Genomic DNA, 57671 nt, shown 5'->3' with positions numbered 1-57671 from the left:
GTGTTTTATTATTAATTTCTAAAAAATTAGTGAAATGGATGGATTAAAAAAGATGAGGAATTTCTCCTCATCTTTTTTTATGCTGTTTTACCTTTTTCAATTGCTTGTTCGTACAGCTCTTTATGTTCTTTATATTCACTTGGTACGAAACTCTTATAGAAGAATGAGAACCAGCTGTCTCCCTTTTTATACCCTTCTTCTCGAATTTCCGCTGCTTTTTTATTCGATTTAAATCCCTCAGTAAACCATTTCTTTAACAATTCATTTCTTTCATACTTAGCAGGAACTTTTAAATCATAGTTTTCAAATGCATACTTATAGCCAGCCTTTTCGACTGCCTTTTTTGTAGACTTATAGCCTTTTTCATACGCTGTTTCATATGCCTTCACGTATACTTCTTTCTCTCTATTTCCAGGATTCTTTTCAGCTAGTTCTTTCCCTGTCTTTTCCCCTAACTCAGCTTGCTCTTTTTCAATTTTTTCTGTTCTTTCTTTATTCCCTACTTTGAATCCGTCTGCAAAGTTTACCTTAAACTCTGGAGCAACTTGACTATCGTCCATCGTCTCTTGTGCTAAACCTTGTTCTTTTCCTTTTTCAAAATGCGTTTTCTTCTGCTCTTCTAAAGACCATACGGCTGCATAAGTCGCTTTAAACGCTTGTTTATATGCATCAGATTTTCCAGCTACATGCACTTCTGCATCATTTTTTCCTGCTTTAAAATCAGTTTCTCCATTCTTTTGACCTTCAAGTTGACCTTTTTCCATATCAGCTTGGCGCTGCGCTTCCTCTTGCTTACGTGCCTCTTCAGCTTTTCTTTGTTCCTCGGCTACACGTTGTCTCTCTTCTTCAGCTTTACGCTGTGCTTCTGCATTACGTTGTTTTTCCGCCTCAGCGTTGCGTTGCGCTTCTACAGCACGTTGTTTTTCCGCCTCAGTATTGCGCTGTGCTTCTGCTTGTCTCTCAGCTTCTACAGCACTATTATTATTCTGGCTAGGAGCTGGGCTCGTTGCGCCACTACTAGAAGCTGGTTTATTGTGATAATGATATTCCCCGTACTGTAATCCCCATTTCTCACAATTTGTACGACACGTATGTCCGCCATTAGCATCTGTACGCCCTGGATGTGCATAAGCTGAAATTGGAGCTACCAATAACGCTATACTCGTTGTTAAAAGAAGTTTCTTCACCTGTTGTCTCACTCTTGTTCCTCCCAAAAATAGAATTCTAACTTTATTATACATAAATAGAAGAATGTTTAAATACAAACCAAAATATTCTATTATTTCTCAACATTAGTAAAAAAAGAAGGTGAACTCTTTAAAGAGTTCACCTTCTTTTTTTACTTCTTCGCCTTCGTTCCTACTAAATCACCAGCAACAACATAACGCTTAGAATTATCCTTTACAGATACACATGTAATAAGCGTTATCTCATCTTTCCCATGATCCTCTACAACTTCCCACTTATCAGGAGTTACTTCAGATACACCAGTAACCGTATACTCATATTCATTTTCATTGTCATACAAATAAATTTTATCGCCTTTTTTCAAAGAAGCTATATCACTAAATAAAACACCTTTTTTAGACATATTATGTCCTGCTAATGCGTAATTTCCTTTTCCCATAACTTGATTCTCTTTTACTGTCGCTGCACCTGATAATAAGTTTTTTTCAGTAGAAGCTTTTAAAACAGGCAGTTCTACTGAAACACTTGGAATCGAAATACGACCAATTACTTGTTTCTTATCTAATGATGCATTCGCTACTTCCGCCAAGTCTGGTTGATTAATTTTGGAAGCATCTACAAATTCCGTCTCATGCTTTTCATAATCCATCTTTTGAACAGCCTGCACATTTTCAGTCTGTTTCTTTTCAGCCTGATATCCATCATAAAATGGCTTTCCAATTAATACGCCACCTACAACAAATAGCAGAATTGCTACTATACTATAAATTCTTTGCTTATTCATACACAGTTCCTTTCCCTTACAAAATCTTACTCTATATAAAATGATAAAATAATATCGCTATATGTACAAGTATTAGCTTAAAAAGAAACCTTCTTGCCAGTGCAAGAAGGTTTCTTTTTAAGCTAATTTATTTCTGTATAGTGATACGTGAAATACTGTCATTTGAATAAAGAAAATAGAAAATAGAATATATAATGGGTATCCAGGAAGATATTCATTAATAATAGGCGAAAAAGTTAAAAATCCAACTGCACAAGGTAACACAAACCATAACGATACAAATGTTGTTCGACAAGCTTTATCCGTAATCACTTTTTCACGTTCATCTTCTAGCGGAAATAATAATGGATACATCCAAAAAGATAAATTCTTATATTTTTTCTTTTGAATTCTATAAAAAATTGTAACTATAATTGCTCCAATAAATAATAAAATGAATGGTACTCCATTAAACCATACTTCAAATGGGAATTTCTCGTTTTTAATTATATCTGCTAACTCTGTAATAACACTATAAAATTCAACAAATGTCCAGCATGCTAAAGCAGTATAAAGCACGTTTATGATATAAGAAAAAACAATTCTATTCATCCTCTTCCCCCTCCTTATTTAAAACAAACACATCTTCCATCTTTAACTGAAACACATCACAAATCGTAAGTGCTAATAACAACGAAGGAACGTAATCCCCTTTTTCAATTGCAGCAATTGTTTGTCTCGTTACTCCAACCTTTTCTGCTAATACACTTTGCGTAAAGTTAAAACGAGCTCTTAATTCTTTTACTCTGTTTAAAATGGTCAAATTTACCACCTCTCACCATTATTGTATGCTATCCTTAACAAAATGTAAACTCAACTTAACATTATTATTATAAAAAAATCCAACTCTACGTATTGTAAAGTTGGATTACGTTTTAGTTTAAAATTGTAACTTTAACGATTTTTCTTCCCCATTGACTAGAAGACCCTTTATCAGGCATTAACACATCAATTCTGTTACCTTTAATCGCTCCACCAGTATCTGCTGCAATTGCGACTCCATACCCTTCAACATTTACAGTTTTGCCTAATGGAATAACTTTTGGATCTACAGCAATTAATTTCATTCCTGGGTTTGCAGTTAAGTTATAGTGTCCCCATGCAGAAAATACTTGTTGACCTGGTGCATAACCATTTTCACCTGGATCAGCTGTATAAGCTGTAGCTTCTACATAAATTTCTTTCCCACCAGCAGTTGGCTTAGAAGATGGTTCAGGTTGTGCAGGTTCTACCTTCGAATTATTATTAGCTACTGGTTCAACCGGTTTACTAGCTTTTTCTTGCTTTTGCTTTTCAGCAATTTCTGCTTGCGCTTTCGCTAAAGCTTCTTGCTCTGCTTTTGCAGCCGCTTCTGCTTTTGCACGCTCTTCTGCCGCAATTCTTGCTGCTTCTTGTTCACGAGCAATTGTTTCTTGTACTGCCTTCATATTTGATTCAATTTTAGCTTTCTCTTCCGCTGCTAAATTAAGTTGGCTTGCCACTTCATTATATTTAGCTTGAACTGTTTGCAAGTTATCTTGACGTTTTTTCAAGTTATCTTGCAGTTCAGCTTGTGCTTTTGCTAATTTTTGTTTATCTACTACTAAAGATGCTTCTTTTTCGTCAATTGTTTTCTTGTCCTCTTCAATTTGACGAAGATCTTGTTCTTGTAGACGTAAAATTTCTTTATCAGCTTCTAGAATAGTAGAAACTGCGTTCATACGTTGTAAGAAGTCTGCAAAGTTTTTTGACTCTACTACAACTTCTACTACTAAACTTGTATTTGAACTGTTTTGAACAGAAACCATACGTTTTCTCATAATATCTTTACGAGCAAGGACTTTATCCTCTAAAACGATAATTTCTTCCTTTTTTTGTTCAATCTGCTTATGTGTTTCATCAATTTTACGTTGAATAGCAGCTTGATCCTCTTTATTTTTTGCAATTGTATTATTTAAATTATGTAGTTCGTTTTCGATACCTTTAATTTCTTTACTAACAGCTTGCTTTTCTTGCTCTTTCTTTTGCATTTCTGCATCGTTTTGTTGCAATTGCTGTTGCATGTTGTTAAGTTTCTCGTCGTTTGACTCTGCTTTAACAGCGACTGTACTAGAAAGACCGATAATTCCTGCTAATACTAGACAGCTGATTCGCTTAAAATAGTTCATAATCCGACTCCCTTCTTATACAGTTATACATGATTTATTTTACAGTTTGTTTACAAAACGATTAAATACAGTTTATTTTTCGTGACGAAAAAAAGAGAATTATGAATAAAATGTAATAGATTCTTAAATATTTAACAATTCCTATATTTAAAAAATACAAAAGATGCTAAAATCCAAATATAGAGAAAATATAACTTTCGAAGGCGGTTGAAATAAATACATGTTTACTCAAAAAAAATCACTCCAACATACAATTGCTCAATTAGAAGAGCGTATACAAGAATTAGAATTAGAATTAAAACAAAAGGATATTGAAAAGCAAGAGACTATTTCTACTATCCACGATCGTGTACAAAGCGTTGTCCAAGAGCATCAACTTGTAAATAACCAACACAATACACTTCAAAATTTAGTTCAACAATTAAGTTCATGTTTCGAAAATGTTTCAACACGTACGACACATTCCAATGAGTTAAATAATGAAATGTTACAAAAGGAACAAAGCTTAATTCAGTCTATTGCAGAAATTATTGACTGCTCTAATGAAGGAAAAGAATCCGTTCACCGCTTACTTATTGTAATTAATAAATTAGGTGAACAATCTCAACGCACGTCTAATAGTATGAATCATCTAAGCGAACGCTCAAAGGAAATCGAGCAAATTGTAGAAGTCATTCAAAACATTGCAGCACAAACAAATTTACTTGCATTAAATGCGAGTATTGAAGCCGCACGTGCTGGGGAGCACGGTAAAGGATTCGCTGTCGTTGCCAATGAGGTAAGAAAACTAGCGGAAAGTACAGCAGAAAGTACAAAAAACATCGGCAACTTAACGAAAAAAATTCAAGAAGAAATTGAAAAAGCATATGATAACACAAAAGATAATTTACATTTAGTCGATGAAGGTGTAGAAATGAGCGCCGATACAAATGCTAGAATTGAAAATATTTTAGTTATGATTCAAACGTTACAAAATGGTGCTACAAATGTTATTAAGGCTATCGAAAACCAAAAGTCTTGTAATGATGACATATTACGAGAATTCGCTAACACACAACAAATGTTCCAAAAATTAAATACTACTATTATGAATCATATTCATGATGCTGAAAAAGTCGATGTTCAATTGTCTAAAAGTCTTCAAGAAACAGTAACTTCTTAATTAAAAATAAAAATCCCTTATACTGCTATAAGGGATTTTTATTTTATTTTGAATATTTATTTCTTTTCAATATTCATCCATATCTTTGTTATAATGGAAAAGTTGTTTCTTTCAACTAATAAACAAGGAGGTTATTATGGAACAATTTTACTACGTTTTAAAATATTTAATTCTCGGTCTGTTCCAAGGACTAACAGAACCAATTCCGATTTCTTCAAGTGGTCATCTCGTTTTAGCACAACATTTGCTAGGACTAAAAATAGAAGGGTTTAGCTTCGAACTACTTGTTAATTCAGCTTCATTATTAGCTGTATTACTTATTTATAGAAATGATTTAATTCGTCTAACGAAGAATGGTCTCTCTTATATATTTACAAGAGCAGAAGACGCAAAATCAGATTTCTTCTTTATTATTTATCTTGTTATTGCAACCATTCCAGCAGGTGTTATTGGTGTTTTATTTAAAGATTACATCGATCAGTACTTAAAAGGTGTGAAGATGGTTGGGATTTCCCTTCTTATTACTGCTGTCGGCCTTTGGATTATTAGAAATTTACGCGGTCGTAAAAATGATGGCGACCTTTCTATGAAAGATGCAATCATCGTCGGATTAGCACAAGCTTGCGCACTGATTCCCGGAATAAGCCGATCTGGTGCCACAATCGTAGCAGCAATGTTACTTGGTATGAAGCAAGAAACAGCTCTTCGCTTCTCATTCTTACTATACATTCCTGTTAGCTTAGGTGGCTTGTTGTTAAGCATTACAGACATTGCAAATGATCCAAATCTAGACACATTATTCGTACCATATGTCGTTGCATTCATCGCAACATTTATCATGACGTATATTTCACTAAAATGGTTTATGAACATTATGGCAAAAGGAAATTTAAAATATTTCTCTTTCTATTGTATTATCGTAGGTGTACTTACTCTTATTTTCTTATAAAGTAAAACTTACAAATTGAAAGCGAGTCATCTAGTGTAATAGAATGACTCGCTTTTTTATACCTTTATTAAGTTAAAACCTATCATTTACTTTGAATTTTCTGAATAGTATAATATTATTTAAGTTCACTATTACAGTAATTCTATCTTTCCTACTATTATCGTAAAAGAGGTGTTTATATGTTTATAGTTACTAAACTCATTCACATTAAGTACGGATATGAAAATGAGCTATTTTATGGGCTTAAACAATATTATCCTTCCCCTGGAACGAACGGTTGTATTAACATAGAGTTTTCACATGTTCATCGTACAAATGATAAGGCAGAATATATGATTCGTATGTTATGGAAAACACAACAAGATTACCATACATGGCTTTCTCAAAAAGAAGGCAATGAAACTTTGAAGCACAAAATACAAGGCTATATCCTTTCTTCCAAATCAAATGCTACCTATGTGCATTAACCCTTCTCTTTTTATTCCTTACGAGGGACAAAATGATAAAGTGAAACTTTAATCAGCCCTCATCAATTGGGCTGTTCACAAATAACGAGGTAAGGACCCTCTTACTTTTCATACTGTAAGAGGGCTTCTCTTATGCATACACTTTCTTCTCTTGACAATACAAACGAATAACATGTTTATTTTGTTGAAATACATCATGCGTCAGCCGAATAATAATAAAGTTTCGTTTTGTTTGATCATCATGAACAAAAATCTGTTCTCCCTCCTGAAAACGCCATGCACTTTCAAAAGTCGTAATATGATCCCCACTTACAGAAAAAAGTTCATATCGCATCTCTTGTACCCTCTCTCAACTTATATAATCATAATATCCTCATATTAAATTTATTATAACTTAATTCCTATAAAATTAGTAATTATTTCTATTTCGAAAGATTTTAACTTTGTATTTAAATATTTTTAGCGCTATAATGATAAACGAATTTTTATTGAAAGGAGTTTTACTTTGACTGCATATTTATTTCCAGTGAAAACAGCATTTATTTTATTTCCCTTTTTAGCAATGTTTCTTTTAATTCCTTTTTTAATATTTAATTATCGAAAATACGGTTATTTAAATAAATGGCGCTCATTTATTTTATACTCATTATTACTTTACTTATTAAATGCCTATTTTCTTGTTATTTTGCCGTTGCCACAAACGTTTGATACTTGTAGCCTACAACCAGCTAATACACAACACATGCAACTCTCACCATTTTATTTCATACAAGAGATTAGTAGTCATACATCGGCAGTTTTAACGAAACCAACTACTTATTTCTACTTATTAAAAGAGTCTGCGTTTTTACAAGTTGCCTTTAATGTTCTATTAACTGTTCCATTCGGCATTTACTTGCGTTATTATTTCCGACGTAGTTTCTTACAAACAATTTGCATTTCCTTTTTCCTTTCACTATTTTTTGAGCTAACACAAGTGACTGGATTATACGGTATATACAATTGTGCATACCGATTATTTGATATCGATGATTTGTTTTTAAATACATTAGGTGGCGTAATTGGTTTTATCATTGCACCAATATTTACGTACTTCCTTCCGAAGACAAACGAGTTAGATAGTCATATTAATTTGGAAACGAAACCAGTCGGATTCATTCGTCGCCTTATCGCGATGCAAATTGATTGGATTTTCTTATCTATCGTCGTACCTGTCGTTAAAAACAAAGGAAATTCTTTCTTCGTTTCTAATATGCAATCTTACACCAATATGTATGAACTCATTTTCATTACGTGTTCAATCCTTATTTACTTTATTATTATTCCATACTTTACGAATGGAAAAACAATTGGGAAAGCATTGCTTCGCATTCACGTGAAAGGAAAATCAAATCGTATTACATTAAAAGAACTATTTATTCGCTACGGTATATTTTATTTTGCGCTAGGCGGAATCAATTATATTCTTTCTAGTAGCTCTATTTTAAATCACACAGAGCCTTTAGTATTACTCGTTACATTGTTATTCCTATTTATCATTAACGGCCTATTCATTATTCATGTTTTACTGCATGTATTTAGCCGTGATAAACTACTATTTTATGAACATATTAGTCATACAAGAAATGCAATTACACTAAAAAAAGCTGACAAATAATTATTTGTCAGCTTTTTCATATACATAATGTGAAACCTTAATCAGCGGGGGTCTTACTGCCCGACAAATAGCGGGATAAATAACTTTTCTGCATAAGGATTAAAAAACATTCCAAGTTCATCTAGAGATTTCCTCACCTGTAAAAACGAATGAAACTCTGGATATATATCTTGTAATTGCTCATATGATAATGTATGCATTTTCCCCCAATGCGGACGCCCTTCATACTTCAGAAAAATTTTTTCCACTTCGCCAAAGTAAGCAGCATATTTCATACCTTTATACATATGAACAGCGATATACGCTGAATCTCTTCCATAGGCTGGACTAAGCCATATATCATCCCCTTTTACATAGCGGCATTCGATCGGGAAGTGCACCTTATACTTTTTCTTTTCAATAAGATTTGAGATTTCTTCTACAACCGTCCTCATATACTTTGAAGGAATGCTATACTCCATTTCATAAAATGGTACCGTACGTGATGTAGCAAATACTTCATAGCTCGGGCCAATTATTTTTGTGTTTGGTACAGCTTTAGCTGATAATCGACTCACTCCTTTACTTATAGAAGGAAACCATTTACACCCTTTAGATAGTAAAGAGAACATCCTATTTTCAAGTAACTCCACCTTTAGTTTATGCCATTTCAAATCACTGCCTTGATTCGTTGTTTCGTTCGTAAGTTTTACTTGTACTTCATCAGAATAAGGAAAAACGAAAAATTCAAAATGACGATGCTTCTTATATTCTTCTAGTTTGTTCATTACAGTGGATAATGACTGTTTTTCACTTTCATAAACGAGTGAATACGCTGGAATAACCTTCAATTTTATCTTTACAATGATACCTAACATTCCAAGTGACAACTGAAACGCTCTCCAATATTCTACGTTCTCAGCTTCCGAACAAACTATACTCTCACCATTAGATAGAACTGCCGTAATCTCTATAACTTGTGTTGATAAGCTCCCAAAGGTAATACCCGTTCCATGAGTCCCCGTACTAATCGCTCCTGCAATAGATTGCGAATCAATATCCCCTAAATTTTCTTGCGCATAACCTTTTTCCTCAAGTAACTTCCCTAAATCATATAACTTTGTTCCTGCCCATACTTCAGCAACCATCTTCTCTGCATCAATATTCACAATACCCTTCAATTCATCTAAAGAAACTAAAACTTCTTCCGTTTGCACAAGGGGTGTAAACGAATGTCCTGAACCGACAACACGAATTTTCTTCCCCTTTTTTCGCGCAAGTCCCACAACTTCTACTACATCTTGTATACTTTCTGGATACATCGTATAATGCGGCGTTCCTTCTACATTCCCTGTCCAATTTCTCCACTTTTGTCCCTCTATAGAAAGCATTGGCCATCCCCCCGATATGTTGAATACTCCCCAACAATCTCTCCTTTTTTAACACGATACAAAAAGGGAAAACGCTCACATAACTCACCAGCTTTACTATGGCGAAACAAAATGGACTCTCCTATATCCACTCGTTCCTCACCTTTATAAAAAATTGGCGTTTGTACCTCGCCAGCACCTTCTAAAGCTAATAGTTTTGCACCCTTCGGTCTCCAAACTTCAGGCTCTTTATCTTTTCCAACTGCTCCTGAAGCAATATATCCACCACCTAGGCAAGTGTAAATAAACGGGGCTGGTTTACGCACAACTGGTAAGGCAAATCCGACCGCTGGATAAAATTTCACCTCTTTATAATAATCAAACAGCTTCGGAGAATAAAAAGCAGAACCTATTGTAATCTCTGAAACTGAATTATCTTTCTCGGTTGTTTTTATACTTCCTGTTCCGCCTCCATTTACAAACCTTAGCTCAATACCAAGGTTTTGTATTGCTTTTACAATATGTTCTCTTCTTTCTTTCACTTCTAGCACTGATTTCTGCTTTAAATATGAAATTATTTTACTTTTCAACCATTGATTCGGTATATGATCTCCCACCCCAGCAATTTGAGCTTCATAACCCATTACACCATCTAACATTAAATATGATGACCTTCTCACCTTTTCTACTACTTTCAACGCATCCTGCACATTTTTTACTGGGGACCTTTGTACACCAAAATGAAATTGAAAGAAACGACTACTCATATCAATATCCAAACAAACACGAAAACATCCTTTAGATTTCTCAGCAATGCTTTCTAAATACACAATATGCTCTTCACAATCCACCATACAAGTTATAATGAAACCTTTCTTTGTTAACAAACTAATTTCATACAGAGCTCTTTCATCGTAAGCAGGATATCCAAGCAATAAATCATTAAATCCTTGTTCTATTAAAAATAAAATCTCTCTAGGTGAAAAGCACATAATACCTTGAAATCGATCATTTGCAGCTAGTATCTTTTGCATAATCGGAACAGAGCGTAACGATTTACTCGCTATACGAATCTTTTTATTTCCACTTAACTCTATAATCGATTGAATATTTCTATCTAAAGCCATTTCATCCAAAAATGCACACGGTAATGGAACTTCTTTAAAAATTCCTCTATCCACATTTTTCTCTCCTCTTCTCAATATGTCTTATACATATTGGAAAGAAAGTGTGATTTTCCTGTTTGCAAATAAAAAAAGTTTCTTCTTTACGAAGAAACTTTTTGAAACTACTTCATAGAAATAGTCGCCTCTACTGGATAATGATCAGAGTAATCATTATACGTATATTTTTGGAACCATGATGTAACAGTCCATTGTGGAGATTTCGGCTGTAACACCTTATTCTCTATATATGATGGGTTCGCATGGTCTTTACTTGCAATAATATAATCTAAATACTCAGCAGGACTATCAGGGAAATTATATTTTGCAATACTGTTTGTCGTTGCGTCCCAAGTCGCTGTATGTCCAGTATAAGATGGTACAGAAGCGTTCAATGTTTTAAACATAGATGCATACTCTGAATCATTCTTGTTCTCTGCATTAATTTTATTTACGTTCATATCACCACCAATTAACACATACTCATTATTTGGTATATTTTTATTTTTAATAAAGTCTTGAATTTCTTTTAATTGGTCTGTACGTACAGATGCTGGTGAAGTTTTTCCGCACATACTATCTTCAGCCTGCAAATGCGTCCCAATCACGTGAATGAAACGATCATTTTTCTTAATTTTCGTGTATACAAATCCTTTATTCGATAAATTATCTGGCCCGCATCCTTTTGCAAATACATATTGAATCTTTTCAGCGATTGGCCATTTGCTCACAATCGCAACGCCACCATCTTCAGGAGTTGAAGATGAATAGTTTCCTAACGTTTTATCCCACTCACTTCCACTACTACGACCTAATACTGCTGTTTGATTTGGATATTCTTTCTTCAAATTCCCTAATAAACGATCTGAAGCGCTATTATCAAACACTTCATTTAATATAACTACATCTTGATTCTTTATATAATCTGCCGCCCCGATTAAATCAGCACGCTCAGTTTGTCCCCAGTTCGGATATAAGTTTGTTGATAGCATATATACATTATGCGTCATCACTTTTAATGTATCATTTTGATTTGTAGACACTTCTGCTTGAGCTGACGTTCCGCTATATAAAGCTCCTAAACCAACACCTAAGCTAAGTACACCTTTTAGCAATTTACATTTCACGTTTCATACCCCCATGTATTGTATAGTGATAAAAAGGCCAAATACTCTATTCTGAGATTTGACCTTTTTTAAATACTTAACGATTTCCGTACGTATCAAACCAAAGCTGAATATATCCAGCAGTAACACGTTGTGCATCCATTAAACGCTTACCTGTCATTGGTGTAACTTCAGCGCGCCATTTATCTGCATATTCTTGTGATACAGCAGCTCTCACGAACCAATCTTTCGTATTATCATTTACAATGCCAGCGTAATCTTGTTTCGCAACTACTGCTGCTCCATGAATCCAATCTTCTGGATTCGTACCTTTCCAGTTCCAATATCCATTTCCATCCGTTACTTTATAATTATCTTTTATCGTATCTACAAAGTTTTCATATTTAGAATGGAATCCTTGTGGATACGATAGATTCGTAAAGTTTGCCGCATGCATCGGTTGGTTTACATCCCCTAAATAATGAAGAGATAATCCTAAATAGAAGAACGCTTGTTTCATATCTTTATTTTTATAAGACTCACCAGCTAATTTAAAATATTTAGCTCCTGTTTCCTTTGCTTGCTTTGCATACGGAATATAAGTTTTCCCATTGTCAGGGTCATAGAAATGTGAAGCAAATGTGCTATTATCATAATAAGGATTTTCATAGTCAGCAGCATAAATACCGTTCTCTAACTCCGTACGCCATTCATTTAATAGTGCAACTCGATCTTGTTTTACAAGTGTTGTATTACGAGACATAATATCAATTGCACGGTTTACAATCCATAAATGAGAATTCACGCCTTCTTTATGTTTATCTTCAGCAGACCAGCGCGGAATAACTCCAAATCTCTGTGCCCCATCATTTTCATGAGCAAATGCAACACTTTGTAATGGAGCAACTAATGTAATAGCTGCTGCTAAAGCAAGTACTTTCTTTTTCATATAAAATCCTCCATTTTATAATTGAATTATTGTAAACATTTTGTTAGGATCCTATGATGTCGTCCGGTTAACCTATGACTAGAATATCCCACCTTTCACGAAATTTCTATCACTAAATTAAAATATGCAAATGTTCATATCATTATAACTTTATACACAGTGAATATAATGAATGAATACACTTTCATTTTAATAAACTATTATTAAGGCTTGTCTAAACTAATGTAAAAAAAAAGTAAAGCATCTGAATGCTTTACTCTTTTTTTCTATTCGATAATATACTTGGCAATTGTACATTAACTGCTAACTTATGAATAAATCCAAACACTAGTCCAATCCCAATAAATATGTATAAGATTGTAAATATCTTTCCAAAATCAGTTTGCGGACTAAAATTCCCATCACCGACAGTCGTCAACGTGACCACACTAAAATATAAAGCGTCAATAGGACGTAATCCTTCAACTGTACTATAAAAAATCGTACCCGATATTAAAGTCAGAATTGTTAATACAAATAATACTTGAAATTCTTTATCTTTCCACGCTCGTAAACAGGCTCTTAACATTCGCTTTAAAGTTAACAAAAATGAAAGCATTAGATTCTCCCTTCCAAACAAAAATACATTGAGTCAAAGGAAAGTCTATCACCTTTCAGTATAGAAAAAAAGTAGCCCTCTTCTATTTCTAGAAAAGGGCTACTTTATTCGATTCTATCTTATTTAGGTGAAACAAGAATTTTCACTTGTGTTTTATCTTTTACAAGTGCTTCAAATCCTTCTTCAACAACTTGATCCACTGTAATTTTTTTCGTAATTAATTTCTCTGCTTGAATTTGACCAGAGCTAATTAATTTAATAACGGCTGGGAAGATGTGACGGTATCCTAAAATACCAATAACTTCTTTTTCTTTTAATACTAAATTATTTGGAGTAATTGTTGCGTCTTTTTCCCATACACTAACAATTACAGTTTGTCCTTCAAAGCTTGTACTTTCAATCGCTTGACGTAGTACAACTTCAACACCTGTTACTTCAAAGCTAACATTTACCCCTAAACCATTTGTTAAGTTACGAATTTCAGCTAACACATCTTGAGTTGCTGGATTTAATACATAATCCGCACCTGCTAATTTCGCTAACTCTTGACGTTCTTTAGAAAGTTCAACTGCAATAACAGGAGTTGCTCCTGCTGCTTTAGCTGCTTGGATAACAAGAAGTCCAATTGGACCGCAACCAAATACTGCTACAGCTTCCCCTTCTTTTAATTTACTTTGACGTACTGCATGAACTGCTACTGCTGCTGGTTCTACAAGCGCACCTTGTTCATACGTCATTTCATCTGGAATGTGATGAACCATATCTTCTGGTACTACTGTATATTCAGAGAAACCGCCGCCTTCTCCGCCAAGACCGTGGAAAACAAGTTGTTCACAAACATTGTAATGTCCATGTTTACAAGCTTCACATTTACCACAAGAATAAATTGGTTCTACAACAACGCGGTCTCCCACTTTATGAGATGTAACTCCTTCACCAATCTCTATTACCTCACCACTAAACTCATGACCTAAAATAACAGGTGCTTTCACATGTGTTAATGGATGTTCTTCTGTTGGAATAAAAATAGGCCCTGCTAAATATTCATGCAAGTCTGTCCCACAAATACCACACCATTTAACTTTGATTTTCACTGTTCCTGGTTTTACTGTTGGTTCTGGTACTTCTTCTACTCGTACATCACGTTGATTATGCCAAAGTAGTGCTTTCATTTTATACATCCCTCTCTATGTATATACTTAACCTGGTGAAGTTTACAATTCTATTATAATACTTCTATCCATATATTTCAAAAAAACAATCACATTCCTACTAATTTTTTACAAATAACGTTCAATATTTTGTCACTTTGTACTTTTTTCCACATCTGTTAATTCAATTTCATTGCAGGTGAAATTAGCATTATGCCATAATAGCATAGGAGAGGTGAATATCGCTTGAAATATTTTATTTACTTTATCGTTATCGTGGCATTTTTAGATACATTTTCACAATTACCTATTATGAGTACTTTCGCTCAAAGCCTTGGAGGAACCCCTCTTATTATCGGGCTAGTTGTCGGTATGTACTCATTCGCTAATATGATCGGTAATATTATTGCTGGAGCCGCTGTCGATAAATTTGGTGCAAAAAAAATCCTTTATATAAGCATGGGAATTACGAGTTTCATAGTCTTGTTATACACCGTTGTTCAAAGTGGTGAACAACTATTAGTTGTTCGCTTTATGCATGGATTTAGTGATGGCTTTTTAATTCCTGCTGCCTTTACATTTTTATCAAAACAAACAAATGCAAAAAGACAAGGAAAAGCAATGGCTCTATCTGGTGCTGCTGTTGGAACAGCGGCAATCGTAGGACCTGCTTTCAGCGGTATTATGAAAGCAACAGCTGGCGTAGAATGGGTCTTCATTACTATTTCTATTTTAATGGCTCTTGGTACGATCGTATCTCTATTCTTCTTACCAAATAACGTATCAAGAAAAGATACATCAAGAACACAAATGATGAACAAAGAAGATATGGTTGAACTTTTAAAATCAGAACCGTTATTACAAGCATATATTGGTGCTTTCACATTAATGTTTTCACAAGGAATTGTCACTTACATGTTACCAGTAAAAGTTGAGGCATTAGCGCTTAAAGCATCCACAACAGGCATGATGTTAAGTGTATTTGGTATAACTGCTATCCTCTTCTTCTTACTTCCAACAAATCGTATTTATGATCGATTTAATCGTTCGAAACTAATGCTAATCGGAATTGCAGTTATGGCATTCGCATTATCTTTACTCGGATTATTTGCTACAAAAGGTATGCTCTTTATCGTAATGATGATTTATGGAATTGGATTCGCAATCCTCTTTCCATCTATTAACGCTTTACTCGTTGAAAATACTACAGACGATAATCGCGGAAAGGCATTCGGATTATTTTATGCCTTCTTCTCATTAGGAGTTGTTGCTGGCTCCTTTACAGTCGGCGCAATCGGAGCATCACCTAGCGTCAGCTTCATTATCGGGACAGCATTTTTATTAACATTTGCTGGGATGATTTATGTAAGAAGCAAAGTAAAAAAGACAATGATGGGATAATCCATCGTTGTCTTTTTTTAAATGCATATTGATATAACTCGTAATATAATGGAAGCGTTGGAATAATGCCAATTAATTTAAATATAAAAGGTAACCGCTCATCTCCTTCTTCATATAAACGAAAAACAAAAACTGTAGTTAAAGTCCAAATGACGCTAAACAAGAAGATACATTTCCAAACAATTGAGGTTAATATTTGTATATCAAATACAAAACCAAAGAGCCCTATCGAATAGAACTCTTTTTGCCCAATATATTACTTTTGTGTATAACCAAATAACAATGTAAATAAATTGAGCCGTAGAGGCAATAATACATCTCTTCTTTTAAACAGAAAGTTTATAAATACTGACGATACTTCGACAATTTCCTCGGAAATATTTCCTTTCCCCACATAATTTGATACAGTACACATGAATAAACACTTGTATTACATAAAGTGAAACTTTAATCAGTGGGGGTTTTGTTCCTCCCCACTGATTATTAGTTGAACCAATCGGGATTTTACGGGCAGTTGATCTCCCAACTAACTTCTTTACTTCCACTGAATTTTGAGGTGGGGATCTTACTGACCGTTAATGCGGGATAAACTAAAATAATAACTTACTGTACAAATCAAAAAGCACACTCTTCATATGAAGAATGTGCTTTTATGTTATTAACGTTTAATCCAAACAGCGCCTGCCGATTTATCTTCTGCCTGTCCAACAACTTGGAATTTAAGTCCAAGGTTTGGAACTTTTCTTCCTGCGTCTGCAATTTGCTTGTTACTATATACTTTTGAATCATCAAAAGTTGTAACACCTTGTAATCCAGAATAGTTAAACTGACCACGTGTTAATGAATTTACACTCCATGCTGGTGTTTTATCAAATGAAAATGCAGCATCTGCAATTTGCATGCCCGTATTACCGTATGCTGGTTTTCCGTTTAAATTACCAACTAGCGCTTCTGGATGAGAATCTACAACACCCAGGAATCCTTCACCTGGATGCATCCCAACCCAGTTATCTTTGAAACTATCATCTGCATACCAAACGACAAGGCCTGTATTATACACTGGACCTTTTCCTGCTTTTAAACCATTATCTGATCCCGCATAGTTTCTCCACTCTAAGTAGTAATAATGAGCTTTCTTCTCTGTCCCATCAGAAACAACAAAACCATTTAAATTCATTTTAGACTGTCCTTCTACATCATCAGAAAATACAACTTGTCCATCAACAGTTACATTTACATTATCCATCGCAAAACCTTTATATGTTACAGCCGGATCTGTAATATAGTCGAATTGTAGTTTCACTTTTTTGCCTTTAAATTGACTTAAATCATATGATTTATCAATCCATTTCCCATCTGTTGTATCTTTATCTCCTTGGACTACTTTTTCCCCAAGTCTATCAATTAATGTTTTCGTTCCATCTTCTGTTACTGCATGTACTTCGACGAAATCGCACTCTGCTTCTAACTCATAATTTGCTTTATAATCGAATTTTGCATTTGTTCCTTTCGTTAAATCAAAGAATGGTGTCTCTAACGTTGTATGCATATCATCGCCTCTTGTACTATAATATGCATGCTTTCCAAACTCCGGTTTAATCGTTTCAACACTTTTACCTGGTAAGTTAACACGTACAACTCCTGGACGATTTGATTTCGTAACACTTTGATCAATATAGGTAGGAACTCCCACACCACTCTTAATTTTATCGTAATCTACTTCTAATATTTTTGCCCAGTTGCCACCCATATTCTTTTGTAAGAAATCTTTATTTTGTGGTGAAAAACTAGTCGGCTCTGTTCCTGCGATTTTCCCTGTCCAACTACCTCCACTCATTAATGACCAAGCTTCGACTGGTGAACCATTTCCAGTATATTTCGTGTCATATTCATCTGGTAATCCAAGATCATGTCCAAATTCATGTGCAAACACACCTACAGCTCCATCTTCTGGTTCAATTGTGTAATCATGTGCTGCTACTTTACCACCAAAGTAATCTACCTTTGATTTCGTACCTTCAATCGCTACTGGATCTACTGCTAATTTTGAACGATGTGACCAGATCGCATCATCACCTAATTTACCGCCACCAGCTTCTTGACCAACACCAGCATGGATTACCATTAAATGATCAATTACACCATCAGGTTCATTTTGATTCCCGTCCCCGTTTATATCATATCTATCAAATTGATCAAACTGGGATAAATCTAGTCCTTTCTCAGCAGCTGCATGCAAAGCTTCTTTCACTAAATCACGTGCACCCTTTGGACCTTTATTATCGTGACCACTGCTACCATCAGCTCCATAATCAGATGCTTTTCCTGGAACAGTTAGCCACTCCGTTACATATCCATCTGTCGTATAACTACCACCAGACTGCTCTTCATAGTATTGTTTAAACGTTTTTACTTTTGAACCATCAAATAAAGTATACGGCTCATTACCGAACAACATCTTTTGATAATGTTCTCTACTAAAGTCTTTCGAATACATATAACCTGGTGTTTGATCAATATTATTATGTTTATAATCACTAAATTCAACGAGTAACACTAATACTTTATCCGATCGAACAGATCCCTTATATGGAGCTTGCTTTGCTTTTGAAGTTGGAACTTGCCCATTCAATTGCTTTTTATTTGGTTCTGGCTTTTGCTCAAGGCTAACATTTTTTTCAGCCTTTTTTACATTTTCCTTTTCTTCCATCTTTTTCTCTTTTACTTTTTTTGTGAAATCAGACGTTTCTTGTGAGTGAGCATCTGGAAGAATTTCTTTATTCGCCTGATCTCCTTGTTTCTTTTCAATATATTGCTCGACAGCTTTTTTCGTCTCTTCTTTAGAAGATGCTGGATTAATTGTTCCTCTTTCTTTCAGTGCTTCCGCTAAACGATCTTCTTGAATTAAATTGTAATCAATTGGTGTTGTAGATACATTATCTTTCTCTTTTGCTGGCGTTTCTGCGTATGTTAATGGAGCACTCATTACAGATGTGCATCCGATAATTGCCGCAATTGCTAATGACGATAACACTTTAAATGGCGCTTTTCTTCTCATTCCATTTCTCTCCTTTTATAAAACTTAAAATTCAGATAAATAAGTACATTTTTGTCGAAATCCCCGTTTACTACCCTCCCTATATAAAAAGGCATAATTCTATAAACGTTAAGCTTTCTGTTATAGAATCATGCCCTCCAGTTTTCTGGTCAGACTCTCTATCTTTTTATCCCTTGGTTCAATTAATAATCAGTGTGGGGATGAACAAAGTCCCCACTGATTAAAATTTCACTTTATATCGAAATATGAAAAATAAAGAGTTATGTGATATATATTAAATATCTTATATAACAAATTTAAAAGACAATATGCAAAATTGCATGAAAATTCTTTTAAATAAAAAAGAATCCTAGTCAATTAAACTAGGATTCTTGCTTTTCTATTATTTCTCTTGTGTTTTTTCCCAATCAGCTAAGAATTTCTCAATTCCTTGATCTGTTAATGGGTGCTTCACTAATGAAGCAATTACGTTTGCTGGGATTGTTGCAATATGTGCACCGTTTAATGCTGCGTCAGTTACGTGAACACTGTGACGTACAGATGCTGCAATGATTTCTGTTTCGATGCCATGAATCGCAAAGATTTCTGCGATTTGACGAATTAAGTCCATACCGTTATGACCGATATCGTCTAAGCGACCTAAGAATGGTGAAACGTATGTTGCACCAGCACGAGCTGCAAGTAACGCTTGAACTGCTGAGAATACTAATGTAACGTTTGTACGAATTCCTAAGTCAGAGAATGCTTTTACTGCTTTTAAACCTTCTGTTGTCATTGGAACTTTTACAACAACGTTTGGAGCAATTTTCGCTAATTCTTTTCCTTCTTCGATCATTTTATCAGCTTCTAAGCTAATTACTTCTGCACTTACAGGACCTTCTACAACGTTGCAAATTTCACGAATGCGCTCGTGAAAATCTACGCCTTCTTTTGCTACAAGTGATGGATTTGTCGTTACTCCAGCTAATACGCCTAATGCATTTGCCTCTTTAATTTCGTTAATGTTTGCTGTATCAATAAAGAATTTCATTTGTTATTCTTCCTTCCTAATTTTCATTTTATATTTATTTTTTTTTCTTAATAAGCTCTAATTCAATCGGAATAGATTTGTCCACTTTTTTACCTTGTGTTATCTCTTTTGCTGTTTGCATCGCCTTCTCTCCGATTAATTCTGGTTTTTGAGCGACTGTTGCAGCCATACGCCCATCGTTAACCGCTTTCACAGCATCTTCTGTTGCATCAAATCCAACAACTACTACATCTGTTTTTCCAGCAGACTTCAACGCTTCAAGTGCACCTAATGCCATCTCGTCGTTATGAGCAAACACGGCTTTAATATCGCTATTTGCTTGCAAAATGTTTTCCATAACAGATAATCCTTTCGCCCTATCAAAATCAGCCGCTTGTTTTGCAACTACTTTTAAAGACTTATCGGCTACGTTATGGAATCCTTTCCCACGTTCACGAGCGGCAGAGGATCCAGGGATTCCTTCTAACTCAGCAACGTTTGCTCCTTCGCCGACTAATTCACGAATGTAATCACTAGCCATTTGACCACCTTCAATATTATTAGAGGCAATGTGAGAAACAACCTTACCTGAATTTGCAACGCGGTCTACTGTAATAACAGGAACGTTCGCTGCATTTGCAGCACTTACCGCTGAAGCAACAGCATCTGAATCGGTCGGGTTAATAACAACTACATCGACACCTTTTTGAATTAAATCTTCAACATCGTTCGTTTGCTTTGCTGCATCATTTTGTGCATCAACAGCAATCAATTCAATGCCGCTTTCTTTCGCCTTCTTTTCTGCACCCTTTTTCAAAGTTACAAAGAAGGGATTATTTAAAGTTGAAACAGAGAATCCAACTTTAATAGTTTTATTTCGACCTTTATCGCTAGAATCCTTTGCCCATTCTGGTGGTTCCATTGAACAACCAGCAGTAACGACCATAATACATGCAACGAGTATAAGTAACCATTTCTTCATGAACTGTCCCTCCATTACGCTTCTTTTCTGCGATCAATTAATACAGCTAGTAAGATTACAAGTCCTTTTACAACTTGTTGGAAGAAAGAAGATACACCTAATAAATTTAAACCGTTATTTAGTACACCAATAATAAGTACACCGATGAATGTACCAACAATCCATCCTCTTCCCCCAGAAAGACTTGTTCCACCTAATACAACTGCTGCAATTGCATCTAATTCGTAAGAAGTACCTGCAGTCGGCTGTGCAGAATCTAATCGTGATGTTAAGACAATACCTGCAAGCGCTGCCAAAATTCCGGAAAGACCGTAAATCATTACTTTAATTCTCGTAACATTAATACCTGATAGTGCTGCTGCTTCTTCATTTCCACCAATTGCAAATGTACGGCGACCAAATGTCGTTTTCTTCAAAATGAAGTACAGTACTGCGAAAGCGATCATCATTGTAACAGCGGGTACCGGAATACCAAGAAAATAACCACGGCCAAACATTTGGAACATTAAATGATCACCAAGACCAGTGATCGGACGTCCGTCCATATAAACAAGCGTCAACCCACGAAAAATAGTCATTGTTGCTAAAGTTGCAATAAATGGAGCTACTTTTCCTTTCGCAATGATGATACCGTTTACAATTCCCATTACAAGACCTGCTAATAGTCCAACTGCCATTGCAAGGAACGGATCCATGCCACTTGCCATCATTCCAGCTACAAGTGCACTTGATAATGCTAAAATAGAACCTACCGATAAGTCAATACCCCCTGTTAAAATTACGAAGGTCATTCCGAATGCAATAAGCGCATTAATCGATACTTGACGCAGTATATTAAATAAATTTGGAATTTCAATAAACGCTGGATTTAAAGCTGTAATTACGACGATAATTAATACTAAACCGATTAAAGAACCAAGTTGTTGTAATACATTCCCCTTCTTAGCCATCCTTACTCTCCCCCTGTAGCTAGTGCCATAATAGACTCTTGTGATGCCTCATCTTTCCCTAAAACTCCGCCGACTTTTCCTTCATGAATAACAAGAACTCGATCACTCATCCCTAAAACTTCCGGAAGCTCAGATGATACCATAATAACGGCATCGCCTTGCTCTGTAAGCTTATTCATAATAGAGTAAATTTCTTTTTTCGCTCCAACATCAACACCCCTTGTTGGCTCATCTAAAATGAGTAATTGCGGATGAATGCCTAACCATTTTGCGATTACAATCTTTTGCTGATTTCCACCAGAAAGAGATTTCACTGCCTGCTCTCCGCTAGATGCTTTCACATTAAGAAGCTTCATCATATCCTCTGTAAACTGTTGTTCTAGCTCGTTGCTTAGAACACTTCCCTTTGAAAGACTTTCTAAATTCGGTAAAGCTAAATTTTCTCGAATTGAAAAATCTAACACTAATCCTTCAGACTTTCTATCTTCTGTAATGAAAGCAATTCTTTGTCTAATTGCATCTATTGGACTATCAATCTTTACTTCTTGTCCATTTATAAAAATTTGTCCAGAGTCTAAAGGTTCATAACCAAATATCGCTTTCATAATATCAGTGCGACCAGCCCCCATCAAACCAGCTACACCAAGGATTTCACCTTTCCTCACTTGAAACGAAACATTTTCAAATTTCCCTTTCTTCGTTCCGTTACGCATTTCAAAAATGACATCACCAATTTGACTATTTCGCTCTGGGTAACGTTCACCAATGCTGCGCCCCACCATCATACTCACTACTTCATCAAATGATGTTTCTGGAATTAATCTCTTTCCCACGTATTCTCCATCACGCAAAATCGTAATAGCATCACATATTGAGAAAATCTCTTCCATACGATGCGAAATGTACACGAATGAAACACCTTCTTTACGTAACTTATTGATTACTGTAAAGAGCGTTTCGATTTCACGATCCGTCAGTGCCGCAGTAGGTTCATCCATAATAATAACGCTCGCGTTTGTCATTAATGCTTTCGCAATTTCAATAATTTGCTGTTGTCCAACCGATAATTCCTCTGCTAACATAGCGCCTCTTACATGCAACCCTAACTCCGCTAGTTGCTGCTGCGCAATCGCGTTCATTTGTCGAGTGCGTAAAATACCTGTTTTCCCATACATTAACTCTTTACCGAGAAACATATTTTCAGCTACTGTTAAATTCGGCAATATGTTTAGTTCTTGATGTATAAATGCGATGCCGTACTCTTCAGCTTCTTTCGCATTTTTAAAGGTGCGCTCTTGCCCATCAATTGTGATTGTCCCACCATCTTTTTTGTATACACCTGTTAAAATCTTCATGAGCGTTGATTTACCCGCTCCATTTTCCCCCATCAATGCATGGACTTCTCCTGTTTCAATCATAAACTGTGCATTCTTCAGAACAGGATTTCCATTGAACGCCTTTGAAATGTTTTTCATTTCAATATGCATTCCCATCACTTCCCTTTATTAAAAAATCACGCCTGCATGTAAAATTACATTTGCATAAGGCGTAGCCTCGCCTGTACGAATAATCGCCTTCGCTTTCTTTGTATGCTCTTTAAATTGCTCATGAGATACATACTCAAATGCTGGCTCTGTTAATTTCTGCTCGATCTCTTTATTTACTGCCGCATTATTTATAATGACTTCTTCTGCTAACGTCACTTTTTCGATTACCATATCATCAGCTACAACTTGTAACACTTCTAAAAAACTCGGTTTTCCAATCTCAACAGCTAAATCAATTCGTTTTACTCCATCCGGAATCGGTAACCCGCAATCAGCAATTACAACCGTATCTGTATGCCCAAGTGAAGCAAGGACTGCCGCGATTTCACTATTTAATACACCATGCTTTTTCATCCAACAATCACCTGCACTTCACGTACTCGATCTCTCGTTGGCATACCGCCCTGTGCTCCAAGTTTCGTTACAGAAAGACCACCGGCAATATTCGCGAAACGAATTGCTTTTTGAAGTGTCTCTCCTTCAGAAAGTGCAACTGCTAACGCACCATTAAATGTATCACCAGCTCCAGTTGTATCCACTACATCAACAGCAATGCTAGGAACATGTACAATCTCCGTGCCATTATGGAAACGAACACCGTTAGAACCTTCTGTCATCAATAATTTATTGGGATACTTCGCCAATAAATCTTCAATTGGTGATGTAAAATCATCTAATACGATGCGGCACTCATGTTCATTTGGCGTAATATAAGTTGCCTTTTCTAAAATGTCTTCTGATAAAACTTGTGCTGGCGCTGGATTTAACATAACAGGAATATTATGTTCCTCACAAATAGCCAATACATATTTTACTGTTTCAAGTGGAATTTCTAGTTGAAGAACAACCATATCCGCTTTTACAAGAAGGTCTTTGGAGCGATCTACAACTGACTTATTTACAAGAGCATTTGCCCCTTGTACGACAACAATACTGTTATCTTCTTCTGCTAAAACGATATGAGCAATTCCTGTCGTTCCATCTGTAACCGGTACCACATAATCGATAAAAATGCGTTCGTTCTCTAGATTTTTTCTAACTACTGTTCCATAATCATCATTTCCTACCGCTCCAACCATTGCTACATTTGCTCCTAACCTAGCTGCAGCAACTGCTTGGTTTGCCCCTTTCCCTCCTGGGATTGTATGAAACGCTTCACCAATTACTGTTTCTCCTGCTTTCGGGCGTTTTTTTGAAACAGCCACTAAGTCCATTGAAATGCTTCCTACTACTGCAATATTTGGCATCTGTTTCATCTCCTTACTTCGTTGTATTTCGTTCTATAATTTCAATCGGCAAACGATAATGTTTCTCTTCTAATGTATTTCCTTCCATTTGCTCTAACAACAACTCTGTTGCAATTTTCCCCATTTCATATATCGGTTGTGCAACTGTCGTAATAGATGGATACATCATTTCCGTTAAAGAAATGCCATCAAATCCGATAATTTGTAAATCATCTGGAATGGCAATCCCCTTTTGAAGTGCCGCCTTTACAATACCGATCGCAATTAAATCATTCCCAGCGACAATACCATCGATATGCGGGTATTCTTCTAATAATTCCATCGCTACACGCTCACTATTTGCTGGATCAAACGTACTCTCTGCAATCATATATGAAAGATTATTTTGCGTAATAACGTCTACAAAACCTTCAAAACGTTCATTTGCAGTACTCACATCACGTGGACCGCGAATATGTGCAATATGTTTACATCCTTTATCTAGTAACAACTTTGTCGCAGCCTGACTTCCTGCATAGTTATCTGCATATACAGTAGGAATACGCTCATTAAACATACGGTCAATCGCAACAACTGGAACAGATAAATTCATGTAATTAACACTATTTTGTGGATTCGTTGCTACAATAAATCCATCTACATTATTTTGTCTAAGTACATCAATATATTGTTTCTCTTTTTCTAAACTTTCATCAGAGTTACAAAGGACAACTGTGTAACCTTGTTTATGTGCTACATCTTCTACGGCACGTGCAACTTCCGGAAAGAATGGATTCACGATATTTGGAACAACTAAGCCAATTAAACGAGACTTTTTATTATACAGTGAACGCGCTACTGTACTAGGCTTATAATCTAACATCTCAATTGCACGTTCTACCTTTTTTAATGTATCTTCGTGAACATATCCATTTTTATTTAGAACTCTGGAAACGGTCGCAACAGATACTCCCGCTAATTTCGCAACGTCTTTGATCGTACTCATTCTCTTTTCTCCTCATTTCATGTAACCGTTTACAGAAAATAATATAACGTATTTCTAAAAATACGTCAATCATTTCTCACTAAAAAGCTTTTAAGGTTATACTCAAAAAAGCACCGCCATAAGGCGATGCTTCTTCATTACGAGTATGATACAGTTTTTTCTTTTTCTTCTACAACAGGCTCTTTAGCATCTTTTTTACGATCTGATAATTTAATTTTTTGTAAGAAAATCGTAAAGATGGCACCTACTACGATAAATACTAATCCTGTTAAGAATACAGTATGAAGCGAGTCTACTAAAGAGTTTTTCAAAATAGGTACAATGCTGTTAGCGAACGCTTCTGGCATTTGTTTTAATGCCTCTGGGCTAAATAGCATTGAATATAAACCTTGTGGATCTGTGTGAATCATATCTTTAAATTTCGTTACCATTTGTCCCGCTTCTTTCGGGAATGTATCTAATACAGGTACTAAATTTTTTGTTAATGTCGTACCTGAAGTGTTATTCATAATTGACCCTAAAATTGTAATACCAAATGTACCACCGATTTGTCGGAAGAATTGACTTGATGACGTTACGACACCAAGGTCTTTTTTCGGGAAGCTTTCTTGTAACGCTAATGTTAATGTAGGCATTACAAGACCCATTCCTAAACCGATAACCATCATATAAGAAGTAGCTGTAAGCTTCGTTGTGTGCATATCCATCGTTGTTAATAACCAGAAACCACCGGCCATAATAAGCATACCTGCGATAATTTGTGGTTTTACACCAACTTTTAATACAAGTTGCCCACCGATAATACTCATCACAATCATTGTAATCATCATTGGAGTCATAATTGTTCCTGATTCAGCAGCACTTACTCCTACAATCCCTTGCATGAAGAATGGTACGAACATAATCGCACCGAACATTCCAATACTCATAAAGAATCCAATCGCATTCAGTATTGTAAATGTGCGATTTTTAAAGAAGTGCATTGGTAAAATTGGCTCTTCAGCTTTCGTTTCAACGATAACAAAGCTAACGATACCAATTACAGCTAGTGCAAATAAACCGATAATTTGCCAAGAATCCCATGCATAATCTTTTCCGCCAAACGTTAGCGCAAGTAATAAACTTACAACACCGAGAATCATCGTAAAGATTCCAGCGATATCAATTTTAATTGGTCCTGTTTGTTTATGTGATTTTAATCCCATTGCAATAAAGATTGTTGCTAAAATACCAACCGGTAAGTTAATGTAGAATACCCATCTCCAGTTCACTGCATCTACAATCCAACCACCAACTTGTGGTCCAATTACAGAAGCAAGGCCGTATAACGCCCCAAAAATACCTTGCCATTTCGCACGTTCTTTTCCCGTGAACATATCTCCAATAATAATCATAGCCATTGGCATCATAATACCGCCACCAAGACCTTGAATACCACGGAAAATAATTAATTCTGTCATACCATTTGCCATACCACATAACGCCGAACCAATCATGAAAATAACTAGCCCTGTTATATATACGTTACGACGACCAAGTAAATCAGCTAATTTACCTGCAATTGGTACAACTGTCGTTGATGTTAACATATAAGCTGTTGTTAACCATGTCATTAAGCTTAATCCACCTAGGTCACCGACGATACGTGGCATTGCTGTACCGACAATTGTTCCATCTAATGCAGCAAATAGCATCGCGATAATTAAACCGATTAACAACAACTTTCTATTTTGATTTTCTTGTTGCTCCATGTAATCTCCTCAATTCCTCTTAGTTATTCTCTTTTTTCTCTTGTGTCCCGCAAATAATGGTTTCTAACTTCTCAAAGAGACGTAATAAATCTTCTCTTTCTTGCAACTCTAAATGTGAAAAGTATTTTGCAATATGCTCGTTACGAGCTGTCATTGCCTCTTCTACTCTAGCTTTCCCCTTTTTCGTTAACTCGATGATGACAACGCGACGGTCATCTTTGTCGTGATAGCGTTCTACAAGTTCTTGATCGATTAGACGATCAATCATCACTGTAATCGCGCTAGGCTTCACATACATCTTTTTCGCTAATGTTGTCGCTCTTGAAGCCCCATAATGATCTAGAATCTTTAAAATATAAAACTGCGGTGGTGTAAGTCCTGTCGCTTGCATTTGTTCTAATAACTCCGTTTGCATTTTCTTTCCAATCGAAAAGGCAAGAGCTTGAATTTTATCGATATGCGTCATATCATTTGGCATGTTATCCACCTCTTATTTAAACAATAAAATATTTAATGTATTTAAATATTAATCCCGCGAATAAAATCCGTCAATACTTTTATTCATAAAAACGTTTACATTTTTGTCACAAAGTTGTATAATTTTCGACGAAGTTAATATTGACAGTCACGGAGAAACGGAGTACACGGCTATGAATCATAAAAAAGGAAACTTTTTTATATTTCATGGCCTTTTTATGTTCTCTGTCTTAAAACGCTTCGAATTAATTAGGGGAGGATTTTCATTTTATGTTTTTCACACAATTATTTAAACCTGCGCCCCACGCGGAACGCTTACCAGCTGATCGCGTTGATAGCGAATACCGTAAATTACGTTTACAAGTATTCTTAGGTATCTTCATCGGTTATGCAGGTTACTACTTTGTTCGAAAAAACTTTTCACTAGCAATGCCATACTTAATCGAGCAAGGCTTTAGTAAAGGGGAACTTGGGGTTATCCTTTCAGCAGTTTCTATTGCTTACGGATTAAGTAAATTTCTTATGGGTATCGTATCCGATCGTTGTAATCCTCGCTACTTTTTAGCAGCTGGGCTATTTTTATCAGGTATCATTAATATTATTTTCGGCTCATTTTCTTTCATTACAACGAGCATTATACTTATGTTTGTACTTCAGTTTTTAAATGGATGGGTACAAGGTATGGGATGGCCTCCTTGTGGTCGTACGATGGTTCACTGGTTCTCTATTAGCGAACGTGGTACAAAAATGTCCATTTGGAACGTCGCTCATAATGTTGGCGGAGCGCTTATGCCTTCCCTTGTAACATTAGGCTTATACTTCTTCGCAGATGACTGGAAAAGTATTTTTTACTTCCCAGGTATTCTTTCAATTTTAGTTGGTATTTATGTATTAATTACGATGAAAGATACGCCTCAATCTTGCGGACTACCTTCTATTGAAGAACATACTGGGGAATATCCACCAGATGAAAAAGTAAAAGATCGCGAACGCGAGCTTTCAGTAAAGGAAATTTTATTTAAATACGTATTAAACAATAAGTTTTTATGGTACATCGCTATTGCGAACGTTTTCGTATATTTCGTACGTTACGGCGTTGTAGACTGGGCTCCTACTTATTTAGTAGAAGAAAAAAGCTTTACTCATAGTAGCTCACGTACTGCTTACGCTCTATATGAATGGGCTGGTATTCCAGGTACACTTCTTTGCGGATGGATGAGTGATAAACTATTTAAAGGACGTCGTGCACCTGCTGGTATTTTATTTATGGTTGGTGTATTTATAGCAGTTCTTGTTTACTGGTTAAACCCTCCTGGTAATCCAATGGTTGATAGTATCGCACTTGTCGCAATTGGATTTTTAATTTACGGACCGGTTATGTTAATTGGTCTACACGCTCTAGATTTAGCACCAAAGAAAGCTGCTGGAACTGCAGCAGGCTTAACTGGATTCTTCGGTTACTTAGGCGGAGCAGCTTTCGCTAGTGCAGCTATGGGCTTTATCGTAGATGCATTCGGATGGGATGGCGGATTCATCTTATTACTTGCATCTTGCGTACTTGCAATGTTCTTCCTTGCTCTTACTTTAAATACAGGGTCAGTAAAATCAAAACAAGCTTAAATAATATATAACAACCATAAAAATAGCTCTTAGCATTTACATACATGCTAAGAGCTATTTTTTATTTTCATTGCTGTTCCTACTAATGATAACAACCAATTCCTTCCCTACTATAAGATTAAAAGATTTGATGAAACACCTTTATTAAAACAGCTAACGTAACAGATGCAGCAAATCCCCCTAAACAAATAAGACTGACACCTTGGCTATATGACAAATTTTGAAATGATTTCATTGCTTCCATCCTCCCTATCTCCCCTTTGATACTTTTATTTTACCAATGGGAAAAATTTCATAACATCGATTTCTCTAACAACTAACTTACAAATTTGTAAGTTAACATCTTTTCAACTTATATATCTAGTATTTCCACAAATAAGAGTCATTTATACATAAAAAAAGACCTCAGTTATACTAAGATCTTCGTTACATTCTATTTCATTTTACAATCATCACTGGACATTTCACACGCTTTGCTATTTTATGACTTACACTTCCCAGCACCATTTCTTGCAGTGTATTGAGCCCTCTACTTCCAGCAATGACAAGATCTATATCTCCTGTATTTACATATTGAACAATTGTATCTCCAGGATCACCATGTAATATCGTAATTGTATAAGAAATGTTCTCTTTCTTTAATAAACCTTCAATCTCTTTTAATTTATCTTTTCGACTAGCTGATATTGTTTCTAAATCTGTTTGACCTTGTATAATATCTGATTTTGCCGTTCTATTATCTACTACGTACACAACTTCAACATTTGTTTCTTCGCTACATTTTGCAATATATGTTGCATGTTCCGCTGCTCGAAGTGCATGTTCAGAACCGTCACATGCTAATATAATTTGTTTGTACATATGCTGAATCCCCTTTTCGTTATCCTACTCGTATTATATAATAAAGCCCCCTAAAAAGGAGGCTTTTAACTAGCAATTCTTTTATTATAAGTAGCTAAATTTGCAACAAGTTTTGAGCTACGTTCATTTAATCCTGTTATACTTACTTTCACACCACTTTGTTCATACTTCATGATAACTTTATCAATTGATGCCACTGCTGAATCATCCCATACGTGCGCATGAGTAAAATTCATTTCAATTTCTTTTACATCTTCATTAAATGAAAAATTAGTTATGAAATCGGCTGTAGATGCAAAGAAAAGTTGACCGTGAATTTCGTATATTTTCTTATTTTCAATATATAAATGTTTCACGTGAATCTTTGCCATATTGAATGCAAATAAAACTGCACTAATTACTGTTCCGATAATTACACCTAATGCTAAATTATGTGTAATTAGGACAATCACAACTGTTACGATCATAACAAATGAGTTTCCTTTTGGTACTTTATGAATTGTTGTTACAGAGTTCCAATCAAACGTTCCGATTGAAACCATAATCATAACTGCAACTAAAGCTGCCATCGGAATATGAACGACATAATCTCCTAAAACGAATAGTAATACGATTAAAAATCCGCCCGCTACAAATGTTGATAGGCGACCTCGTCCACCTGATTTAATATTAATAACAGATTGACCGATCATTGCACAACCTGCCATTCCTCCGAAGAAACCAGCAACAATGTTTGCGATCCCTTGTCCGCGTGCCTCTTTATGCTTATTACTTTCCGTATGCGTCATATCATCTAAAACTGAAGCTGTTAATAATGATTCTAGTAAACCGATAATTGCAAGCATAACTGCATACGGTAAAATAATCCCTAATGTCTCAAGTGTAAAAGGCACGTCAGGAATACTAAAGAACGGTAATTCTTTCGGCAGGCTTCCCATATCTCCTACTGTTTTCAACTGTAATCCGCTCATAAGTGCAATACTCGTCACAATAATAATTGAAATAAGCGTAGAAGGTACAACCGTTGTAATACGTGGAAATAAATATATAATTGCAAGTCCTAATACAACGAGTGCATACATTTGCCAAGTTGCATTTTTAAAATGTGGCAATTGCGCTGTAAAAACTAAAATTCCAAGTGAATTTAAAAAACCACTCATAACAGATTTCGGAACAAACTTCATAAATGAGCTCAGTTTGAACACGCCAAAAATAATTTGGACAATACCTGTTAATATTGTTGTAGCAAATAAATATTGCAAACCATGATCTTTAACAAGCGTTACCATTAATAATGCCATTGCACCTGTTGCAGCTGAAATCATTCCAGTTCTCCCGCCAACAAATGAAATGGTAACTGCAATACAAAAGGCTGCGTATAGTCCAACTGTCGGATCCACGCCTGCAATAACAGAGAAGGCTATCGCTTCAGGGATTAACGCTAAAGCAACGACAATTCCTGATAACACGTCCCCTCTCACATTAGAAAACCAGTCATTTTTTATCGTTTGAAACAAAATACCACTCCTCTACTCCTTTATAATTTGATTTTCTCCATAAGAAAATCTAGCCGACTGCACGAAAGCTATTATATAACGAGTAGAAGATTTTTTGCTATGTAAAAGTTTCCTAAAGAAAAAGACACTACCTTAGTAGCATCTTTTTTCATTTCATTAATGTCCACCGTGTCCTTGACCACTTTCCTGAACAATTTCTAACCTCTCATCTAGTATTCCTTGTGTTTCAAATGAAATATCACTCGTACTTCCTAATAAGAAACCGTGATTATATGGTCCAAGTGTTGGATCATCTTTAAACTTCGGCTGAATGCTTGCAAGGAAGTCATACACTGGTTGTGAAGCTTTACCTTCTTCTAATAATACAACAGGTGCATGTTTACCCATATGTGAAAAAGGTGCCCCAGCAACTGCTAAATCTGGTGTTTTACTTGAAACAAATGATAAACCGTGACCAGGTTTTGTGAATCCCCAGCCAAATTTTGTTTTTTCATCTTTAAATTTAGCGAACGCAATCGAGTTTTCTGTAGGGGTCTCTCCACTAATACGCGTTACTTTCCCGTATTTGCTTAGCTCTTTTTCTACTTCTTTTGAAACAATTTTTTCTGGCCCTAATACATATATATTTGCTTTATCTTTTCTCATTTTTAGTGCCTCTATTGTCGCTTCTGGCACTTTATTCTTTTCTGTATAGAGTAGTGGTTCCGGCATATGAGAAATCCAATTTACAGCGGGGGTTGTATATAAACGTCCTTCTTCTGCAGACGAACCGATAATAACACTATTTGGGTAGCTTCCTGTTATATCGGCATACTCCTTATCAACATCCTTCGCAAATATAGCTGGGTCCGTTTCTTTTATTTGTTTTACTTTATAACCTTTTAATTGTTCAAGCGCGCTAGTACCTACATCTCCCATCACCATAATTTGTGTTCCATCTTTCGTTCCGATTGGATTTAATCGTTTTATTTCTTTTAACGTCATTTCCGGTATCTTTTCTTTTTCTATAAATAAAATCGGCCCGTTATTCGGATGATGAATAAGATCTGCACTCGCAATACCAAATTGCCACTCGCTTGCTGGTACTAAAATAACAGCACCTGGCTGGTTCTCCTTATGAGTTGCTGGCCATATCGTTTGCGAAGTTAATACTGCCATTTGCGAAGGATCATTTGTGTTTAATCTCGTTACATTTTTTAAACTTGTCGTTAATAAATCATTAGATGCACCTTGGTTCATTTCTTTTGGCGCCGTTACCTCCTGATTCATTTTCATTTCCTTTTGCTCTGTTTTCTTCTCTTTTGTAGATTCATGGTTTTTATGGTCTGTATTCGTTTGTCCGCATGCAGCAAGACCAACTGCTGTAATTATTGTTATCCCAAAAATTCGGGTCATTTTTTTCACTATACCGCCTCCGTATTAATCATTTTTGAGCCAATATGATTACCTAAAATGTAATTTCAACTCCACAATAACAAGCAATTCTGAAGAAATTATGCAGACACATCATAATCTGCACCATTTCTTCATGATTTTGCATTACACTTTAAGTAACGATTATAAATATGGAGGGCTCTCTATGATTGATATACTGCTCGTAGACGATGAACCGAGAATGCTTGAATTATTAACGCTTTATCTTACACCAATTGGATATAACTGCGTATGTGCGACTTCAGGAGAAGAAGCTATTTTACATATAGAAAATCGAAACTTTAAATTTGTTTTACTCGATATTATGATGCCAAAGATGGACGGATGGGAAACGTGCAAAAAAATCCGATCTTTTAGTAACATTCCTATTATTATGGTTACAGCTCGTGATCAAACAGTAGATGTCGTTCAAGGATTAAAAATTGGAGCCGATGATTACGTAACGAAACCTTTCCATGAAGAAGAACTTTTCGCAAGAATTGAAGCCGTTTTAAGACGTACAAATGAACATAAACAAATCCAATATCACGGTATTGTATGGGATGAAACAAAACACTTCGTTTCTGTCCATAATGAAGAACTCCTTCTCACACCAATTGAATTTTCTTTACTCGGATTATTTTTACGCCATGTGAACTACGTATTAAACCGTGATCAGCTCATCGAACGAATTTGGGGATTAAACACAAATACAGAAGATCGCACAGTCGATTCACATATTCGTAATTTACGTGATAAATTGCGAAAAGCAAATTTCCCTATTGATCATCATTTAAAAACCGTGTATGGAGTAGGTTATCGATGGATTAATACTGAACAGTAAGGGGCAAAACGATGAAACGAATTTCAATTCAATTCGGATTTTATTTTTTAATTGTTACACTTTTAATTGAAAGTGTTCTCTTTATTTTGCTCTATTATAGTCTTGTAAACACTAGAGTAAATGAAGAAATGACAGCTTTATTAAAGCGAGGAAATAGTCATCGAGATGTACTTGAAAAATATTACGATGAGCAAACCATCTCTCACGTAGCATTAATGGAATCTGAAGCTGAAACAACTGTCGTTATTACAAATGCAAATAAAGAAATACTAGCTAAATCTAACGAAATAAACACGACTATAAACGATCATATTAGTAAAATGCAAACTCGAACAGACCATAATGGAGCGATTATAGAAAATCATTGGAAAACATCTAATTATATATGTACAGTTAGCCCCATTGTAGTAGATGGAAAACATGAAGGCTATGTGTACATGTTTCTTGGAACAGAATCAATTGAAAAGTTAGTTAATGGATTAACGAAACAATTCATTATTGCTGGTGCCATCACATTTCTACTCACAGTCATCACAATTTTCCTATTATCACGTTTATTAACAAAACCATTGTTACACATGAAACATGCAACTGAAAAAATGAGTAAAGGCGATTTGTCCGTTTCGTTAACGACTACTCGTAATGATGAAATTGGTGAACTGGCATCATCTATTCAAACGCTCGCAAATGATTTGCATTATATGAAAACAGAGCGGAGTGAATTTCTAGCAAGTGTTGCTCACGAATTACGAACACCGTTAACATACGTAAGAGGTTATGCTGACATTGCTTTAAAAGAAAGTACCCCTCCTGAACAACGTTTGCGATATTTATCAATTATAAAAGACGAGTCTGATTACATTACAAACTTAGTTCAAGATTTATTTTCACTTGCACAAATGGAACAACATAACTTTTCTATTCAAGTAAAGGAAGTGCATTTACACACCTTCCTTACGCGTATATGTGAAAAAGTAAACGCCATGTATAAAGAAAGGTACATTAAAGTTTCTTTCTCTTGTCCTCCTACACTGCTAGTAAACTTAGATGAACAACGATTCGAACAAGTTGTTGTGAATATTTTAAATAACGCTTATAGACATTCAAAAGAGCATTCTCATATAAACATTTCTGTTACAGAAGAACATAAACATATTTCCATTGCAATTGAAGATGAAGGCGAAGGTATTCCGCTTGAAGACCTCCCTCACATTTTCGAACGCTTTTATCGAGTTGATAAAGCAAGATCACGAGCTACAGGTGGAACTGGTTTAGGACTATCTATCGTGAAAGAAATTGTAGAGCTACACGGCGGGACGATTACTGTCACGAGTGAAGTTGATCATGGATCTTGTTTTATCATTTCATTACCATCTGTAAAGAAACACGACTACCATCAGTAGTCGTGTTTCTTTATCATTTTACTTTATAATATAAATTTACAAATTGCCCAAAACGTTTCGTATCCGTCAAAGTTAAATTAATTTCTGGGTTCTTGTCTTGAAATAACGGAACTCCAGAACCTAATATGTGAGGGGTAATCGTGACAACATATTCATCAATTAGATTATTCTTAAAGAATTCTCTCAGTAGCTCTCCTCCACCAACCATCCATATTTTAGATCCTTCTTTTGCTTTTAACCTTTTTGTAAACTCCACTACATCTTCATTTACAAACTCTACGTTTCCGTCTGAACCTTTTTCTGAACGAGAAAAAACATAACATGATTTATCTAAGTACGGGAATGTTTCCGTATGCTCTACTACATAGTCGTACGTTTTCTTTCCCATAATTATTGTATCAATTGTTTCATACATTTCTGTATAACCGTTATCTCCCTCTCCTTCTGTTTCCATTAACCACTCTAAATCATCATTTTCTTTCGCAATATATCCATCTAAGCTCGCCGCAATAAATAAAACTATTTCACGTGACATATCTTTTCCTCCTTGCATCTCATCTTGATAACATATGATGTAAACAATATACTAACAATAAAACATGACAATTTATGTCATGTTAAAAAGAAAAAAGGTGATACATTTGTCAAAAGCTAAACGCTTATTAGATATTCTTATATTTGCTTCTGCCAAAAAGACATTTACAGCGCAAGAAATAGCTGATGAATTTAATATCTCCGTTCGTACTGTCCATAGATACATTTTAGATTTAAGTGATATGGGGTTGCCCATTTACGCAGAACAAGGTCGTAACGGCGGCTATAAAGTATTAACGAATAGAGTAATTCCGCCTATTTTATTTACGGAAGAAGAAGCAGTCTCTATCTTTTTTGCTTTTCAATCTTTAAGTTACTATCGCGACTTACCTTTTAACACAGAAATCAATTCCGTTACACATAAACTGTATAGCTCCCTACAACATGATGCAAAAACGAAAGTTGATAAAATACGTTCTTACATCGCTTTTTGGAATCCTAAGCGCACAATTGATACACCTCTTTTAAACGAAGTGTTAACCGCGGCTATTGAAAATAAAAATTTACACTTTCAATACGAATCTAAATCGGGGTTAAAAACAAAACACGTTCATCCTATCGGTGTATATGCTCATGACGGGCTATGGTATTTACCGTCCTATGACTTCAGTAGAAAAAAAGTATTACTGTATCGCATCGATCGTATTCTTTCCATATTATCAACGGAAGAAAATGAGGATACATTCATGAATTTAGAAGAGTGGTTTGCCTCTAACTCTAACGTAGTACACATCCCTACTCAGTTACATGTTTTACTGACAACAGAAGGCGTACGCCAATGTAAAAGCGTCCCTTATCTTGAGGAATTCGTTATAATAAACGAGGATGGGACAGGATATATAAATTCAACAATTGATAAAGGAGAAATCAATTTTATTACCCCTTTATTTTATAGACTCGGAAAAGATGCAAAAGTTTTAGAACCGACAGAATTGATAGATGGTTTACGTATGCGTGCGAAAGAAGTTTTAAGTATGTATGAAGACTAAAAAGGCGTAAGAGAAATTCTCTTACGCCTTTTTAGTGTGCAGTATTTTCTCTATCTCTTCTTTTAACAACGTCTTTATTTCTTCCAAATTATGATTCTTCTTTTCTCCCGGCTTTACCGTATAAAACTCAGCAAATGAACGCTCTTTATATCTCGGTACAACATGCATATGATAGTGCGTAAGTTCATTAAAGATTCCACCATTTTGACAAATCGTAATTCCGTCAGGTTTATATAATACCTTAATCGCTTTTGCAATCAGCTTAGAAGCATCCATAATGGATTTTGCTACAACATCATCTAATTCGTCTACTTCTACAACATGTTGCTTTGGCACAATTAAAGTATGTCCTGTATAGAAAGGTTCATGATCTAAAAAACATGTTACATAGTCATCTTCATATATTTTATATATTTTTTCCTCTTCGTTTGCTAATTTACAACCTAAACAGTCCACTACACTTTCCCCTCTTTCTAAAAACATAAAAACGTGAGAATACGGCTCTCACGTTTTTATGTTTCATTTTATTAGTTCAATTGTTTCCGTAACCTTTATACTATCTTTTACAGATTGAACAATCGTACAATTTTTCACTGCAAGCTGCAATGCTTTGTCCAACTGCTCTTCTGTAATGTTTTCCGCTTTAATTTTATAGTGCAAATGAACACTTTCAACTGGTTTGGATAAAGCTTCACTTCTACCAATTTCAGTTTCGATCGTAAACGTATCGTATGTAATACGTTTCTTTTCTAAAATTGTTCGAAAGACAATTGCACTACATCCTGCAATAGAAGAAATGAGTAATTGTAACGGTGAATACCCGTTTTCTTTTCCAATCGCTAATTGAGCGTACGATAAATCTGCCTTTATATCATCGTGTTTGATTGTTAGTTTCATTTGTTTTGTCCATCTCCACTTTCATCGGTTTCTGCTGTTTCTTACTCATATAATAATAATATATATAGCAGAAAATGATAAATGGAATACCGCAGTATAACGCCATTCTTTGTTCAGGAATAAACGCTAAACTAATAACAACGATGCTATTTGTAATTAAAGCTAAAATTGGAACAATCGGATATAGTGGTGTTCTATACTTTAAGTCCTCTAACTTTCCTCCGCCTTTTATATACTGACTTCTAAAGCGAAGTTGCGATAGAGCAATAATGATCCAACTTGAAACAGCCGATAAACCAGCTATCGATAATAAGTACATGTATACTGTATCTTCTGCAAGGAAACTTGTGAATAGGGATAATCCAGCTACCGCAATCGTTACGACTAGCGCTGTAATTGGAATACCACGCTTATTTACTTTCTGGAAGGAAGTTGGTGCCATTCCCTCATTTGCAAGTGACCATAGTATACGCGTCGCTGCATATAATCCAGAGTTCGCTACAGATAATAACGCAGTAATAATAACGAAGTTCATAATATCAGCTGCGTATGGAATACCAATTTTATCAAATACGACTACGAATGGACTTTCAATTACGCCTGCTTCTTTCCAAGAAATTAATCCTACTAAAATCGTCATTGTTAAAATGAAGAATAACATAATGCGCCATACTGTATTACGGATTGCACGTGGAATTGTTTTTTCTGGATTTTCACTTTCTCCCGCTGCAATTCCGATTAACTCTGTTCCTTGGAACGAGAAGTTAACTGTAATCATTGTAAGTAATACGGCAGCTAGTCCATTCGGGAAAAGTCCACCATCGCTTACAAAGTTAGAGAAAAGAGGTGCTGCTTCTTTTCCGTCATATGATATAAATCCTAATAATGCACTACCACCAAGCACAACAAATGCAAGAATTGTAATTACTTTAATACTAGAGAACCAAAATTCTAATTCAGCATAACTTTTCGCCGAAATTGCGTTTGAAGCATATAAAATAACGCCGAATACAAGGCACCATACCCAAACATCAACATTTGGAAACCATCTTTTCATCATTAAACCGATTGACGTTAATTCTAGACCCACTGTTACTGCCCAGCCGAGCCAGTATAACCAGCCAATCATAAAGCCCGTTCCTGGTCCAATAAACTTCGTCGCATACTTTTGGAAAGAACCTGAAACCGGCATCGCTACCGTTAACTCTCCAAGACAAAGCATTGTTAAATACATAATAAATCCGCCTACTAAATATGAAAGGATGGCTCCCCCTGGTCCAGCCTGATTAATGGTGTAACCTGAACCTAAGAAAAAACCAGTTCCGATTACACCACCTAGTGCGATCATAAATAAATGTCTACTCTTCATCGTACGATGTAATTTCTCATTCGTTGGTTGCTGCATCTAAATCCTCCCCCTACCAATACCCCTATATCTTGTTAAAATTTTCTGATAATAAAAATATACACGAAAGCGATTACATTTTCTATATAAAATTAAAACTTTTCTGATAAAATAATATAAAAATCGAATTATTGCAAGATTTAGATTCTATTTAGAGGAAAATAAGGAGAAACAAGGAAAAAACCCTTACATATATTGTAAGAGTCAACGGAGTTCTAATCTTCTCGATAAAATTGATAAACTATAATTTACTATAAAGTACATACAAGCTACTACTATAAACGTCGGAATCATGTAATTCACATTTTGCCCGCTAATAATTTGAGCATTATGAATAAGCTCTGGTAGTGATATAACGACTGCTAGCGCTGTATCTTTCAGCAATGAAATAAACTGACTGACAAGTGGCGGGACCATTCTTCTTAATGCTTGTGGCAAAATAATATGCCACAGCGCTTGAACATACGTTAATCCGGAAGACCTCGCTGCTTCGATTTGCCCTTTTTCGATAGATAATAGACCACTTCGAACAATTTCAGATATCATTGCAGCTTCAAATATTGTTAAAGCAACAATTGTAGCTGTTATAATTTCTAATTTCAAGCCTGCTTCTGGAAGTGCAAAATACGTGAAAAATATAATTAACAGTAGTGGTAAGTTTCGAATCACTTCAACGATAATTCCTAATATTTGTGAGACGACAGGTATTTTCGTGTAGCGCAATATTCCTATTACACTACCGATAATAAAGCTAAGTACAATTGCTACGAGCGCTACCTCTAACGTTATAAGTAATCCTTTTAATAAAAATAGAATATGATCCCCTGTAATTGCTCCCTTAAAATCCATTTACACCGCCTCCTTTGCTAAGCGTTTTTCTAAATAACGCACTAGCATACTGAGCGGAATTGTTAATATTAAATAAAACATCCCGACAAATATATAAACATCAAACGTAACAAACGTCTTCGTTGAAATTAAATCTCCTTGATACATTAAATCAGCACCAGCAATAATTCCAAGTATTGAAGAGTTTTTAACTAAATTGAGAAACTGGTTTCCTAAAGGAGGAATTACAATTTTCATTGCTTGGGGTAAGACAACATAATACATCGCCTGCACATACGTTAGCCCTGAAGAGCGAGCAGCTTCCAGCTGCCCTTTCGCAACTGATAAAATACCAGCGCGAATTACTTCTGCAATAAAAGCTGCCGTATATACCGTAAGCGTAACTGTTCCTGCTACAAAACCATTTAAAGTAATTCCTATTACAGGTAAAGCAAAATAGAATATAAATGCAATTAATACAAGTGGAATATTTCTTACAAACTCCACAAAAGCTGATCCTATCCAATTTAAAATGCGAATAGGTGCAATACGCATTACTGCCAAAATTACTCCTAAAATAAAACTACCTATCAATGCAATTACACTAGACATAACTGTATATTTAAACCCTTCTAAATACATATCAATGTTATTCGTTAATATAGAAAAATCAGGCACATATTCTCCCCTCTTTCTTTACAAGAAGAGGATGAGTACTCTCATCCTCTCACTTTTACTATCTACTTTTCTGGTTTTTGTCCAATCCACTTCTCATATAATTTGTCATACTCCCCACTTACTTTCATGTCTTTAATTAAAGTATTAATCTCTTTCGTTAAATCATCTGCCCCTTTTTGCACTGCAATTCCATACGGTTCATCTGTGAAAATTTTTCCTACTACTTCATAATTAGAATCTTGTTTTGCCATTCCGTAAAGGATCGCATTATCTGTCGTTAACACATCACCTTTACCTGCCTTTAACGCTGTAAATGCCTCACTATAATTTTCAAACTCTAATACAGTCGCTTCTGGTGACTTTTGACGAATGTTATTTGTAGATGTTGATCCTTTTACAGCTAATACTTTAACGCCTTGTTTTATATCATCGACGCTCTTAATATTGCTTCCTTTTTTCACAAGTAACGATTGTCCTGCTTTAAAATATACATCTGAAAAATCCACTTCTTTTTTGCGTTCTTCCGTAATTGTCATTGTTGCAATAATTGCATCAATATCACCATTTTTCAGCATTGGAATACGTGTTTTAGACGTTACTTCTTTCAGCTCTAGCTTCTTTTCATCTCCAAGAATCTTTTTCGCCAGTGCCTTCGCGACATCAACATCGAATCCTTCTACCTGCCCTGTTGAAGGATTTTTTAATCCAAATAAATTCGTATCATTCTTCACCCCAACTACTAATTTCCCTCGTTTCTTAATTTGCTCAACAGCCCCGCCTTGCTTCGTATTTGTTTCCTTTGCCTCATCTTTCTTACTTCCGCATCCAGCAACAACAAGCACGAATAAACATGAAAATACGATTAAAGTAAATAACTTTTTCATTTTAAGCATGAAATTCCTCCTCTAATGATTTAGCACCCGACTTAAAAATAAACGAGCTCTTTCTTGTTCAGGGTTTGCAAAAAAGTTCGCCGGTGTTGTATCTTCAATAATTTGACCATCATCCATAAATAAGATCCTATCTGCTACCTCTCTAGCAAATCCCATTTCATGCGTGACAACGACCATTGTCATCCCTTCTTTAGCCAGTGCTTTCATAACATCAAGTACCTCTCCAATCATCTCTGGATCAAGAGCAGACGTAGGCTCATCGAATAGCATAATTTCCGGCTGCATTGCAAGTCCTCTAGCAATTGCCACCCGTTGCTGTTGTCCTCCGGATAATTGATGCGGATATACGTTAGCCTTCTCCGGGATTCCTACTTTCTCTAAATAAAACATTGCTGTTTTCTCTGCTTCTTCTTTGGAAACTTTATTTACTTTAATCGGTGCTAATGTAATATTTTGAAGAACCGTTTTATGTGGATATAAATAAAAATGTTGAAAGACCATCCCAATATTTCGCCGCAATTCATTCATGTCCGTTTTTTTATTGTGTACCTCTGTATTTTGTACAATTAATTCTCCATCTGTAATTGCCTCTAATTGATTTATACATCGAAGCAATGTACTTTTTCCTGATCCTGAAGGCCCGACAACTACTACCACTTCCCCTTTTTTCACTTGCACATTAATATTTTTCAAAACTTGAAAGTTACCATAATATTTATTTACATTACGAAATTCTATCAACATACTCCCCCTTCCCCTAACAATGCATGTACATTCTTTTTATATTCAAAAATAGTCCCAAAAATAACTTTTAGCTTCAATTTGTCCATAAAAAAAAGCAAAGGGTTTCCCCTTTGCTTCTTCATTTCTATTCTGTTAAGATACTTCTTCTTTCTTATCTTTCCCGTATTCATGCTCCCAAAAATCAGCATTTTTAATTCCTAATGGCCCTGGATCGAATACTGGATCTTTTCCTTCTTTTTTCTGTTTTTCATAATCCTTTAATGCGACTAATGCAGGTTTTTGTAATAGTAAAATCGCAATGATATTTACCCATGCCATAATTCCTACCCCAATGTCGCCTAAAGCCCAAGCTGTTGCTGCTGTTTTTATACAGCCATAGAATACAGCTCCTAAAAATACAAACTTTAGTACCATAGACATCCAAGGACGGTCTTTATCACGATTTAAGTATGCAATATTCGTTTCTGCAATGTAGTAATACGCCATAATTGTTGTAAACGCGAAGAATAATAACGAGATTGCAACGAAACCGTTTCCAAATCCAGGAAAAACAGATTCTACCGCCGCCTGTGTATATCCTGGTCCTGGCTGAGCACCATTTAGTTTATTAACGATAAAGTTTTTTCCGCTTGCATCAAATACGTTATACATGCCTGTAATAATCATCATAAATGCTGTTGCTGAACAAACAAATAATGTATCAATGTAAACGGAAAATGCTTGCACTAAACCTTGCTTAGCTGGATGTGATACTTCGGCTGCTGCTGCTGCGTGTGGTCCAGTCCCTTGTCCTGCTTCATTGGAATAAATACCACGTTTTACCCCCCAAGAGATTGCTAAACCGATAATACCACCGAAAGCAGCTTCTAATGCAAATGCACTTCTTATAATTAACATAAATGCTTCTGGCAATTTTTCAATATTCATAGCAACAATGACGCAAGCTACTAAAATATAGCCTATTGCCATAAACGGTACGACAACTTGCGCTACGTTAACAATTCGCTTTACTCCACCGAAAATGATAAGAGCTAATACGACAACTAATATAGCCCCTGATGCGGTAGTATTAATACCAAAAGCAGTTTCTAAACTTACAGCAATACTATTTGCTTGCACACCTGGTAGTAAAAGCCCCGTTGCAAGAATTGTCGCTGCAACGAATACTAAAGCATACCATTTCACACCTAAACCTTTTTCAATGTAATAAGCAGGTCCACCACGAAATTGTCCTTGATGTTTCGTCTTATATATTTGCGCGAGTGTTGATTCTACATAAGCTGATCCTGCTCCTAAAAAGGCTACTGCCCACATCCAAAATACAGCTCCTGGTCCACCGAATGCAACGGCTGTTGCTACCCCAGCGATATTTCCTGTTCCAACACGTCCTGATAACGAAAGTGCTAACGCTTGGAATGAAGAAACACCAGCCTCTGATTTTTCTCCTTGAAATGTCAGCTTCACCATTTCTCCTACGTGCCTTACTTGTAAAAACTTCGTTCGAATAGAAAAATATAAACCTACTCCTAAACATAAATAAACAAGTGCTGGACTCCAAACAATATTATTTAACCAATTTACGAAAGTTTCCAACATTCCCCCTCCTTTTTTATAAAGAATATTCAGAATATATATAAAATTATAAGTGCATACCGAATCTAGGACAATATTATTTTAATAAAGTAAACATATTTTTGTATAAAAAAACAAAGTATATATTTGTTTTATATACTTTGTTTTGAACTAAATGTATTATATATTCACAATTGCTTCTCTTTTAATAATTCTTTCGTATAGCTCTTCTGATAATTTCAAGAAGTTATCAGGCATATCTTTCCCTTTAAACTTCTTTTGAAGCGTTCCATATAAACCTATATCACGTAAACGTAAAAATAGTGGTAACGATTCATACCAACTATCCGCCAGCCTGTGCTCATACTCATATCCTTTTCGTAACACTTGTAACTGTTTACGAGCAAAATCTGTCTTCTCTTCTGCTGTCCACGGTGTAAATAGAACAGAGTAGTATAAAACCATCGCTAAATCATGTATAAAGTAATTATAAGCAGCATCATCAAAATCAAAGATTGTTAGCTCTTTACCATCATAATGAAAATTACCTTGATGAATATCACCGTGCATAAGACCGAACGTTTCTCTTTCAACTGGAAGAGCCTTAATTTCATCCATTAATACCGCTGCAATCTCTTTCACTTGACCATCTTCTAATTCATTAACAATTCCACTTTCGTCTTCTTCCCACGTATCACGGTAGTCTGTTTTAGGATAATCCATTGTAAGGCGATGCAGTTGCCCAATCGCTTTTCCCCACGCTTCAAAATAAGCATCTCCCCAATAAGGCGATTCTGCTCCTTTTACTTGCTCACCTTTTGCATATATAAATAAAGAAGCGAAAAAGAAAGTCCCATCCTCTGCTACGATTTCTTCTACGAGATTTCGAGACGTTGAATAAAGAGGTCCTGCTACCTTTGCCCCATTCTCCGCAACATATCGTAAAAAATCTAGTTCAGCCTCTACCTCTTGTTTAGAACGATGAGAAGAATGTGTTAAACGTAATACGTAATCTTCATCATTATCACCCTTCGCCTTAAAAATATAATTCTCAAAATCTCCAAGTGGCTTTTCTTCTACTGTTACATGAAACAAATTCGCTGCTCTTTTTAAAATCTCTTTCGTAAAAACACGTTCTACAGCTATTTCCATATATATCCCTCCTATATATCTTCTTAATTCGACACAAATGTTAGAAGTACTGCTATGAAATTGAATAATGCACAAAAGACAATGTAACGTAACCTTCAACCCTCTTTTAAAAAAATAATTCAAGCATAAATTTCTCACAAACGACAAAAATTAACAGAAACAATTGCACTTTAAAAGAGGTGGAAATTATGACAGAGAAAAAAGAACAACAAGAGAGTAAAAAACAAAAGCATATGTTTCCATCACTTCCGGAGAACATTAGTTACATTGAAAATAAACTTTCTCATTCTGATGATATAAAAAAATTAGATCTCCCTTTTCAAAACGGAAAAGGAATAATCTTATATATCGAATCTTTAGCAGACCCCAATTTAATCCATCAATTAGCTCTTGAGCCTTTATTAACTCGGTCGGATTTGTCTTTAGATAAAGCTTTTGCCACATTAAATATGAAAAAAGAAACAAATTTAAATTACGGTGTGCAACTTTTATTACAAGGAAAATCATTATATTTTCATGAACAAGTCGACAGTTTTTGTATTTTTGAAACAGCTTTATCTTTAAAGAGAGATATAGCTGAGCCTGATAATGAAGGCATTGTACGTGGACCACATACTGGTTTTGTAGAAGATTTAGCAACCAATTTAGCTTCCATTCGTAAACTCATAAAAAGTCCAAATATCGTCGTTAAATATTTCACACTTGGTGAAGAAATGCATACGAAAGTGGCAATTGCTTATATGCAAAACATAGCGAATGACGATTTAGTTACAGAAGTAAAAAGAAGGTTAGAAACGATTAAGACAGATGCACTTATGCCTCCGGGATATATACAAGAATTTATAGAGGATACATCTTTCTCACCATTTCCACAGCAATTAAATACAGAGCGTCCAGATAGAGTCGCAGCAAATTTAATGGAAGGACGAGTTGCTATTTTATCTGATGGAGACCCAACAGCGCTTATCGTTCCTGTTACGTTATTTGCCTTCTATCAATCACCAGACGATTATAATAACCGCTGGATTGTCGGTTCTTTCGTCCGAATGATTCGCTTAGTGAGTTTCTTGATTGCTTTTCTCTTACCAGCTATATATATCGCAACCGTAGCCTTTCATCCTGATGTATTGCCGCTTGAACTTGTGTATACAATTAAAGCTTCATTAGAGAAAGTACCACTTCCTCCTATTTTTGAAGCTCTCTTAATGGAGCTAATTTTCGAGTTATTACGGGAAGCTGGTATTCGTTTGCCAAGCAGAGTTGGACAAACAATCGGTATTGTAGGCGGTTTAGTAATTGGTGATGCAATTGTAAAAGCCGGACTTGTTTCTTATACGATGATTATCGTTGTAGCTTTAACTGCAATCTCATCTTTTCTCGTTCCATCAAACGATATGAGTTCAGCTGTTCGAATTCTTCGTTTTCCATTAATGCTCCTTGCTGCCATATTTGGATATGTAGGAATATCATTCGGTCTAATTATAACTTTCGTTCACCTATGTCAGCTTCATTCTTTTCATACACCATATCTTTCTCCTGTTGCACCAATGCGGATTAAAGATATGAAAGATTCTTTTGTAAGACTACCAATTTGGTCATTTTGGGAACGACCACATGATCCAAAACCGAAAAAAATGCAGCGCCAACATGTAACGAGAGAGGATGAGAACGGTGACAAACACGCAAAGTAAAATTTCGCTAGTTCAATTTACCTTTTTCGTTATTCAATGCCAAATTGGAGTGGGTATACTTTCCCTGCCTAACCGTCTTCACCCAATAGCAAAAGGTGGTGGATGGATTTCCGCGCTCATCGCCGGGCTTGCGATTCAGCTTATTATTTTACTAATGTGGCTTTTCTTAAAACGATTCCCTGATGCAGATATGTATGAAAGTGTTTGTATGCTATTTGGTAATAAGTTTGGAAAACTATTAGGCTTTGCTTATGTTTTTTATTTTACTCTTATCGGTATGACAGTTATGTTAAATGCTTGTAATGTCATTAAAGTGTGGGTTTTGCAAGCGACCCCTTGGTACGCAATTCTCTTACTATTTACGATAGCTTGCTGCTATATAGCCTATAATACATTTAAAGTCATCGTACGATTTTATGTCATGGCTTCTATTCTCATTTTGCCCATGGCTCTTTTAATTGCACTAGGGTTTTCACGAGCTGATTTTTCTTATATTTTTCCGATTACAGAAGCCGGCTGGTGGAATATAATTCAAGCATCCAAGGAAACAATTACAGCTATGTATGGTTTTGAAATCATTCTTATCGCTTTTCCAAAAGTAAATGGCAGTTCTGTCGCAAAACTGAAGGCCATTTCTATCGCTAATGGATTTGTAACACTTTTTTATACTTTTACTGTTTGGATTTGCTTTATCGTATTTAGTCCAAAACAAATCGAGCTTATTCCAGAACCAGTTGCTTACTTATTACGCTCCTTACATATCGGGATTATAGACCGGACTGATTTACTATTTATACCAATATGGATGATAACAGTTGTGGCTTCTATTGCTAGTTATTATTGCTCTGCTTCAATCGGAGTTGGGCATATATTCAATCTTGCTAATCATAAAAAAGCTGTTCCAATCGTCGGTATTATTGCTTTTAGTGTAGCCTTATTTATAGATACACCTGAAGAATTAAAAGTAATTTCAACTTTCACTGATAAGTTCACGTATATTTTCATCGTTGTCCTCCCTCTTTTATTTCTACTTTATTCAGTAATAAGAAATAAGAAAGGAGAACAGTATGTTCCAAAAAAGAGTTAAATTACTTTTTATATTATGTACTAGTTCCCTCCTTTCTGGCTGTTGGGATCAAGAACCATTAAGAGAAGCGAGATTAGCTTATAGTATTGGATCTGATATTACAGAAAAGAATAAACTCCAGCAAACAATTGAGCTCGTAAAAAGTTCAAGCGGCGAACAATCTTCATTCGAGAATGAAATACATTCAGCCACCGGGCATAACATAAGGGATACAAGCGATGCCCTAAAAAAAAATGTAACCGGAAATATTCGTTATTTTAAATATGGTGTTCAATTACTTGGAACCAAAATTCTAAAAAAAGGTATATTACCTTATTTAGATGTCAGCTTTCGGGACCCAACAAACCCAACTGCTTTAGTAAAACTTATTGCAGTAGATGGTGAAACATCCGAGATACTAGAAAAAAAGAAAGTAGGAAATTTACTAATTGGAGATTTTCTAAAGAAAAAAGTGAAAAGTTTAGAAGATATGAGTGTGTTTCCAAAAGAAACTTTAGAAACAGCTGCTACAAAAATGTTAGATCCCGGTAAAGACTTTACCCTCCCTTCTATAAAAATAAAAGGAAAAGAAGTGATTACAAACGGTCTAGCTTTATTTAATAATGATAAATTAACTGGGCATTTATCTTTGAAACAATCTGTTTTATTCGTATTATTAACTGGAAAAATGGGAACAAGTGCCCGTATAACCCAAAAGCTTACTAGCGATGAATCAGAGAAAACATCTGATTATTTAACAATGGAAATTAGCAATCGAAAGTTAAAACGCGACTTAAAAATAACAACAGATAAAAAAGGAAATGTTTATGCTCACATTAAGCTCCAACTAAAAGTTATAGCGCTTGAAGCTCCGAGAGATAATCTTTACAAAATGGATGAAAGAAAAAAACTAAATAAAGAATTGTCTAAACAACTTACGAAAGAAGCTAAAAAGATAACGAAAAAGTTACAAAAAGCAAACTGTGATGCTTTCGGTATCGGCAGACACCTTATCGCCTACCACCCTGACTTATGGAAGAAGAAAAATTGGAATAAAGATTATGCAAAAGTAAAATTCAAACCTGAGGTAGAGGTAAACATTTTGTATAGTGGTGTACTAAAATAAAAGGTTGTATGCCGCATAGGCATACAACCTTTTATTTCGTATATCGATACACAATTGATTCATATGGTCTTAAGTTAAGTTTTGCAATATCCTTGCTGGCATCTTTATAATTCGACAGTAGTACTTCTTGTTTCATTCCATCTAATTGAACGTGCGCTTGTACAGAGTACGTTATTTCTTCTCCATAGAAGTTATTGATAACAAGTAATACCTCATCATTTACAGTACGTGTATATGCCCAAATCTTAGGATGATTTTCATCCAAAATAGCATATTCTCCTTCTGTAAGAACATCATACGTTTTTCTAAGTTCTATTAACTTTTTATAATGATAAAATACGGACTCTTTATCTTCTAATGCCTTCTCTACGTTTATTTCTTTAAAGTTTTCAGCCACTGAAATCCAAGGTGTACTTGTTGTAAAGCCACTGTTCATCTCTTCATTCCACTGCATTGGAGTACGGGAGTTGTCACGAGATTTTTGCTTTAAAATCCCTATAATCTCTTCTTTTGATAGCCCTTCTTTTAGCTTTATATCGTATATATTTAACGATTCCACATCACGATATTGCTCGATGGACTCAAATTTAGGATTCGTCATACCGATTTCTTCCCCTTGATAAATATAAGGCGTTCCTTGCAGCATGTGCATGGCTGTCGCTAACATTTTTGCAGATTCGTTTCGGTACTTTCCATCATCACCAAAGCGTGACACGATGCGAGGCTGATCATGATTACACCAAAATAACGCATTCCATCCTCCGCCCTTTTGCATTTCAATTTGCCAGCTAGACATAATCTCTTTTAATTTAATAAAATCAAACTCTGCTTTCGTCCACTTATCACCATTCGGATAATCTACTTTTAAATGATGGAAACTAAACGTCATGCTTAATTCATTACGCTCAGGATTAGAATATTTAATACAATTATCAATTGTCGTAGATGACATTTCTCCAACTGTAATGACATCTTTTCCTGCAAAAACATTTCGGTTCATCTCTTGTAAATATTCATGAACACGCGGACCATCTGTATAATACTTGCGTCCATCACTTGTCGCAGTACTACCTTCATCGTTTAAGAAACATTGGTCTTTTGAAATTAAGTTAATGACATCTAATCGGAATCCTGTTACTCCTTTATCCAGCCAAAAACGCATCATATCATATACTTCTTCACGAAGTTTTTCATTTTCCCAATTTAAATCAGCTTGTGTTTCATCAAATAAATGTAAATAATATTGCTCCGTCTTCTCATCATATTTCCAAGCAGATCCACCAAACTTAGACTGCCAATTATTTTTTTCATCACGCCAAATATAGTAATTACGATATGGACTATTTTTATCTTCCTTCGCTTCTTTAAACCACTTATGTTCAGTCGAACTATGATTTACAACAATATCAAGCATAATCTCAATGTTACGTACTTTCGCTTCTGCTAAAAGTTCTTCAAACTCTTCCATCGTTCCGTAAGATGGATCAATGCTGTAGTAATCACTTACATCATATCCATTATCATTTTGTGGTGATTGGTATATCGGTGTTAACCATATATAATCCACTCCGAGTTCTTTTAAATAATCTAGTTTCTCTGTAACACCTTTTATATCCCCGGTTTCTCTATTGTAATAACTATTAAAGCTCTTCGGATAAATTTGATAGACTACACTTTTATGCCAATCCTTCATGTTTAACTTCCTCCTACTTCTGTTTGACTCTTTTTGCAAATAACCATGTTAAAGTAAACGGGATTACAACTGCAATAATCATTCCTACAATAAACATTGGAATCGATTTCGGAATGATAGAAATAAATGCTGGCAATCCGCCAATTCCGATAGCAGGCGCTAATACACCATTTAATGTAATGAATATCGCTGCCACAGCAGACCCTATAATCGCTGCATAGAACGGGAACTTATTTCGTAAATTCACCCCAAACATCGCTGGTTCTGTAATACCGAAGTATGCTGAAATGGCTGATGTTGATGCCATACTTTTATCATTTTGATTTTTAGAAATCCAGAACATCGCAAGTGCCGCACTACCTTGCGCAATGTTAGAAAGAGCGATCATCGGCCAAATAAATGTCCCGCCATGTTGTGCAATCAATTGTAAATCAATTGCAATAAACATATGATGCATACCTGTAATTACAAGCGGTGCATATAACGCTCCAAATAATACTGCTCCAACTACTGGTACTGTTTCATATACACCTACTAATCCTACTGTTAATAAATCTCCAATATGACGTGTAACCGGACCGATAATTCCTAGTGCTAACACACCTGTCACAACGATTGTTGTAATTGGTACAACTAATAATTGAATTGCATTTGGTACATGTTTCTTTAAGAAAATTTCCACTTTACTTAATACAAATGCTGCTACTAAAACGGGTAAAATTTGTCCTTGATATCCTACCTTCTCAATTTGGAATAGTCCTAAAATATTGAAGTACTCAATCTTTTGACCCTCTAAACCAGTCGCTGCTTTTCCATAGTCCCAAGCGTTTAATAAGGCCGGGTGCACAAGCATTAATCCCATAACAATCCCTAGTATTGGACTACCACCAAAACGCTTCGTTGCTGACCAACCGACAAGTGCTGGTAAGAATACGAATGCTGTATTGGCCATCATATTAATTAAATCCCAAAGCCCGCCTAAGTTCGGATAAACATCTAATAAATTTTTCCCATCAAAAAATAAGTCCTTTGCGCCTAATAGATTGTTAATACCCATTAGTAAACCAGCTGTTACGATCGCTGGTAATATCGGCATAAATACATCCGAAAATATTTTCACAAACTTTTGAGCTGGATTTAACTTCTGATTTCCAGAGTCTTTTACGTCCGCTACAGTCGATTCTTTCATACCTGCAAGCGTTATCAATTCAGCGTAAACACGATCTACATCCCCTGGACCAATTACAATTTGAAATATACCAGCGTTATGAAACGCTCCTTTCACTAATGAAACAGACTGTAATTTATCATTATCTATTTTACTTTCATCTTTTAAAGCGATACGGAGCCTCGTCACACAATGTGCAGCTTGTTCAATATTGTCTTTCCCACCAATATACTGCAACACTTCCTCTGCTGTTTTACGATAGTCTTTCCCCATATTCCCGTCCCTCTTTTCTTTTTTTGATACCGTTTACAATTACATATTAACTCGTATATATAAGTTAGTCAACACTCGTATATACGAGTGTGTGTTTTTTTTATAAAAAAAAGAGATGAAACAATATTTTGTTCCACCTCTTTACTTCCTGCGCGCCACATCCGAAAAGTGAAAAATATCTAAACGGTGGCGTGATTCTGTATATTCAAACTGACTTCCATCATACAAATGTGTAAAGTTTTTCACAACGACAACATAGTCTGTTCCATTTAAATCTAAATACTTTCTGTCATCCTCTGTACATGGCTGTACTTCTATTACTCTCTGCGAATAACTAATATGTAGCCCAAGCTCTTTCTCGATGTATTTATAAATCGATGCAGTTGCAATTTCTTTCGTTAATCCTGGAATAAACTCAGATACAAAATGATTTATATCTAAAATTACTTTTTCTCCATCAATATTTCGTACACGTTTAATATGGTCAATCTCTGTTTTTTCTTTTACATTTAATAATTTCGCAATGTCTTTTGTGGCTTTTTCTTTGTCCATTTCCACAACTTCCGTAATACAATGACGTCCTAAACGTTCATTTTCTTCTTGGAAACTTACAATACCGCCAAAATTAAATTCAATATTTTTTCGCTTTAAAACAAAAACACCTTTCCCATGAATTTTTTGCACATATCCACGCTCTTGCAGTAAATCTACAGCTTTTCTTACGGTGCCTCGGCTTGCCTCATACTGCTTCATTAATTCTGTTTCTGATGGGATTTTGCATCCCTCTTTTAATTGTTTATTATCAATAGATTTACTGATTTCTGTATAAATTTGTTCATACTTACTCATCATCTACAATAGCCCCTTGTCACCTTCTAATTCTATATGTATTATAACATGCTTCACTCTTCTGCCAATCTCTCACTTATTTTCCAGTACAAGAAAAATATAGGTAAATATTTAATCTTTAAAACGTATTTTTATAAAAATTTTTATATTTTTCTTTTCATTCAAAAAAACATGTAGTATACTAACTTCAAAATCAGAGGAGAAAGGGAGCAAAGAACTATGCTTACTTATACAACAACTGTAGTTACATTTGCACAAAAACATCATCATCATACGTAACCCTTGAAACCTAGCGGAAAAATTACGCGTAGGTACAAGGGTTATTCCCGTTGTACCTACGCTTTGGCGAAAGAGCCATGTAGGTATTTTTTTATCTACATGGCTCTTTTTTTATTGTCAAAAAGCTAGTAAAAAATGATGTTTAAGCAAAACTTACTACAAAGGAGTTAACAAAAATGGAAACGAAAAAATGGGGATTATGGGTTTTAACAGCATTTGTTATCGGGAATATGGTTGGCGGTGGCGTATTTATGCTTCCAGCAAATTTAGCACAAGTATCAGGGCCAATGGGTTCTACACTCGCATGGAGTATTACAGGCCTTGGCGTATTTATGATTGCACTTGTATTTGGAAATTTAGCGATTCGGAAACCAGAATTAAAAGCTGGACCACAAAGCTATGCTCAAGCGATGTTTCCTTCAAAAAAAGCTGGTAAAGTTGCAGGATATAGTATGGCATGGGGATATTGGGCTGCTAACTGGGCTGCAACAGCATCTGTTATTATTTCCTTTGCTGGATATTTATCAACATTCTTTCCAGTTTTACAAAGTAAGCAAATTCTTTTTTCAATAAATGGATTTTCACTGGAACTCGGAAAAGGATTAACTTTCCTCGTATGTAGCCTTATGCTGTGGGGAATTCAATATATTCTTTCTCAAAATATTGATCGAGCTGGAAACATGAATCTACTTGCTACCATTGCAAAAATTATCGGATTTACAATGTTTATTGTAATTACATTATTCATTTTCAACGCCTCTAATTTCGGAGACGGTCAAACCTTTATGAATGAAGCAGGACAATCAATCTCATTAGGTGGACAAATCAATTCAGCTGCTATTGCAACACTCTGGGCATTTATCGGTATTGAATCAGCAGTTATGCTTTCTAATCGTGCAAAATCACAGCGCGATGTAAAAAAAGCTACGATTTTCGGATTAATTATCGCTCTTCTTATTTACATGTCAATTACTTTACTTACAATGGGAGCTCTTCCGCAAGATGCTTTAAAAGAGTCTCAAAAACCATTAGTAGACGCATTAAATTTAGCAATTGGAAATAAAGGTGCATATATAATGGCTTTACTCGCTCTTATATCTTTATTTGGATCTACAGTTGGCTGGATTGTTGTTAGTTCAGAAGTACCTTACCAGGCAGCAAAAAATGGACTTTTCCCTAAGTTTTTCGGGAAAACAAATAAAAAAGGTAGTCCTTCAAAATCACTATTGATTACAAATGTAATGACGCAAATTTTCTTATTTTCAACGATTTCTGGTACTGTTTCAGAAGCGTATAGTTTCGCTATCGTCGTAGCAACATTAGCCTATTTAATTCCATACCTTGTTTCTACCTTGTACCAATTAAAATTAGTTATTACAGGAGAAACGTATGATATACTGCCAGGATCTCGAGTAAAAGATGGAATCATTACGACATTAGCGTTGATATACTCCATTTGGGTTATCAAAACGGGAACTGCTGATTTAAAAACATTCTTCTTAGGAATTGGATTGTTCGTATTAGGTCTTATTCTTTATCCAGTACTAATGAAAGACTCACAAAAAACGGATTAAATAAAGAGAAGCTGCTGGCTTCTCTTTTTTATTAAAAATCTGTAATTAACTTTTCTTTTAGCTCTCCTACAGATAAAGGTTTCGCATAATAAAATCCCTGTACATAATCACAGCTCATTGATTGTAACAAACTCTCTTGCTCTACTGTTTCTACTCCTTCAGCAACTACTGCTAAATTTAAACTATGAGCAATTTCAATAACGGATTTTACAATCGTTCGTTCTGGTTGTGCGTGATCATAATGAAATTCACGAATAAAATTACGATCAATTTTTACAATATCCAGTGGTAGTTGTTTTAAATAATATAAGGAAGAATAGCCAGTCCCGAAATCATCCAAAGCAATTAAAACACCCATATTTCTTAATTCTTGTAATGTAGCAATAATATAATCAAAATGACGGACTGCAATGCTTTCCGTTATTTCTAATATTAAACGGTTCGGAGGAAAGCCAGTTCTCTTTAAAATGCTACGTACTGATAAAATAAAACGTTTCTGCATTAATTGTTGTATAGATAAATTCACAGATAACTTTAGTCCTTCTTGATAATTCGGCAATGTTTTAAACAAGCGACATGATTTTTCTAATACCCAGTCTCCTAGTTTTATAATAAGTCCAGACTCTTCAGCTACAGGGATAAATTCGCTTGGTGAAATAGGTCCGTCTTCTGTCATACAACGTACTAGAGCTTCTATACCAGAATATCTCTTCGTTTTCAAATCAATAATAGGCTGCAATGCTACATCTAACTCTTCATCACGAATTGCCTTTTGCAAAGCAAACTCAACTTTCATTCTACGATTTATTTTCGCGCGTAGCTCATCTGTAAAGAAACACGCAGCGTTTCTCCCCTGTTCTTTTGCACTATACATAGCTAAGTCAGAGTTTTTCAATAACGTTTCCACATCTTGTCCGTCTTGTGGATAAGAACAAAGTCCCAGACTAGCTGAAATGTATACTTCATGGCCTTCCAGCATAAATGGTGCCTGAAAACATGACAACACAGATGTCGCTAACTGACTCATATCATCTTGTCTATGATTTTTTGTTAACAGCACAAATTCGTCGCCACCTAGCCTAGCCAGAACATCTTTCTCTCCTAGTACATAATGCAACCTTGAAGCAACTTCACTTAAAAGTAAATCCCCTATCATATGACCTAATGTATCATTTACTAATTTAAAACGGTCCAAATCAAAGTAAATCATACCAAATTCTTTTTTATCTGCAATCAATTCGTTAACGGTCGTTATTAATTGTAAACGGTTAGGCAAACTCGTTAAAGCATCATGATAGGCAAGTTCCCTATAACGACTTTCACTTAGCCGCAATCTATGTTCCGCTTCTTTTCTACTACTAATATCATTTCGAATTGCGATAAATTGGTATGGCTCTCCTTTTTCATTTAAAAATGGAACAATTGTTGTTTTGACCCAATAATATGTACCATCTTTTGCTCGATTCCGAATCTCACCTGTCCATACTTTCCCATTCAAAATACGCTTCCATAAGTCTTGAAAAAAGGTTTTTGGATGATGTCCTGAATTTAAAATACGGTGATCTTTCCCAATTAATTCTTCTCTTTTGTATTTAGAGATTTCACAAAATTTATCATTTACATATGTAATAAGACCTTTTCGATCTGTAATTGCAACAATTGAAGACTCATCTAATGCTAACTTTAAATCTCGCAATGAAGAGTCATATAATGCATGACCTCTCTGTTCTAGCATGCGCATCTCTCCTTGCTTCTATCTGACTAAAACACAACCTGTTTCTCTTCATAGAAATAGAGATATTTCATTTTCTAATACTAGCCCATTACATAAATTATCTTTTTGAATAGACCGATTAAAATAACATAATATTATTTGTAATAAAAAGCAATATTATACCGTTCTAATTATAAATAGTAGCTTCTCATCTCCCTAATTATTTCGCGCCTTATTATACTGCAATCCCTTTAAGTGTCTCTATGCAAGCCTTGTTTCCAACTAATACCACTCACATCTGATCTCTTTGTTTTTAATAACGAAATAGAAATTAGAGCATACTACATAACTATTCACGAATAATAATATAAAACTCTACATCAATGTATATGTTTTTGAATTACAATAACAAAATATTAACATATTTTCACCTTAATTTTGGAAGTATTTTATAAATAAATACCGTATTAAACTAAAAAAGAGGATAGCCTCTTTTTTAGTTTAATACGAATATGGTATTTGCTGATAACCTGGGTATGGCATTGGATACGTTACAGGGTATGGTGATGGATAAGCTACTGGATATGGAGCGGGATAATACCCTCCACTTGTTGCACCTGTTAATGCACCAGCTGTCAGTCCGCCTAACACTCCTCCTGCAAAGCTTCCAGGGAAAAATCCGCCTCCCCATGAACTACCACCACCCCAGCCC

Annotated in this window: 54 protein-coding genes and 2 pseudogenes (1 of these 56 running past the window's edge); 14 read left to right on the top strand and 42 right to left on the bottom strand. The window is 35.3% G+C overall.

Features of this window, described 5'->3' with window-relative positions:
• On the top strand, positions 1-47 hold the 3' end of the coding sequence (locus GBN91_RS26015; protein ID WP_000443143.1) for a peptide MFS transporter. 1339 nt of this gene lie to the left of the window's left edge; the window shows 47 of its 1386 coding nt (coding positions 1340-1386); its start codon lies beyond the left edge, outside the window; the stop codon is at positions 45-47.
• 30 nt (positions 48-77) lie between these two features.
• Here GBN91_RS26015 and GBN91_RS26010 read toward each other — a convergent pair whose 3' ends face one another.
• The 5 genes from GBN91_RS26010 to GBN91_RS25990 all read right to left on the bottom strand — a co-directional run bounded on the left by GBN91_RS26010 (position 78) and on the right by GBN91_RS25990 (position 4158).
• Complete coding sequence (locus GBN91_RS26010; RefSeq protein WP_152122655.1) at positions 78-1199, bottom strand: YHYH domain-containing protein; 1122 nt, start codon at positions 1197-1199, stop codon at positions 78-80.
• A 140-nt stretch (positions 1200-1339) separates the two neighbouring features.
• A complete protein-coding gene (locus tag GBN91_RS26005; protein ID WP_001041727.1) occupies positions 1340-1972 on the bottom strand; it encodes a class A sortase in 633 nt (210 codons plus the stop codon).
• A 117-nt stretch (positions 1973-2089) separates the two neighbouring features.
• The gene (locus GBN91_RS26000; RefSeq protein WP_006920833.1) at positions 2090-2563 is read right to left on the bottom strand and encodes a DUF2178 domain-containing protein; all 474 of its coding nucleotides are present in this window, start codon (positions 2561-2563) and stop codon (positions 2090-2092) included.
• A complete protein-coding gene (locus GBN91_RS25995) occupies positions 2556-2774 on the bottom strand; it encodes a helix-turn-helix transcriptional regulator (RefSeq protein WP_000154019.1) in 219 nt (72 codons plus the stop codon). Before GBN91_RS25995 ends, GBN91_RS26000 begins: the two co-directional genes overlap by 8 nt.
• Positions 2775-2886: 112 nt before the next feature.
• Positions 2887-4158, bottom strand: a complete 1272-nt coding sequence (locus tag GBN91_RS25990; protein ID WP_006920835.1) for a 3D domain-containing protein — start codon at positions 4156-4158, stop codon at positions 2887-2889.
• Positions 4159-4378: 220 nt separating this feature from the next.
• Here GBN91_RS25990 and GBN91_RS25985 point away from each other — a divergent pair, with 220 nt between their 5' ends.
• The 3 genes from GBN91_RS25985 (at position 4379) to GBN91_RS25975 (ending at position 6736) form a co-directional block, all read left to right on the top strand.
• Entirely contained in the window at positions 4379-5320 is a 942-nt protein-coding gene (locus tag GBN91_RS25985) for a methyl-accepting chemotaxis protein (protein WP_000495036.1), read from the top strand.
• Between the two features lie 136 nt (positions 5321-5456).
• Positions 5457-6269, top strand: a complete 813-nt coding sequence (locus GBN91_RS25980; protein ID WP_000434794.1) for an undecaprenyl-diphosphate phosphatase — start codon at positions 5457-5459, stop codon at positions 6267-6269.
• A gap of 179 nt (positions 6270-6448) precedes the next feature.
• Positions 6449-6736 (top strand): hypothetical protein, encoded by a 288-nt coding sequence (locus tag GBN91_RS25975; RefSeq protein WP_000471249.1) that lies wholly within the window; start codon positions 6449-6451, stop codon positions 6734-6736.
• Between the two features lie 130 nt (positions 6737-6866).
• Here the strand turns inward: GBN91_RS25975 and GBN91_RS25970 are convergent, their stop codons facing one another.
• The gene (locus GBN91_RS25970) at positions 6867-7070 is read right to left on the bottom strand and encodes a hypothetical protein (protein ID WP_001268332.1); all 204 of its coding nucleotides are present in this window, start codon (positions 7068-7070) and stop codon (positions 6867-6869) included.
• Between the two features lie 171 nt (positions 7071-7241).
• On the opposite strand from GBN91_RS25970, the gene GBN91_RS25965 reads away from it, so the two are divergent.
• Entirely contained in the window at positions 7242-8393 is a 1152-nt protein-coding gene (locus GBN91_RS25965) for a VanZ family protein (RefSeq protein WP_000128028.1), read from the top strand.
• 53 nt (positions 8394-8446) lie between these two features.
• Here GBN91_RS25965 and GBN91_RS25960 read toward each other — a convergent pair whose 3' ends face one another.
• The 6 genes from GBN91_RS25960 to bdhA form a co-directional block, all read right to left on the bottom strand.
• Complete coding sequence (locus GBN91_RS25960) at positions 8447-9763, bottom strand: D-arabinono-1,4-lactone oxidase (protein WP_006920836.1); 1317 nt, start codon at positions 9761-9763, stop codon at positions 8447-8449.
• Positions 9751-10923 carry an amino acid deaminase/aldolase gene (locus tag GBN91_RS25955; protein ID WP_006920837.1) on the bottom strand — a complete coding sequence of 391 codons (1173 nt, stop codon included), beginning with the start codon at positions 10921-10923 and terminating at the stop codon, positions 9751-9753. Before GBN91_RS25955 ends, GBN91_RS25960 begins: the two co-directional genes overlap by 13 nt.
• A gap of 107 nt (positions 10924-11030) precedes the next feature.
• Positions 11031-12032 carry a sphingomyelinase C gene (sph, locus tag GBN91_RS25950; protein ID WP_086388463.1) on the bottom strand — a complete coding sequence of 334 codons (1002 nt, stop codon included), beginning with the start codon at positions 12030-12032 and terminating at the stop codon, positions 11031-11033.
• Between the two features lie 76 nt (positions 12033-12108).
• On the bottom strand, positions 12109-12960 hold the full coding sequence (cerA, locus tag GBN91_RS25945; protein ID WP_000730995.1) for a phospholipase CerA: 852 nt from the start codon (positions 12958-12960) through the stop codon (positions 12109-12111).
• A gap of 253 nt (positions 12961-13213) precedes the next feature.
• Complete coding sequence (locus GBN91_RS25940; RefSeq protein ID WP_000948210.1) at positions 13214-13558, bottom strand: potassium channel family protein; 345 nt, start codon at positions 13556-13558, stop codon at positions 13214-13216.
• 119 nt (positions 13559-13677) lie between these two features.
• Positions 13678-14730, bottom strand: coding sequence for a (R,R)-butanediol dehydrogenase (bdhA, locus tag GBN91_RS25935; protein WP_000645827.1), 1053 nt, complete (start codon positions 14728-14730; stop codon positions 13678-13680).
• A 225-nt stretch (positions 14731-14955) separates the two neighbouring features.
• On the opposite strand from bdhA, the gene GBN91_RS25930 reads away from it, so the two are divergent.
• Positions 14956-16110: an MFS transporter gene (locus GBN91_RS25930; RefSeq protein WP_000873272.1), complete on the top strand. Its 1155-nt coding sequence runs from the start codon at positions 14956-14958 to the stop codon at positions 16108-16110.
• Between the two features lie 19 nt (positions 16111-16129).
• Here GBN91_RS25930 and GBN91_RS29360 read toward each other — a convergent pair.
• The 11 genes and pseudogenes from GBN91_RS29360 to GBN91_RS25875 form a co-directional block, all read right to left on the bottom strand.
• Positions 16130-16339 (bottom strand): annotated as a pseudogene (locus tag GBN91_RS29360) (hypothetical protein); the annotation flags it as partial.
• A gap of 429 nt (positions 16340-16768) precedes the next feature.
• Entirely contained in the window at positions 16769-19168 is a 2400-nt protein-coding gene (inhA2, locus tag GBN91_RS25920) for a M6 family metalloprotease immune inhibitor InhA2 (RefSeq protein ID WP_152122653.1), read from the bottom strand.
• A gap of 382 nt (positions 19169-19550) precedes the next feature.
• Positions 19551-20198 carry a fructose-6-phosphate aldolase gene (gene fsa / locus GBN91_RS25915; RefSeq protein WP_000667661.1) on the bottom strand — a complete coding sequence of 216 codons (648 nt, stop codon included), beginning with the start codon at positions 20196-20198 and terminating at the stop codon, positions 19551-19553.
• Positions 20199-20232: 34 nt separating this feature from the next.
• Positions 20233-21159, bottom strand: coding sequence for a ribose ABC transporter substrate-binding protein RbsB (rbsB, locus tag GBN91_RS25910; protein WP_000758998.1), 927 nt, complete (start codon positions 21157-21159; stop codon positions 20233-20235).
• A 14-nt stretch (positions 21160-21173) separates the two neighbouring features.
• Positions 21174-22109 carry an ABC transporter permease subunit gene (locus GBN91_RS25905; RefSeq protein WP_001074641.1) on the bottom strand — a complete coding sequence of 312 codons (936 nt, stop codon included), beginning with the start codon at positions 22107-22109 and terminating at the stop codon, positions 21174-21176.
• 2 nt (positions 22110-22111) lie between these two features.
• The gene (gene rbsA, locus GBN91_RS25900; RefSeq protein WP_006918021.1) at positions 22112-23596 is read right to left on the bottom strand and encodes a ribose ABC transporter ATP-binding protein RbsA; all 1485 of its coding nucleotides are present in this window, start codon (positions 23594-23596) and stop codon (positions 22112-22114) included.
• An 18-nt stretch (positions 23597-23614) separates the two neighbouring features.
• Complete coding sequence (gene rbsD / locus GBN91_RS25895) at positions 23615-24010, bottom strand: D-ribose pyranase (RefSeq protein ID WP_086412264.1); 396 nt, start codon at positions 24008-24010, stop codon at positions 23615-23617.
• Positions 24007-24903: a ribokinase gene (gene rbsK, locus GBN91_RS25890; protein ID WP_001132860.1), complete on the bottom strand. Its 897-nt coding sequence runs from the start codon at positions 24901-24903 to the stop codon at positions 24007-24009. The genes rbsD and rbsK overlap by 4 nt, the downstream gene beginning before the upstream one ends.
• Positions 24904-24916: 13 nt before the next feature.
• Positions 24917-25888 (bottom strand): ribose operon transcriptional repressor RbsR, encoded by a 972-nt coding sequence (gene rbsR / locus GBN91_RS25885; protein ID WP_000104047.1) that lies wholly within the window; start codon positions 25886-25888, stop codon positions 24917-24919.
• A gap of 137 nt (positions 25889-26025) precedes the next feature.
• Positions 26026-27639, bottom strand: coding sequence for an MDR family MFS transporter (locus GBN91_RS25880; RefSeq protein ID WP_000437641.1), 1614 nt, complete (start codon positions 27637-27639; stop codon positions 26026-26028).
• 19 nt (positions 27640-27658) lie between these two features.
• Positions 27659-28117 carry a MarR family winged helix-turn-helix transcriptional regulator gene (locus tag GBN91_RS25875; RefSeq protein ID WP_001132365.1) on the bottom strand — a complete coding sequence of 153 codons (459 nt, stop codon included), beginning with the start codon at positions 28115-28117 and terminating at the stop codon, positions 27659-27661.
• Positions 28118-28386: 269 nt separating this feature from the next.
• Here GBN91_RS25875 and glpT point away from each other — a divergent pair, with 269 nt between their 5' ends.
• Positions 28387-29736 carry a glycerol-3-phosphate transporter gene (glpT, locus tag GBN91_RS25870; RefSeq protein WP_000466385.1) on the top strand — a complete coding sequence of 450 codons (1350 nt, stop codon included), beginning with the start codon at positions 28387-28389 and terminating at the stop codon, positions 29734-29736.
• Between the two features lie 118 nt (positions 29737-29854).
• Here the strand turns inward: glpT and GBN91_RS25865 are convergent, their stop codons facing one another.
• The 4 genes from GBN91_RS25865 to GBN91_RS25850 all read right to left on the bottom strand — a co-directional run bounded on the left by GBN91_RS25865 (position 29855) and on the right by GBN91_RS25850 (position 33518).
• Positions 29855-29971, bottom strand: coding sequence for a DUF4027 family protein (locus tag GBN91_RS25865; protein ID WP_000834733.1), 117 nt, complete (start codon positions 29969-29971; stop codon positions 29855-29857).
• Between the two features lie 203 nt (positions 29972-30174).
• Positions 30175-30597, bottom strand: a complete 423-nt coding sequence (locus GBN91_RS25860; protein ID WP_000277999.1) for a universal stress protein — start codon at positions 30595-30597, stop codon at positions 30175-30177.
• A gap of 65 nt (positions 30598-30662) precedes the next feature.
• Entirely contained in the window at positions 30663-32114 is a 1452-nt protein-coding gene (locus GBN91_RS25855) for a SulP family inorganic anion transporter (RefSeq protein ID WP_000487920.1), read from the bottom strand.
• Positions 32115-32270: 156 nt separating this feature from the next.
• Positions 32271-33518 carry an ArsR family transcriptional regulator gene (locus GBN91_RS25850; protein ID WP_102956309.1) on the bottom strand — a complete coding sequence of 416 codons (1248 nt, stop codon included), beginning with the start codon at positions 33516-33518 and terminating at the stop codon, positions 32271-32273.
• Between the two features lie 175 nt (positions 33519-33693).
• Between GBN91_RS25850 and GBN91_RS25845 the strand changes: the two genes are divergently transcribed.
• A complete protein-coding gene (locus tag GBN91_RS25845; protein WP_000565476.1) occupies positions 33694-34371 on the top strand; it encodes a response regulator transcription factor in 678 nt (225 codons plus the stop codon).
• 11 nt (positions 34372-34382) lie between these two features.
• Positions 34383-35774, top strand: coding sequence for a sensor histidine kinase (locus GBN91_RS25840; RefSeq protein WP_152122650.1), 1392 nt, complete (start codon positions 34383-34385; stop codon positions 35772-35774).
• Positions 35775-35787: 13 nt separating this feature from the next.
• On the opposite strand, the gene GBN91_RS25835 is transcribed toward GBN91_RS25840, so the two are convergent.
• Positions 35788-36309 (bottom strand): dihydrofolate reductase family protein, encoded by a 522-nt coding sequence (locus tag GBN91_RS25835; RefSeq protein ID WP_000085783.1) that lies wholly within the window; start codon positions 36307-36309, stop codon positions 35788-35790.
• A 64-nt stretch (positions 36310-36373) separates the two neighbouring features.
• On the opposite strand from GBN91_RS25835, the gene GBN91_RS25830 reads away from it, so the two are divergent.
• Positions 36374-37357 (top strand): helix-turn-helix transcriptional regulator, encoded by a 984-nt coding sequence (locus GBN91_RS25830; RefSeq protein WP_171009799.1) that lies wholly within the window; start codon positions 36374-36376, stop codon positions 37355-37357.
• A 21-nt stretch (positions 37358-37378) separates the two neighbouring features.
• On the opposite strand, the gene GBN91_RS25825 is transcribed toward GBN91_RS25830, so the two are convergent.
• From GBN91_RS25825 to GBN91_RS25780, 9 genes are all read right to left on the bottom strand, one after another.
• Positions 37379-37840 carry an HIT family protein gene (locus tag GBN91_RS25825; protein ID WP_102956308.1) on the bottom strand — a complete coding sequence of 154 codons (462 nt, stop codon included), beginning with the start codon at positions 37838-37840 and terminating at the stop codon, positions 37379-37381.
• 36 nt (positions 37841-37876) lie between these two features.
• Positions 37877-38254, bottom strand: a complete 378-nt coding sequence (locus GBN91_RS25820) for an OsmC family protein (RefSeq protein ID WP_071739123.1) — start codon at positions 38252-38254, stop codon at positions 37877-37879.
• On the bottom strand, positions 38229-39659 hold the full coding sequence (locus GBN91_RS25815) for an amino acid permease (RefSeq protein ID WP_001187099.1): 1431 nt from the start codon (positions 39657-39659) through the stop codon (positions 38229-38231). Before GBN91_RS25815 ends, GBN91_RS25820 begins: the two co-directional genes overlap by 26 nt.
• Before the next feature lie 204 nt (positions 39660-39863).
• The gene (locus GBN91_RS25810) at positions 39864-40508 is read right to left on the bottom strand and encodes an amino acid ABC transporter permease (RefSeq protein ID WP_000345978.1); all 645 of its coding nucleotides are present in this window, start codon (positions 40506-40508) and stop codon (positions 39864-39866) included.
• Complete coding sequence (locus GBN91_RS25805) at positions 40509-41165, bottom strand: amino acid ABC transporter permease (RefSeq protein WP_016121835.1); 657 nt, start codon at positions 41163-41165, stop codon at positions 40509-40511. It abuts the gene before it with no gap.
• A gap of 62 nt (positions 41166-41227) precedes the next feature.
• Complete coding sequence (gene glnH, locus GBN91_RS25800) at positions 41228-42058, bottom strand: glutamine ABC transporter substrate-binding protein GlnH (RefSeq protein WP_102956306.1); 831 nt, start codon at positions 42056-42058, stop codon at positions 41228-41230.
• Positions 42059-42070: 12 nt separating this feature from the next.
• On the bottom strand, positions 42071-42802 hold the full coding sequence (locus GBN91_RS25795) for an amino acid ABC transporter ATP-binding protein (protein ID WP_006917993.1): 732 nt from the start codon (positions 42800-42802) through the stop codon (positions 42071-42073).
• Between the two features lie 132 nt (positions 42803-42934).
• Positions 42935-44395, bottom strand: a complete 1461-nt coding sequence (locus GBN91_RS25785; RefSeq protein WP_000447396.1) for an alanine/glycine:cation symporter family protein — start codon at positions 44393-44395, stop codon at positions 42935-42937.
• Positions 44396-44554: 159 nt separating this feature from the next.
• Positions 44555-45526, bottom strand: a complete 972-nt coding sequence (locus GBN91_RS25780; RefSeq protein WP_000401644.1) for a phosphotransferase enzyme family protein — start codon at positions 45524-45526, stop codon at positions 44555-44557.
• Between the two features lie 188 nt (positions 45527-45714).
• Between GBN91_RS25780 and gerKA the strand changes: the two genes are divergently transcribed.
• Genes gerKA through gerKC form a run of 3 tightly spaced genes read left to right on the top strand, consistent with a single transcriptional unit; the run spans position 45715 to position 49409 of the window.
• Positions 45715-47217 carry a spore germination protein GerKA gene (gerKA, locus tag GBN91_RS25775; RefSeq protein WP_102956304.1) on the top strand — a complete coding sequence of 501 codons (1503 nt, stop codon included), beginning with the start codon at positions 45715-45717 and terminating at the stop codon, positions 47215-47217.
• Entirely contained in the window at positions 47198-48304 is a 1107-nt protein-coding gene (locus GBN91_RS25770) for a GerAB/ArcD/ProY family transporter (protein ID WP_152122648.1), read from the top strand. Before gerKA ends, GBN91_RS25770 begins: the two co-directional genes overlap by 20 nt.
• Complete coding sequence (gerKC, locus tag GBN91_RS25765; protein ID WP_102956300.1) at positions 48285-49409, top strand: spore germination protein GerKC; 1125 nt, start codon at positions 48285-48287, stop codon at positions 49407-49409. Before GBN91_RS25770 ends, gerKC begins: the two co-directional genes overlap by 20 nt.
• 31 nt (positions 49410-49440) lie before the next feature.
• On the opposite strand, the gene treC is transcribed toward gerKC, so the two are convergent.
• The 3 genes from treC to treR form a co-directional block, all read right to left on the bottom strand.
• Positions 49441-51102 carry an alpha,alpha-phosphotrehalase gene (treC, locus tag GBN91_RS25760; protein ID WP_061113572.1) on the bottom strand — a complete coding sequence of 554 codons (1662 nt, stop codon included), beginning with the start codon at positions 51100-51102 and terminating at the stop codon, positions 49441-49443.
• A gap of 13 nt (positions 51103-51115) precedes the next feature.
• Positions 51116-52543, bottom strand: a complete 1428-nt coding sequence (gene treP, locus GBN91_RS25755) for a PTS system trehalose-specific EIIBC component (RefSeq protein ID WP_000513935.1) — start codon at positions 52541-52543, stop codon at positions 51116-51118.
• 141 nt (positions 52544-52684) lie between these two features.
• The gene (treR, locus tag GBN91_RS25750) at positions 52685-53395 is read right to left on the bottom strand and encodes a trehalose operon repressor (protein WP_000987240.1); all 711 of its coding nucleotides are present in this window, start codon (positions 53393-53395) and stop codon (positions 52685-52687) included.
• Between the two features lie 452 nt (positions 53396-53847).
• On the opposite strand from treR, the gene GBN91_RS25745 reads away from it, so the two are divergent.
• Positions 53848-55245 (top strand): amino acid permease, encoded by a 1398-nt coding sequence (locus tag GBN91_RS25745; protein ID WP_000448447.1) that lies wholly within the window; start codon positions 53848-53850, stop codon positions 55243-55245.
• Between the two features lie 31 nt (positions 55246-55276).
• Here GBN91_RS25745 and GBN91_RS25740 read toward each other — a convergent pair whose 3' ends face one another.
• Positions 55277-56980 carry a putative bifunctional diguanylate cyclase/phosphodiesterase gene (locus GBN91_RS25740; protein ID WP_000893345.1) on the bottom strand — a complete coding sequence of 568 codons (1704 nt, stop codon included), beginning with the start codon at positions 56978-56980 and terminating at the stop codon, positions 55277-55279.
• A 480-nt stretch (positions 56981-57460) separates the two neighbouring features.
• Positions 57461-57671 (bottom strand): annotated as a pseudogene (locus tag GBN91_RS25735) (cobalt transporter); the annotation flags it as partial.

The sequence above is a fragment of the Bacillus sp. B1-WWTP-T-0.5-Post-4 genome (assembly GCF_009183795.1).
In the GTDB taxonomy this organism is placed as follows: domain Bacteria; phylum Bacillota; class Bacilli; order Bacillales; family Bacillaceae_G; genus Bacillus_A; species Bacillus_A cereus.
This window is presented reverse-complemented; position numbering and strand designations above follow the sequence as displayed.

Excerpts from the sequence above, each read along its gene's own strand:
- GBN91_RS26005 (WP_001041727.1), bottom strand. The coding sequence starts at position 1,972 with ATGAATAAGCAAAGAATTTATAGTATAGTAGCAATTCTGCTATTTGTT.
- GBN91_RS25980 (WP_000434794.1), top strand. The coding sequence starts at position 5,457 with ATGGAACAATTTTACTACGTTTTAAAATATTTAATTCTCGGTCTGTTC.
- GBN91_RS25975 (WP_000471249.1), top strand. The coding sequence starts at position 6,449 with ATGTTTATAGTTACTAAACTCATTCACATTAAGTACGGATATGAAAAT.
- rbsD (WP_086412264.1), bottom strand. The coding sequence starts at position 24,010 with ATGAAAAAGCATGGTGTATTAAATAGTGAAATCGCGGCAGTCCTTGCT.
- glpT (WP_000466385.1), top strand. The coding sequence starts at position 28,387 with ATGTTTTTCACACAATTATTTAAACCTGCGCCCCACGCGGAACGCTTA.
- GBN91_RS25865 (WP_000834733.1), bottom strand. The coding sequence starts at position 29,971 with ATGAAATCATTTCAAAATTTGTCATATAGCCAAGGTGTCAGTCTTATT.
- GBN91_RS25990 (WP_006920835.1), bottom strand. The coding sequence starts at position 4,158 with ATGAACTATTTTAAGCGAATCAGCTGTCTAGTATTAGCAGGAATTATC.
- GBN91_RS25810 (WP_000345978.1), bottom strand. The coding sequence starts at position 40,508 with ATGGATTTTAAGGGAGCAATTACAGGGGATCATATTCTATTTTTATTA.
- GBN91_RS25780 (WP_000401644.1), bottom strand. The coding sequence starts at position 45,526 with ATGGAAATAGCTGTAGAACGTGTTTTTACGAAAGAGATTTTAAAAAGA.
- GBN91_RS25825 (WP_102956308.1), bottom strand. The coding sequence starts at position 37,840 with ATGTTTTTAGAAAGAGGGGAAAGTGTAGTGGACTGTTTAGGTTGTAAA.
- GBN91_RS25960 (WP_006920836.1), bottom strand. The coding sequence starts at position 9,763 with ATGCTTTCTATAGAGGGACAAAAGTGGAGAAATTGGACAGGGAATGTA.
- GBN91_RS25740 (WP_000893345.1), bottom strand. The coding sequence starts at position 56,980 with ATGCTAGAACAGAGAGGTCATGCATTATATGACTCTTCATTGCGAGAT.
- rbsA (WP_006918021.1), bottom strand. The coding sequence starts at position 23,596 with ATGCATATTGAAATGAAAAACATTTCAAAGGCGTTCAATGGAAATCCT.
- glnH (WP_102956306.1), bottom strand. The coding sequence starts at position 42,058 with ATGCTTAAAATGAAAAAGTTATTTACTTTAATCGTATTTTCATGTTTA.
- GBN91_RS25795 (WP_006917993.1), bottom strand. The coding sequence starts at position 42,802 with ATGTTGATAGAATTTCGTAATGTAAATAAATATTATGGTAACTTTCAA.
- treR (WP_000987240.1), bottom strand. The coding sequence starts at position 53,395 with ATGATGAGTAAGTATGAACAAATTTATACAGAAATCAGTAAATCTATT.
- GBN91_RS25875 (WP_001132365.1), bottom strand. The coding sequence starts at position 28,117 with ATGCCAAATGATATGACGCATATCGATAAAATTCAAGCTCTTGCCTTT.
- GBN91_RS25970 (WP_001268332.1), bottom strand. The coding sequence starts at position 7,070 with ATGCGATATGAACTTTTTTCTGTAAGTGGGGATCATATTACGACTTTT.
- GBN91_RS25835 (WP_000085783.1), bottom strand. The coding sequence starts at position 36,309 with ATGTCACGTGAAATAGTTTTATTTATTGCGGCGAGCTTAGATGGATAT.
- GBN91_RS26000 (WP_006920833.1), bottom strand. The coding sequence starts at position 2,563 with ATGAATAGAATTGTTTTTTCTTATATCATAAACGTGCTTTATACTGCT.
- GBN91_RS25860 (WP_000277999.1), bottom strand. The coding sequence starts at position 30,597 with ATGTACAAACAAATTATATTAGCATGTGACGGTTCTGAACATGCACTT.
- bdhA (WP_000645827.1), bottom strand. The coding sequence starts at position 14,730 with ATGAAAGCACTACTTTGGCATAATCAACGTGATGTACGAGTAGAAGAA.
- cerA (WP_000730995.1), bottom strand. The coding sequence starts at position 12,960 with ATGAAAAAGAAAGTACTTGCTTTAGCAGCAGCTATTACATTAGTTGCT.
- fsa (WP_000667661.1), bottom strand. The coding sequence starts at position 20,198 with ATGAAATTCTTTATTGATACAGCAAACATTAACGAAATTAAAGAGGCA.
- GBN91_RS25745 (WP_000448447.1), top strand. The coding sequence starts at position 53,848 with ATGGAAACGAAAAAATGGGGATTATGGGTTTTAACAGCATTTGTTATC.
- GBN91_RS25840 (WP_152122650.1), top strand. The coding sequence starts at position 34,383 with ATGAAACGAATTTCAATTCAATTCGGATTTTATTTTTTAATTGTTACA.
- GBN91_RS25815 (WP_001187099.1), bottom strand. The coding sequence starts at position 39,659 with ATGCAGCAACCAACGAATGAGAAATTACATCGTACGATGAAGAGTAGA.
- gerKC (WP_102956300.1), top strand. The coding sequence starts at position 48,285 with ATGTTCCAAAAAAGAGTTAAATTACTTTTTATATTATGTACTAGTTCC.
- inhA2 (WP_152122653.1), bottom strand. The coding sequence starts at position 19,168 with ATGAGAAGAAAAGCGCCATTTAAAGTGTTATCGTCATTAGCAATTGCG.
- gerKA (WP_102956304.1), top strand. The coding sequence starts at position 45,715 with ATGACAGAGAAAAAAGAACAACAAGAGAGTAAAAAACAAAAGCATATG.
- treP (WP_000513935.1), bottom strand. The coding sequence starts at position 52,543 with ATGGGGAAAGACTATCGTAAAACAGCAGAGGAAGTGTTGCAGTATATT.
- rbsR (WP_000104047.1), bottom strand. The coding sequence starts at position 25,888 with ATGAGTACGATCAAAGACGTTGCGAAATTAGCGGGAGTATCTGTTGCG.
- GBN91_RS25845 (WP_000565476.1), top strand. The coding sequence starts at position 33,694 with ATGATTGATATACTGCTCGTAGACGATGAACCGAGAATGCTTGAATTA.
- GBN91_RS25940 (WP_000948210.1), bottom strand. The coding sequence starts at position 13,558 with ATGCTTTCATTTTTGTTAACTTTAAAGCGAATGTTAAGAGCCTGTTTA.
- treC (WP_061113572.1), bottom strand. The coding sequence starts at position 51,102 with ATGAAGGATTGGCATAAAAGTGTAGTCTATCAAATTTATCCGAAGAGC.
- GBN91_RS25830 (WP_171009799.1), top strand. The coding sequence starts at position 36,374 with ATGACAATTTATGTCATGTTAAAAAGAAAAAAGGTGATACATTTGTCA.
- GBN91_RS25985 (WP_000495036.1), top strand. The coding sequence starts at position 4,379 with ATGTTTACTCAAAAAAAATCACTCCAACATACAATTGCTCAATTAGAA.
- GBN91_RS25880 (WP_000437641.1), bottom strand. The coding sequence starts at position 27,639 with ATGGAGCAACAAGAAAATCAAAATAGAAAGTTGTTGTTAATCGGTTTA.
- rbsB (WP_000758998.1), bottom strand. The coding sequence starts at position 21,159 with ATGAAGAAATGGTTACTTATACTCGTTGCATGTATTATGGTCGTTACT.
- rbsK (WP_001132860.1), bottom strand. The coding sequence starts at position 24,903 with ATGCCAAATATTGCAGTAGTAGGAAGCATTTCAATGGACTTAGTGGCT.
- GBN91_RS25820 (WP_071739123.1), bottom strand. The coding sequence starts at position 38,254 with ATGAAACTAACAATCAAACACGATGATATAAAGGCAGATTTATCGTAC.
- GBN91_RS25905 (WP_001074641.1), bottom strand. The coding sequence starts at position 22,109 with ATGGCTAAGAAGGGGAATGTATTACAACAACTTGGTTCTTTAATCGGT.